At 62.1% G+C, this 56,509-nt stretch carries 52 protein-coding genes; 21 read left to right on the plus strand and 31 right to left on the minus strand.

Features of this window, described 5'->3' with window-relative positions:
- Both BFP90_RS05230 and BFP90_RS05235 read left to right on the plus strand, forming a co-directional pair.
- Positions 1-1,452, plus strand: a 1,452-nt coding sequence (locus BFP90_RS05230; protein ID WP_141688928.1) for a xanthine dehydrogenase family protein molybdopterin-binding subunit, incomplete at its 5' end; no start/stop codon positions are given.
- A 16-nt stretch (positions 1,453-1,468) separates the two neighbouring features.
- The gene (locus BFP90_RS05235) at positions 1,469-2,809 is read left to right on the plus strand and encodes a c-type cytochrome (protein WP_065896148.1); all 1,341 of its coding nucleotides are present in this window, start codon (positions 1,469-1,471) and stop codon (positions 2,807-2,809) included.
- Between the two features lie 118 nt (positions 2,810-2,927).
- Here the strand turns inward: BFP90_RS05235 and BFP90_RS28745 are convergent, their stop codons facing one another.
- Positions 2,928-3,077, minus strand: a complete 150-nt coding sequence (locus tag BFP90_RS28745) for a hypothetical protein (protein ID WP_176718015.1) — start codon at positions 3,075-3,077, stop codon at positions 2,928-2,930.
- A 243-nt stretch (positions 3,078-3,320) separates the two neighbouring features.
- On the opposite strand from BFP90_RS28745, the gene BFP90_RS05240 reads away from it, so the two are divergent.
- The 5 genes from BFP90_RS05240 to BFP90_RS05260 all read left to right on the plus strand — a co-directional run bounded on the left by BFP90_RS05240 (position 3,321) and on the right by BFP90_RS05260 (position 5,443).
- Positions 3,321-3,623 carry a hypothetical protein gene (locus tag BFP90_RS05240; RefSeq protein ID WP_065896149.1) on the plus strand — a complete coding sequence of 101 codons (303 nt, stop codon included), beginning with the start codon at positions 3,321-3,323 and terminating at the stop codon, positions 3,621-3,623.
- 103 nt (positions 3,624-3,726) lie between these two features.
- The gene (locus tag BFP90_RS05245; RefSeq protein ID WP_065896150.1) at positions 3,727-4,479 is read left to right on the plus strand and encodes an OBAP family protein; all 753 of its coding nucleotides are present in this window, start codon (positions 3,727-3,729) and stop codon (positions 4,477-4,479) included.
- Between the two features lie 98 nt (positions 4,480-4,577).
- The gene (locus tag BFP90_RS05250; protein WP_065896151.1) at positions 4,578-4,859 is read left to right on the plus strand and encodes a hypothetical protein; all 282 of its coding nucleotides are present in this window, start codon (positions 4,578-4,580) and stop codon (positions 4,857-4,859) included.
- Positions 4,860-4,949: 90 nt separating this feature from the next.
- Positions 4,950-5,207, plus strand: coding sequence for a DUF6555 family protein (locus BFP90_RS05255; protein ID WP_065896152.1), 258 nt, complete (start codon positions 4,950-4,952; stop codon positions 5,205-5,207).
- Positions 5,204-5,443 carry a hypothetical protein gene (locus BFP90_RS05260; protein ID WP_065895599.1) on the plus strand — a complete coding sequence of 80 codons (240 nt, stop codon included), beginning with the start codon at positions 5,204-5,206 and terminating at the stop codon, positions 5,441-5,443. Before BFP90_RS05255 ends, BFP90_RS05260 begins: the two co-directional genes overlap by 4 nt.
- A gap of 729 nt (positions 5,444-6,172) precedes the next feature.
- On the opposite strand, the gene BFP90_RS05265 is transcribed toward BFP90_RS05260, so the two are convergent.
- The 3 genes from BFP90_RS05265 to sohB form a co-directional block, all read right to left on the minus strand.
- Complete coding sequence (locus BFP90_RS05265) at positions 6,173-7,030, minus strand: SDR family oxidoreductase (protein ID WP_065896153.1); 858 nt, start codon at positions 7,028-7,030, stop codon at positions 6,173-6,175.
- Positions 7,031-7,145: 115 nt separating this feature from the next.
- On the minus strand, positions 7,146-8,645 hold the full coding sequence (locus BFP90_RS05270) for a sensor domain-containing diguanylate cyclase (protein WP_065896154.1): 1,500 nt from the start codon (positions 8,643-8,645) through the stop codon (positions 7,146-7,148).
- 127 nt (positions 8,646-8,772) lie between these two features.
- A complete protein-coding gene (gene sohB / locus BFP90_RS05275) occupies positions 8,773-9,798 on the minus strand; it encodes a protease SohB (protein WP_065888325.1) in 1,026 nt (341 codons plus the stop codon).
- A gap of 192 nt (positions 9,799-9,990) precedes the next feature.
- Between sohB and BFP90_RS05280 the strand changes: the two genes are divergently transcribed.
- Together BFP90_RS05280 and BFP90_RS05285 are read left to right on the plus strand one after the other, a co-directional pair.
- Positions 9,991-10,701, plus strand: a complete 711-nt coding sequence (locus BFP90_RS05280; protein ID WP_065896155.1) for a histidine phosphatase family protein — start codon at positions 9,991-9,993, stop codon at positions 10,699-10,701.
- A gap of 56 nt (positions 10,702-10,757) precedes the next feature.
- Positions 10,758-11,072 carry an SCP2 sterol-binding domain-containing protein gene (locus tag BFP90_RS05285; RefSeq protein ID WP_064053889.1) on the plus strand — a complete coding sequence of 105 codons (315 nt, stop codon included), beginning with the start codon at positions 10,758-10,760 and terminating at the stop codon, positions 11,070-11,072.
- A gap of 248 nt (positions 11,073-11,320) precedes the next feature.
- On the opposite strand, the gene BFP90_RS05290 is transcribed toward BFP90_RS05285, so the two are convergent.
- Together BFP90_RS05290 and BFP90_RS05295 are read right to left on the minus strand one after the other, a co-directional pair.
- Positions 11,321-11,944, minus strand: coding sequence for a hypothetical protein (locus BFP90_RS05290; protein ID WP_065895595.1), 624 nt, complete (start codon positions 11,942-11,944; stop codon positions 11,321-11,323).
- A gap of 46 nt (positions 11,945-11,990) precedes the next feature.
- Positions 11,991-14,633, minus strand: a complete 2,643-nt coding sequence (locus BFP90_RS05295; RefSeq protein ID WP_065896156.1) for an MGH1-like glycoside hydrolase domain-containing protein — start codon at positions 14,631-14,633, stop codon at positions 11,991-11,993.
- Positions 14,634-14,876: 243 nt separating this feature from the next.
- Between BFP90_RS05295 and BFP90_RS05300 the strand changes: the two genes are divergently transcribed.
- Positions 14,877-16,253: a 2-oxoadipate dioxygenase/decarboxylase HglS gene (locus BFP90_RS05300; RefSeq protein WP_065896157.1), complete on the plus strand. Its 1,377-nt coding sequence runs from the start codon at positions 14,877-14,879 to the stop codon at positions 16,251-16,253.
- A 62-nt stretch (positions 16,254-16,315) separates the two neighbouring features.
- On the opposite strand, the gene BFP90_RS05305 is transcribed toward BFP90_RS05300, so the two are convergent.
- Complete coding sequence (locus BFP90_RS05305) at positions 16,316-16,540, minus strand: DUF465 domain-containing protein (protein ID WP_065888320.1); 225 nt, start codon at positions 16,538-16,540, stop codon at positions 16,316-16,318.
- 175 nt (positions 16,541-16,715) lie between these two features.
- Here BFP90_RS05305 and tkt point away from each other — a divergent pair, with 175 nt between their 5' ends.
- Positions 16,716-18,773: a transketolase gene (gene tkt, locus BFP90_RS05310; RefSeq protein WP_065896158.1), complete on the plus strand. Its 2,058-nt coding sequence runs from the start codon at positions 16,716-16,718 to the stop codon at positions 18,771-18,773.
- 562 nt (positions 18,774-19,335) lie between these two features.
- On the opposite strand, the gene BFP90_RS05315 is transcribed toward tkt, so the two are convergent.
- The 6 genes from BFP90_RS05315 to BFP90_RS05340 all read right to left on the minus strand — a co-directional run bounded on the left by BFP90_RS05315 (position 19,336) and on the right by BFP90_RS05340 (position 25,605).
- A complete protein-coding gene (locus tag BFP90_RS05315; protein ID WP_065896159.1) occupies positions 19,336-20,217 on the minus strand; it encodes a LysR family transcriptional regulator in 882 nt (293 codons plus the stop codon).
- A 196-nt stretch (positions 20,218-20,413) separates the two neighbouring features.
- Complete coding sequence (gene ycaC / locus BFP90_RS05320) at positions 20,414-21,031, minus strand: isochorismate family cysteine hydrolase YcaC (RefSeq protein ID WP_065888317.1); 618 nt, start codon at positions 21,029-21,031, stop codon at positions 20,414-20,416.
- 22 nt (positions 21,032-21,053) lie between these two features.
- Positions 21,054-22,892 carry an amidohydrolase gene (locus BFP90_RS05325; RefSeq protein ID WP_065895590.1) on the minus strand — a complete coding sequence of 613 codons (1,839 nt, stop codon included), beginning with the start codon at positions 22,890-22,892 and terminating at the stop codon, positions 21,054-21,056.
- Positions 22,889-23,479: an antibiotic biosynthesis monooxygenase gene (locus BFP90_RS05330; RefSeq protein ID WP_065896160.1), complete on the minus strand. Its 591-nt coding sequence runs from the start codon at positions 23,477-23,479 to the stop codon at positions 22,889-22,891. The genes BFP90_RS05325 and BFP90_RS05330 overlap by 4 nt, the downstream gene beginning before the upstream one ends.
- A 94-nt stretch (positions 23,480-23,573) precedes the next feature.
- Positions 23,574-24,377, minus strand: a complete 804-nt coding sequence (locus BFP90_RS05335) for a hypothetical protein (RefSeq protein ID WP_240998983.1) — start codon at positions 24,375-24,377, stop codon at positions 23,574-23,576.
- Between the two features lie 319 nt (positions 24,378-24,696).
- Positions 24,697-25,605, minus strand: a complete 909-nt coding sequence (locus BFP90_RS05340) for a LysR family transcriptional regulator (RefSeq protein WP_065895588.1) — start codon at positions 25,603-25,605, stop codon at positions 24,697-24,699.
- A 204-nt stretch (positions 25,606-25,809) separates the two neighbouring features.
- Between BFP90_RS05340 and BFP90_RS05345 the strand changes: the two genes are divergently transcribed.
- Both BFP90_RS05345 and BFP90_RS05350 read left to right on the plus strand, forming a co-directional pair.
- The gene (locus BFP90_RS05345) at positions 25,810-26,208 is read left to right on the plus strand and encodes a helix-turn-helix domain-containing protein (protein ID WP_065888313.1); all 399 of its coding nucleotides are present in this window, start codon (positions 25,810-25,812) and stop codon (positions 26,206-26,208) included.
- A 58-nt stretch (positions 26,209-26,266) separates the two neighbouring features.
- The gene (locus BFP90_RS05350) at positions 26,267-29,038 is read left to right on the plus strand and encodes an ATP-binding protein (protein WP_065896161.1); all 2,772 of its coding nucleotides are present in this window, start codon (positions 26,267-26,269) and stop codon (positions 29,036-29,038) included.
- On the opposite strand, the gene BFP90_RS05355 is transcribed toward BFP90_RS05350, so the two are convergent.
- Both BFP90_RS05355 and BFP90_RS05360 read right to left on the minus strand, forming a co-directional pair.
- Complete coding sequence (locus BFP90_RS05355) at positions 28,985-30,436, minus strand: winged helix-turn-helix domain-containing protein (protein WP_065896162.1); 1,452 nt, start codon at positions 30,434-30,436, stop codon at positions 28,985-28,987. The two genes, BFP90_RS05350 and BFP90_RS05355, sit on opposite strands and share 54 nt — an antisense overlap.
- 150 nt (positions 30,437-30,586) lie before the next feature.
- Positions 30,587-31,537, minus strand: a complete 951-nt coding sequence (locus BFP90_RS05360; protein ID WP_065896163.1) for a GlxA family transcriptional regulator — start codon at positions 31,535-31,537, stop codon at positions 30,587-30,589.
- 181 nt (positions 31,538-31,718) lie between these two features.
- Between BFP90_RS05360 and BFP90_RS05365 the strand changes: the two genes are divergently transcribed.
- The gene (locus tag BFP90_RS05365; protein ID WP_065896164.1) at positions 31,719-32,441 is read left to right on the plus strand and encodes a pirin family protein; all 723 of its coding nucleotides are present in this window, start codon (positions 31,719-31,721) and stop codon (positions 32,439-32,441) included.
- A gap of 120 nt (positions 32,442-32,561) precedes the next feature.
- Here BFP90_RS05365 and BFP90_RS28750 read toward each other — a convergent pair whose 3' ends face one another.
- The 3 genes from BFP90_RS28750 to BFP90_RS05380 all read right to left on the minus strand — a co-directional run bounded on the left by BFP90_RS28750 (position 32,562) and on the right by BFP90_RS05380 (position 36,018).
- A complete protein-coding gene (locus BFP90_RS28750) occupies positions 32,562-32,888 on the minus strand; it encodes a hypothetical protein (RefSeq protein ID WP_176718016.1) in 327 nt (108 codons plus the stop codon).
- Positions 32,889-32,951: 63 nt separating this feature from the next.
- Positions 32,952-34,304: a Fic family protein gene (locus BFP90_RS05375; RefSeq protein ID WP_065896166.1), complete on the minus strand. Its 1,353-nt coding sequence runs from the start codon at positions 34,302-34,304 to the stop codon at positions 32,952-32,954.
- Positions 34,305-34,389: 85 nt separating this feature from the next.
- Complete coding sequence (locus tag BFP90_RS05380; RefSeq protein WP_065895580.1) at positions 34,390-36,018, minus strand: pyoverdine maturation tyrosinase PvdP; 1,629 nt, start codon at positions 36,016-36,018, stop codon at positions 34,390-34,392.
- 142 nt (positions 36,019-36,160) lie between these two features.
- Here BFP90_RS05380 and pvdM point away from each other — a divergent pair, with 142 nt between their 5' ends.
- From pvdM to BFP90_RS05395, 3 genes are read left to right on the plus strand one after another with little or no spacing between them, the layout of a single operon-like run.
- Entirely contained in the window at positions 36,161-37,522 is a 1,362-nt protein-coding gene (gene pvdM, locus BFP90_RS05385) for a pyoverdine-tailoring dipeptidase-like protein PvdM (RefSeq protein WP_065896167.1), read from the plus strand.
- Positions 37,519-38,787, plus strand: coding sequence for a pyoverdine-tailoring periplasmic protein PvdN (locus BFP90_RS05390; RefSeq protein ID WP_065896168.1), 1,269 nt, complete (start codon positions 37,519-37,521; stop codon positions 38,785-38,787). Before pvdM ends, BFP90_RS05390 begins: the two co-directional genes overlap by 4 nt.
- 28 nt (positions 38,788-38,815) lie before the next feature.
- Entirely contained in the window at positions 38,816-39,688 is an 873-nt protein-coding gene (locus tag BFP90_RS05395) for a dihydropyoverdine dehydrogenase (RefSeq protein WP_065896169.1), read from the plus strand.
- 284 nt (positions 39,689-39,972) lie between these two features.
- On the opposite strand, the gene BFP90_RS05400 is transcribed toward BFP90_RS05395, so the two are convergent.
- Positions 39,973-41,304 (minus strand): APC family permease, encoded by a 1,332-nt coding sequence (locus tag BFP90_RS05400; RefSeq protein ID WP_065896170.1) that lies wholly within the window; start codon positions 41,302-41,304, stop codon positions 39,973-39,975.
- Between the two features lie 302 nt (positions 41,305-41,606).
- Here BFP90_RS05400 and BFP90_RS05405 point away from each other — a divergent pair, with 302 nt between their 5' ends.
- Positions 41,607-42,881, plus strand: a complete 1,275-nt coding sequence (locus BFP90_RS05405; protein WP_065896171.1) for a glycoside hydrolase family 68 protein — start codon at positions 41,607-41,609, stop codon at positions 42,879-42,881.
- A 136-nt stretch (positions 42,882-43,017) separates the two neighbouring features.
- Here the strand turns inward: BFP90_RS05405 and BFP90_RS05410 are convergent, their stop codons facing one another.
- The 10 genes from BFP90_RS05410 to gcvA form a co-directional block, all read right to left on the minus strand.
- Positions 43,018-43,647, minus strand: a complete 630-nt coding sequence (locus BFP90_RS05410) for a LysE family translocator (protein WP_065895574.1) — start codon at positions 43,645-43,647, stop codon at positions 43,018-43,020.
- A 420-nt stretch (positions 43,648-44,067) separates the two neighbouring features.
- Positions 44,068-44,670 (minus strand): hypothetical protein, encoded by a 603-nt coding sequence (locus BFP90_RS05415; RefSeq protein ID WP_065896172.1) that lies wholly within the window; start codon positions 44,668-44,670, stop codon positions 44,068-44,070.
- Positions 44,670-45,368, minus strand: a complete 699-nt coding sequence (locus BFP90_RS05420; protein ID WP_065895572.1) for a hypothetical protein — start codon at positions 45,366-45,368, stop codon at positions 44,670-44,672. The genes BFP90_RS05415 and BFP90_RS05420 overlap by 1 nt, the downstream gene beginning before the upstream one ends.
- A gap of 95 nt (positions 45,369-45,463) precedes the next feature.
- Complete coding sequence (gene pstB, locus BFP90_RS05425) at positions 45,464-46,225, minus strand: phosphate ABC transporter ATP-binding protein PstB (protein ID WP_065888298.1); 762 nt, start codon at positions 46,223-46,225, stop codon at positions 45,464-45,466.
- Between the two features lie 76 nt (positions 46,226-46,301).
- Positions 46,302-47,195 (minus strand): phosphate ABC transporter permease PstA, encoded by an 894-nt coding sequence (pstA, locus tag BFP90_RS05430; RefSeq protein ID WP_065888297.1) that lies wholly within the window; start codon positions 47,193-47,195, stop codon positions 46,302-46,304.
- Complete coding sequence (pstC, locus tag BFP90_RS05435) at positions 47,192-48,160, minus strand: phosphate ABC transporter permease subunit PstC (protein WP_065888296.1); 969 nt, start codon at positions 48,158-48,160, stop codon at positions 47,192-47,194. The genes pstA and pstC overlap by 4 nt, the downstream gene beginning before the upstream one ends.
- Positions 48,161-48,234: 74 nt before the next feature.
- Positions 48,235-49,263, minus strand: a complete 1,029-nt coding sequence (gene pstS, locus BFP90_RS05440) for a phosphate ABC transporter substrate-binding protein PstS (protein ID WP_065896173.1) — start codon at positions 49,261-49,263, stop codon at positions 48,235-48,237.
- A 204-nt stretch (positions 49,264-49,467) separates the two neighbouring features.
- Positions 49,468-50,229, minus strand: coding sequence for an SDR family oxidoreductase (locus BFP90_RS05445; protein ID WP_065895569.1), 762 nt, complete (start codon positions 50,227-50,229; stop codon positions 49,468-49,470).
- 29 nt (positions 50,230-50,258) lie between these two features.
- Positions 50,259-51,086 carry a DMT family transporter gene (locus BFP90_RS05450; protein ID WP_065896174.1) on the minus strand — a complete coding sequence of 276 codons (828 nt, stop codon included), beginning with the start codon at positions 51,084-51,086 and terminating at the stop codon, positions 50,259-50,261.
- 74 nt (positions 51,087-51,160) lie between these two features.
- On the minus strand, positions 51,161-52,066 hold the full coding sequence (gcvA, locus tag BFP90_RS05455; RefSeq protein ID WP_065896175.1) for a transcriptional regulator GcvA: 906 nt from the start codon (positions 52,064-52,066) through the stop codon (positions 51,161-51,163).
- Positions 52,067-52,287: 221 nt separating this feature from the next.
- Here gcvA and BFP90_RS05460 point away from each other — a divergent pair, with 221 nt between their 5' ends.
- Together BFP90_RS05460 and BFP90_RS05465 are read left to right on the plus strand one after the other, a co-directional pair.
- Positions 52,288-52,578: a type II toxin-antitoxin system ParD family antitoxin gene (locus tag BFP90_RS05460; RefSeq protein WP_065895566.1), complete on the plus strand. Its 291-nt coding sequence runs from the start codon at positions 52,288-52,290 to the stop codon at positions 52,576-52,578.
- Positions 52,579-52,580: 2 nt separating this feature from the next.
- Positions 52,581-52,937, plus strand: coding sequence for a type II toxin-antitoxin system RelE/ParE family toxin (locus tag BFP90_RS05465; protein ID WP_065895565.1), 357 nt, complete (start codon positions 52,581-52,583; stop codon positions 52,935-52,937).
- A 111-nt stretch (positions 52,938-53,048) separates the two neighbouring features.
- On the opposite strand, the gene BFP90_RS05470 is transcribed toward BFP90_RS05465, so the two are convergent.
- Both BFP90_RS05470 and BFP90_RS05475 read right to left on the minus strand, forming a co-directional pair.
- Positions 53,049-54,224, minus strand: a complete 1,176-nt coding sequence (locus tag BFP90_RS05470) for a sensor histidine kinase (protein ID WP_370671684.1) — start codon at positions 54,222-54,224, stop codon at positions 53,049-53,051.
- 20 nt (positions 54,225-54,244) lie between these two features.
- Complete coding sequence (locus BFP90_RS05475) at positions 54,245-54,934, minus strand: response regulator (protein ID WP_065895563.1); 690 nt, start codon at positions 54,932-54,934, stop codon at positions 54,245-54,247.
- Positions 54,935-55,167: 233 nt separating this feature from the next.
- Between BFP90_RS05475 and BFP90_RS05480 the strand changes: the two genes are divergently transcribed.
- The gene (locus tag BFP90_RS05480; RefSeq protein WP_065896176.1) at positions 55,168-56,388 is read left to right on the plus strand and encodes an alginate lyase family protein; all 1,221 of its coding nucleotides are present in this window, start codon (positions 55,168-55,170) and stop codon (positions 56,386-56,388) included.
- Positions 56,389-56,509 lie beyond the last annotated feature (121 nt).

Here is a 56,509-nt window from a genome sequence, read left to right on the forward strand (position 1 = left end):
GAGGCCATGAAGGGCGTGCATTCGGTGCACACCTTGCCCGGCGCCGTGGCAGTGGTGGCCGAACGCTGGTGGCACGCCAAGCGCGCCGTTGAAGCGATCCAGGTGGACTGGCGCGACGCCGCCGCCGACTCCAGCGTGCGCGCAATGCCGGCGGACTTTTCCAGCGACACGTACCGTGACTTTCTCGCCACTCAAGAAGGCCCGGCCCGTGACGAAGAAAACACGGGGGACGTAGCCGCCACGCTGGCCAGCGCCAAGACCCGCGTCGATGCCACCTATCACAATCAATACCTCAACCACGCCCAGCTGGAGCCGCCCTCGGCGCTGGCGCGCTGCAACCCCGACGGCACGCTGGAGGTGTGGCTGCCGAACCAGGCGCCGGATATGTTCCGCGCCGACATCGCCAAGCGCACCGGCCTGGTCATTGAACAAATCACCCTGCACTCTCCGTTGCTGGGCGGGTTTTTCGGTCGGCACTTCCTGTATGAGTCGGCCAACCCGTATCCGCAGGCCATCGCACTGACCAAGGCCGTCGGTCGTCCGATCAAGCTGATCTGGAGCCGTGAGGAAGAATTCTTGCGCGATGTGCTGCGCCCGGTCGCGGTGGTCAAGTTCCGTGCCGCGCTGGATGACCAGGGCCTGCCGCTGGCCATCGAAGCGGTCAGCGCCACCGAAGGCCCCACCGAAGCGATTGCCGGCAAACAGGGCGACAAGCTCGACCCCACGGCCCTCGAAGGCCTGTCGGGCAAGAGCTATGCGATTCCCAACACGCGCATCGCGCAGATCTACGTCAAAGGCCCGGCCATGCTCGGCTACTGGCGTTCGGTAGGCAATTCGTTGAACGACTTCTTCTACGAAGCGTTCCTTGATGAACTGGCGGACAAAGGCGGCCATGACCCGTACGAACTGCGCCTGCACCTGCTGCGCGACAACGCGCGGCTGACCACGCTGCTGCAAGCGGTGGGCCAATTGTCCGGCGGCTGGAAGCGCGGGCCGTTCACTGCCGAGGACGGCAGCCGCCGTGCCCGTGGCGTGGCGATGGCCTCGCCCTTTGGCTCCCACGCGGCGGTGGTCGCCGAGGTGTCGATCGAGCACGGCCAGGTCAAGGTGCATGACATCTGGCAGGCCATCGACCCCGGCAGCATCGTCAACCCGGCGATCATTGAAGCCCAGGTCAACGGCGCCGTGGCCCTGGGCCTGTCGCAAACCTTGCTGGAGGAAGCGGTGTACGTGGACGGCATGCCACGGGCGCGCAACTACGACCTTTATCCGATCCTGCCGCCGTCGCGGATGGCGCGGGTGCACGTGAAGATCGTCGAGAGCGGCGAAAAGATGGGGGGCATCGGCGAACCGCCGTTACCGGCCGTGGCACCGGCGGTCGCCAATGCGGTAGCCCGGTTGACCGGCCAGCGCATCCGCAGCTTGCCGTTGAGCCGCTACACCTTCAGTTAACCCACAGGGAACGCCCATGAACAACCGCCGATTCGCAAGAACCGCAGGCTGGCTGGCGCTGCCCTGCCTGATCGTCGCAGGCCTGCTGGCCTGGTACGTCACCCGCGAGCCCGCCTCGCCGTTCGAACAGGAACACGCCACCGGCCTGGACCCGGCACTGGTCAGTCGCGGCGAGTATGTCGCCCGTGTGAGCGACTGCGTGGCCTGCCACAGCCTGGCGGGCAAAGCGCCGTTTGCCGGTGGCCTGGAGATGGCCACGCCGCTGGGGGCCATCCATGCCACCAACATCACCCCCGACCGCGACCATGGCATCGGCCGCTACAGCCTCGCCGACTTCGACCGTGCCGTGCGCCACGGCGTGGCACCGGGCGGGCGCCGCCTGTACCCGGCCATGCCCTACCCGTCCTACGTAAAGCTCAGCGACGACGACGTGAAAGCGCTGTATGCGTTCTTCATGAAAGGCGTGCAACCGGCCAACCAGGCGAATATCCCCAGTGATATTCCCTGGCCGCTGAACATGCGCTGGCCCATCGCCCTGTGGAATGGCGTCTTTGCCCCCACAGCGCCCTACGCGGCCAACCCCGGCCAGGACGCGCTGTGGAACCGTGGCGCGTATATCGTCCAGGGCCCCGGCCACTGCGGCAGTTGCCACACGCCGCGCGGCCTGGCGTTCAACGAGAAGGCCCTGGACCAATCCGGCGCGCCCTTCCTCGCAGGCGCCCTGCTCGACGGCTGGTACGCGCCCAGCCTGCGCCAGGACCCCAACACCGGATTGGGCCGCTGGAGCGAGGCGCAGATCGTGCAGTTCCTCAAGACCGGGCGCAACCAGCATGCGGTGGTCTACGGTTCGATGACCGAAGCGTTCAACAACTCCACGCAGTTCATGGCCGATGACGACCTGGCCGCCATCGCCCGCTACCTCAAGTCCCTGCCCGGCGACCCTCAGCGTGACGGCACGCCCTGGCAGTATCAGGCGGCCGATACGCGCCAGGACATTCCCGGCGCCCACACCTACGCGACCCGCTGCGCCTCCTGCCATGGCCTGGACGGCAAGGGCCAGCCGGAGTGGATGCCGCCGCTGGCCGGCGCCACTTCGGCGTTGGCCAGGGAAAGCGCCTCGGCGATCAACATCACCCTCAACGGCTCACAACGGGTGGTGGCCGCCGGGCTGCCGGACGCCTACCGCATGCCGGCGTTCCGCGAGCAGTTGTCCGACCAGGAGATTGCTCAGGTGCTGACTTACGTACGCAGCACCTGGGGCAACCACGGCAGCGCGGTCGACGCGCAGGCGGTCGGCAAGTTGCGCGGGAATACCGACCCGGCGAGCAGCAGCCCGATCATCTTGCACATGCGTTGATACACAGCGATCCAATGTGGGAGGGGGCTTGCCCCGATAGCGGTGGGTCAGTCACCTCTTCATTGACTGACACCCCGCCATCGGGGGCAAGCCCCCTCCCACATTTTGCTCCAGGCACTTACTTGCTCTCGTCGGCCTTGCCTTCCTGCATCTGCACCGACGATTTGCTGCCGCTGCTGTTGTCCTTGGTGGTGTTATCGGAATTGTCGAAACAGCCGTGCAGCAGGAACACGCTGCAAAGGCTCAAGCCCATATAAAAATTTTTCATGAAATCACCTGATGAGTGAAGGAAATATCGCCAACCCTTGGTGCATGTGGCCAGTACCGGGAGGCAAACGTTCCGCCCAGAGGCGGCGAGACGACGAGTGGTTTGCTGTTGACCTGCCAGCATTTACGCAGAGAATATTCGCGCTAATCTTGATCCGCTACGGCCTGCTGGTGGTGTCCCGAAAAACATCCCGTCTCTCATCCGTGGGCTGAATGCAGCGACACCAACAGAGCGAGGCTTCCCATGCCGGATACCCCTGCCACACCAGCGCAACACTGCACGATCGATTACCTCCAAGACACGCTGTTCGGTGCAAACCCGCTTTCCTGTGAGTGCCAGGCCCGGATTACGCAGCACGGCGAGTGCGTAACGTTGCGTATCCTGTCGCCCTGGCCGGAAACGTTGGCGAAGGCCCATACGCTTACGATCAAGGCAGAAGGCCGCATCTACCATGGCGTCCTTCTGGAAGCCCAGGCATCCGGTGCAGATGAACTGGTGCTGGCTGTTGAACGTCAGCCGCAACGGCCGGGGGCAACCGATCACTGACCCACGCCTCAGCCAATGCGCGCAGGCGCATCAATCCGGTTGAACACCCACCTCGGCAGGCTTTCTAGATGTGCTCTACCAGCACCCATGGAGGGACTGCCCAATGACCATTACCCACCGGGATTCACTGTGCCTGGCGATCTCGATTGCCGCGCTGACTGCCTGCGCCGGCAATGATTCGGCCTCGAATGTCGTCGCGCCCGGCGAAGCCAAGTCACCCACCACGCGCAGCCTCGACGCCGGCGCCGCGCTGTTGCAATCGCGCCCACCCATCGACGCGCTGAATGCCTACCTGGATGGCTTCCACTTCTACAACGGCCATCCCGACGTGCAGATGGAAGCCCATCACTATTGCGCCATCCTCAACGAGGAGGTGATCCAGTGCGTGATTTACGACGGCAACCGCAAGGATGCCAAGTTGATGGGCGTGGAGTACATCATCAGCGAGCAATTGTTCAGCACGCTGCCTGCGGCGGAAAAGGCGCTGTGGCACAGCCATGTGCACGAGGTGAAATCCGGCCAACTGGTTGCCCCGGGGATTCCGCAGGTGGCCGAACACGCATTGATGGAAAAACTCGTGCACACCTACGGCAAGACCTGGCACACCTGGCATACCGACCTGCACAAGCGCCTGCCGTTGGGTGTTCCGCAACTGATGATGGGGTTCACCGCAGACGGCCAGGCCGACGCGAAGATGGTCGCCGAGCGGGATCAACGGCTGGGGGTCGACAGTGCCCGCAAAAAGACCGATCGCGCCGACATCGTAGCTCCGCCCATCGCGCCCGGTGCGGACGCCTGGCGTGAGGGCAACATCATCCAGATCGTCGACCCCACCCAGGCTCCCCACCAGCACTGACGGCAGCAGCCGGTCATTTGGATTGAACGATCATTTACCGGCGCTTGCCTCACAAGAATCGGGGCGCGTTCGTTGCCCTTCGCACAAGGAGTCCATCCATGTCTTATGACCATCAAGGCACCGCCAGCGTCATTACTGCTTCGCGCCACCTGGGCACCGGAGATGATGAACTGCTGAATGAGAACGTCGATATAAAAATGACCTGCAGCGGCAAGCCGACCATTGTCCGTGTGGATTTTTCCAGCCCGCTGCAATGGCCCGGGCATCCGAACTTCGTCACGGTCAATCTGCCCGACGGCACATCTGTCAGCGGCGTAATCGTAGAATTACAACGCCCGGCCGACGGGCCAGGCTGGGTCACCTACACGGTGGACGACTGAGACCGAGCGCAGGTCATCGCCTTGTCTGACAACTTCTTTGAATTATTCTTGACGCCAAATATCTGTAGTTCGTGAGCATAGGGAGACCTCATGAAAAACAACGAGTTATTCACCATCAATTATCAGCTTCACGGCGAGCCCAGATCGTTTATCGTGCGCGCGGCGCGTATGAATAACGCTGAAGCATGGCACTGGGCCAGTTGCGATGCCGGCGTGGCGGTCATCCCCAGGTTCGGGCAAAACAATCTCAAGCGCGTCTCCAAGCCGATGGCGGAAAAATACGGCATTACGGACGTGCGCTGGTGCGGTGCGGCAGCTATCCAGTGGGCGGAGGGCGTTACACAATGAACGGTCAGGTGCAGGACGTTACAACGCGGCAGACAGTCAACGCCGAGGTGGCGCACAACAGTCAGATGTTTTTCGAAGCGGATCGACTGGAGGCCCTGGCGTACAAAATCATCGAATCCTATAGCGGCGATGCGGCCATCTGGGCGCGTTTCACCGAAGCCAAGAAGTGTGCGGACGCGCAGCGTACGGCGGCTTATCGAGAGTGGATGCGCATTCACCGCACAAGGAAGAAGTAAACCAAAAGCCCGAAAGCACTGAATATCCACTGTGGGAGGGGGCTTGCCCTCAATGGCGATCTGTGAGTTATAAAAATTTGACTGATACACCGCTATCGGGGGCAAGCCCCCTCCCACATTTTGGATTTGCGCAGTGCTCGGCATCGTCAGCAGCCCCGCCTGAGTCGCGTATTCACCGCACTAAGATGAAGTAAACCAACAATCCGAAAGCACCGAATATCCACTGTGGGAGGGGGCTTGCCCCCGATGGCGATCTGTCAGTTATAAGAATTTGGCTGATACACCGCTATCGGGGGCAAGCCCCCTCCCACATTTTAGACTTGCACAGTGCTTGGCATCGTCAGCAGCCCCCGCCTGATTCGCGCATTCACCGCACGAAGATGAAGTAAACCAATAATCCGAAAGCACTGAATATCCACTGTGGGAGGGGGCTTGCCCCCGATGGCGGTCTGTCAGTTATAAAAACTTGACTGATACACAGCCATCGGGGGCAAGCCCCCTCGCACATTTTAGACTTGCGAAGTGCTCGGCATCGTCAGCAGCCCCCGCCTGATTCGCGCATTCACCGCACGAAGATGAAGTAAACCAATAATCCGAAAGCACCGAATATCCACTGTGGGAGGGGGCTTGCCCCCGATGGCGATCTGTCAGTTATAAAAATTTGACTGATATACCGCTATCGGGAGCAAGCCCCCTCCCACATTGAGGCCTGCTCTGTTTCCAACTTCCTTAGAGAATCGGCTTGCCCCCGGTCACGCCGTAGCGCTCGCCAGAGATATAACTGCCCTCATCGGACGCCAGCAGCACATAGATCGGTGCAACCTCCACCGGTTGGCCAGGCCGACCCAGCGGCGTGTTGCTGCCAAACTCCTTCACCATGTCGTCGGTCATCGTGGACACGATTAACGGCGTCCAGATCGGCCCCGGCGCCACGCTGTTCACGCGAATGCCGCGCTCGCCCAACATCTGCGCCAGGCCTGCGGTGAAGTTGGCGATCGCGCCCTTGGTCGCCGCATAAGGCAGCAGTGACGGATTGGGCATGTCGGAATTGACCGAGGTGGTGTTGATGATCGAACTGCCCTTGGCCATGTGCGGCAGCGCTGCCTTGCAGATCCGGAACATCGCGGTGATGTTGATGTTGAAGGTTTTTACCCAGTCTTCGTCGGGGATGTCTTCCAGCGATTGGTAAGTCATCTGGAACGCGGCGTTGTTGACCAGCACGTCGATACGCCCGAACTGCTTGACCGTGTCATTGACGATGGCGCTGCACTGCGCGGCCTCGCCCAGGTCGCCGGGCAACAACAGGCACTGGCGCCCCGCCGCTTCGACCCAGCGCGCGGTCTCTTTCGCATCCTCGTGTTCATCCAGATACGACACCGCAACGTCGGCACCTTCGCGGGCAAAGGCAATGGCCACTGCACGCCCGATACCGCTGTCGGCGCCGGTGACCAGGGCAATCTTGTTGGCCATGCGGCCCGAGCCTTTGTAGCTTTGCTCACCGCAATCAGGCATTGGCTCCATCTTGCGCTGGTCGCCGGGAACGGGCTGCTGCTGTGGCTTGAAGGGTGGTGTTGGGTAGTGGGTCATCGGATTCCCTCCTGTGTATGGATAGTGTTGCGAGGGCTATCCGAGCACGATAGTTCAGAGCAATTTCAGGAAAATCAGATGACCGTTGCGTTGGCTTTTTCAGCCCTTGGCGTGCTCAACTCAGCGCAAACCCGTTGCGCCCCGCCGACTTCGCGCCATAAAGCGCCTTGTCGGCGGCCTCGATGAAGCCGAGCACAGGCTCCAGTTCCGTACCTGATGCCGCCGCCACGCCGACACTCACGCTCACGCGCCCCAACGGGCTGCCCGGGTGCTCGATGTTTTCCCGCTGCAGCCGATCAATGATCTGTTGCGCCACCACCACCGCGCCATCGCTGTCGGTCGCGGGCATGATGATGGCTAATTCCTCTCCGCCGTAACGCGCCACCAGATCCGAGGGGCGCCGCACGCAGGTCTCCAACAAGGCGCTGACCCGCTGCAGGCAGGCATCGCCGGCGACGTGACCGAGGGCATCGTTGTAGCGCTTGAAATAGTCGATATCGATCATCAGCAAGGCCAATGTCGTGCCGTCGCGTTGCGCCCGACGCGCTTCCAAGGCCAGGGTCTCATCGAAGCAGCGACGGTTGGCCAGGCCGGTCAGCGCGTCCTTCATCGCCAGTAATTCAAGCTGCCGGTTGGACTCGAGCAACTGTTGCTGGGCGATACGCAGCGCCTCTTCCACCTGGGTTCGCCGGCGGATATCGAGGATCAGGAACCAGCCGATCAAACCCGTCAGCCCAAGCAGCCCCGCCACCACCACCGCCGACAACGCAGCTTCGATACGCCAGGCCGCCAGCGACTCATGCTTGCCCAGGGCAACAGTGGTAATCAATGGCAGGCTTTCGCTTTTGCGGAAGGCATAGAGGCGCTCTACGCCATCCAGGCTGGAGGTGTACGACGCGGTGCCGACGGAGCGGTCGATCAGATACTGGGAATAGATGGGCGACTTGGAAAAGTTGCGGCCCATGTCCTGCTCGCGGAAGGGGTAGCGCACCAGCAGGGTGCCGTCGGTATAAGACAAACCGATGGCGCCTTCCTGGCCGATGTCGAGTTTGCCGAATACCCGCAGAAAGTTTTCCACCCCCAGGGTCACGGCGACCACCCCGGCGAAGTGGCCGGCCGCGTCATCGAAGCGGCGGCTGATGGTCACTACCCACTCTCGGTTGGTATGGCTCTGAATCGGCGGGCCGATGAACGGCTCCCGGCTCGGGTCTTCGCGATGATGGATGAAATAGGCACGCGTGCCGCTGTTGGCACCCGCCGCAATCAAGCGATTGGAGGACATCAGCCAACCGCCCTGCTGGTCGTAGATGGTGATGCCGCTCAGTTGCGGCATCAGCGGCTGTTGTCGACGGATCAACGCGTTGATGCGCTCGATCTGCGCCGGGCCACTGCCTTCGGTTTCCAGGCGCTCGACCAGCCCCAGCAACAACAGCGCGCTTTGCCGCACGATGCCTTCGGTGTAGGTGTTGAGCGCCTGGGTCAGGTTCAAGCCATGCACGTCCACTTCCGCCAGCGCCCGCTCACGGGAAGACAGGACTTTCCAGATCGTCAACGAAGTCAGGGAACAGCCGATGACCAACAGCAAAAGCATCACAAGACGGGTATCACGCTTCACGTCAGCACCTTAAGGAAGCCTGGTAGGTATTCCAGCCATCATTCGAACGTCGGTACTCACAGCGGCCACCGGTTCCGGTGGCGCACGCATACAAGCGGACTGAAGGCCCGCCCCCATGGAGCAGCCTTTACCAGAACCGCTGCTGGGTCAGCCGGCTCCACCAGGTCAGCAACACCCGATCCACCGAACCACTGGCCGCCAGCCCTACACGCTCCTGCAGGCTTTTACGCTCGGCATAGTGCAGGTGGAACACCTCGGCCGTCTTGGCCTTGGTCGCCAGGTATTCGTCGCTGGTTTGCAGTTCGTCGACCAGTTGTTTATCGAGCGCTGCAACACCCAGCCACACTTCTCCGGTCGCGACGTCATCGATGGCCAGCTGCGGGCGATAGCGCGACACAAAGTTCTTGAACAACTGATGGGTGATGTCCAGGTCTTCCTGGAACTTTTCGCGGCCCTTCTCGGTGTTTTCGCCAAACACCGTCAGGGTGCGTTTGTATTCGCCGGCGGTCAGCACTTCAAAGTCGATGTCGTGCTTTTTCAGCAGGCGGTTGACGTTGGGCAACTGCGCCACCACGCCGATGGAGCCGAGGATGGCAAAGGGTGCGCTGATGATCTTCTCGCCGATGCACGCCATCATGTAGCCGCCGCTGGCCGCGACCTTGTCGATGCACACGGTCAACGGCACGCCCGCCTGGCGGATACGCGCCAGTTGCGACGACGCCAGGCCGTAGCTGTGCACCATGCCGCCGCCGCTTTCCAGGCGCAGCACCACTTCGTCTTTTGGCGTGGCCAGGCTCAGCAATGCGGTGATTTCATGGCGCAGGCTTTCAGTGGCCGAGGCCTTGATGTCACCGTCGAAATCCAGCACGAACACCCGCGGCTTGGCCTCAGGCTTGTTCTTGCCCTGCTTTTTCTCGGCTTTGCTTTCGGATTTGCGCAGAGCCTTGAGCTGGTCCTTGTCGAGCAACGACGATTCGAGGCGCTCGCGCAGGCCCTTGTAGAAATCGTTCAGCTTGCTGACCTGCAATTGGCCGGCGGCTTTACGACGCCCTTTGCTGCGCAGGGCCGCGAAGCTGATCAACACCACCAGAATAGCGACCACCAGGGTGACGGTCTTCGCCAGAAAGCTCGCGTATTCGGCCAAAAAATCCATATGTCTCCTTAAGAATGCACTGCGCCAGGCGCGGATGGCCCAGCATACCGGCGCCAATGCCTGCGGACCAGTGCCCAGACCGCCAGCAGCGCACCTCTAACGGACTTTTAAAACAAGCGTATGTTTTTTCATTGACAGCTCGCGGGCATCCTCATAACCTCGCCAGACTTTCAACGTACCGGGAAAACGGACGTGGGCAGCATCTATCTGATTCGACATGGCCAGGCCTCCTTCGGTGCAGACGACTATGACGTCCTGTCGCCCGTCGGCGTGGAACAGGCCCAGGTACTCGGTCGCCACCTGGCAGAGCTGGGGCTGACGTTCGATCGCTGCCTGTCGGGCGACCTGCGCCGCCAGCAGCACACCGCCACCGCCACGTTCGATCAATACCGCGCCCTCGGCCTGCCGGTTCCGCCCCTGGAAATCGACAGCGCGTTCAACGAGTTCGACGGCGAGGCGATCATTCGCGGCCTGCTCCCCGACCTGCTTGGCGCGGAACCCGACGCCGTGCACATCCTGCGCAATGGCGCGCAGAACCGCAGCGAATTCCAGCGCATCTTCGCCCTGATCATCGAGCGCTGGCTGGCCGGCACCTACGATCCACCGGGGCTGGAAAGCTGGCTGGGTTTCGTGGAGCGTGTGCAGGGTGGCCTGCAACGCATTCTGGAAGCGGCCGACAACAGCGACAAAATCGCCGTGTTCACCTCCGGCGGCACCATCACCGCCCTGCTCCACCTGATTACCCGAATGCCGGTCGCCCAGGCGTTCGAACTGAACTGGCAAATTGTTAACACCTCGCTCAACCAGCTGAAATTCCGTGGTCGCGAGGTGGTACTGGCTTCCTTCAACAGCCATGCCCACTTGCAGCTGTTGAAGGCGCCGCAGCTCATCACTTTCCGATGAACTGCGGCCAACCGTGACCCCAAGGTCACTGGACTCCACCCTAAAGGATCGAAACCATGACTGACGTAGCCAAAGCTGTAGAAGCAATGAAAGCCAAATTCAACCCAAGCGCTGCCGAAGGCCTGGACCTGGTATTCGGTTTCCGTATCGACGACACCAAGAATTTCTCGCTGGTGGTCAAGGACAAGACCTGCGAACTGCAGGAAGGCGAAAACCCGGACGCCCAAGTGACCCTGGTCATGGACAGCGAAACCCTGGAAGGCATCGTCGACGGTTCCACCGACGGCATGCAGGCCTTCATGGGCGGCAAACTGCGCACCGAAGGCGACATGATGCTGGCGATGAAACTGAGCGAGTTGTTCCCGGCCTGATAACGCCGCGCTCAAGAAAATCCCGCCTTCCGGCGTAATGTCGTTCAGTTAAGGCTTTTTGTAGGAACGAGGGGGGCGCCTAGCTCTTGCTCGCGAAAAACCACAGACGCCGCGTTCAATCAGGAAACACGCGTTATCGTTGACGTTTTTCGCGAGCAAGCTCGCTCCTACAGGGGGCGATAGACGCTTGACTGAACGGCATTACGCTGAAGGCGGAATTTTTTCATTTAAACGCACAGGCCCGGCTGTCAGCCACCTGCGGCGGCGTCGACCTTCTTGAACTGTTCCAGATCCCGTGGCTTGCCCTCGGTACCGTACCGGTTGATGAGGCGCCCCTCCCCCGGCTTCAATTGGAACTCCCCGGACTCCACATCCCGGCCGATCACCAGCACATACTTGTTGCGCCCAACGCGCACATACACATTATAGAAATCCACCAGCTGATCTTCAGTGATGAAAATACTGTAGGCATAACGCGCACGACGGGCCAGGTTGGGCCACTGCGCCTCCAGTACAGCGACATCCCCGTCCTCACCCACGATGTCCATCGCACGAATGGCTTCTTCAACCAGGGCGTCATTGGCATCGGCGCTTATGGCCACAGGTTTGAGCCGGGTCATCTTGCGCACCGAATCAGGGTCCGCTCCCCGTACTTCGTCGTCCAGCGACAGTGTCACTGACTCGAGACGGTACGTACCGTTTTTGACCCATTTGGAGGCATCGACGCTTTCTGAATCCTGACAGCGCAGACACGCTGCCCTCATCGAGGCCGCACTGGCGCTGCCGACAGACAGGCAGGAGACCAATACACCGGCGCCCAGCAAGATGCCCAAGCGGCTGGCCGGACTTGAAAGGGTGACGCACTTAAGCATGATCTACATCCATGTAAGGTTGGGGGGGTGGGCAAATCTACCTGATTCATGCCTTGAGCGGAACATTGAGCAACAACGCCACCAACGCACTCCACCCCGTCTGATGCGACGCCCCCAGGCCACGCCCGGTTTCGCCGTGGAAATACTCATGGAACAACACCAGATCGCGACTGGCCGGGTCCGCTTCCAATTGCGCATACCCCGCCATCGAAGGGCGCTGGCCATTTTCATCGCGTAGAAACAAGCGCGTGAGGCGCTGGCTGAGGCTGTTTGCCACTTCTTCAAGGGACGCCAGATAACCGCTGCCCGTGGGGTACTCCACCGAGAAATTATCCGCATAGTAGCGGTGAAACTCGCGCAGCGATTCGATCAGCATGTAGTTCACCGGCATCCACAACGGCCCGCGCCAATTGGAGTTGCCGCCGTACAAGCGTGAGTCGGACTCGCCGGGCTGGTAGCGCGCACACAGGGTGTCGCCGTTCATCTTCAGCGCCAGCGGCTGTTCGGCAAAGGCCTTGGATAACGAGCGCACGCCAAACGTCGACAGAAACTCATGGTCATCGAGCATGCGCCGCAGCAGGTCCTTGGTGCGCTCGCCACGCAGCAAGGCGAGCAACAGGCGGTTGCCCTGCCCCGGTTCGTTCCAGCGCGACACCAGCTTGGCCAGGTCCGGCCGGTGTTTCATAAAACCCAGCAGTCGCTCACGCAGGCCTTGCAGCCCTTCGTGCTCGCGCTGCTCCAGCACCAACACGGCAAACAATGGCATCAGGCCGACGATGGAGCGCAGCCGCACCGGCTCGTTCTGGCCGTCCGGGCGGTGCAGCACATCGTAGAAGAACTGGTCCTGCTCATCCCACAAGCCTTCGGCGCTGTCGTCCACGCGGTTGATCGCGCCGGCGATGTACAGGAAGTGCTCAAAGAACTTCACCGCGATATCCACGTACACCCCATTGCGCTTGGCCAGTTCCAGGCCAATGCGCATCAGGTCCAGGGCATACGCCGCGACCCACGCGGTGCCGTCGGCCTGATCCAGCTGGTAGCCGGGCGGCAAGGTGGCCGAGCGGTCGAACAAGGCGATGTTGTCCAGGCCCAGGAAGCCGCCCTGGAACAGGTTGCGGCCCTCGGCGTCCTTGCGGTTGACCCACCAGGAAAAATTCAGCAGCAGCTTGTGGAAAATCCGCTCGAGAAAGTCCATGTCGCCCACGCCGGTCAGCGCCTTGTCCTGCTGATACACGCGCCAACTGGCCCAGGCGTGTACCGGCGGGTTGGCGTCGTCGAAACGCCATTCATACGCCGGCAGCTGGCCATTGGGGTGCATAAAGCGATCTTTAACCAGCAACAATAACTGTTGCTTGGCATACCCCGGATCAATCAGCGCCATTGCCACGGCCTGGAAGCCCTGGTCCCAGGACGCGTACCACGGGTATTCCCAGGTGTCGGGCATGGACAAAATGTCGAAATTGGACAAGTGCCGCCAATGGGTATTGCGGATATGCAGGCGCTCGGGCGGCGGCGCGGGTTGGGCCGGGTCGCCGTCGAGCCACTGGTTTACATCAAAGTAGTAGAGCTGCTTGGACCACAGCAACCCGGCCAGGGCCTGGCGCTGCACATTGCGCGCGTCAGCGTCGGCAATACCTTGCTGCAAGGCGGCGTAGAAGTCGTCCGCCTCTTGGCGGCGCAGCTCGAACAGCTTGCGTGCATTGACCTCGGGCGCGTCCACCGGCGCAAACCGCAGGTACAGGGTTTTGCTCTCCTGGCCCGCCAGTTCGAGGCTGAAACGCGCGGCGACCTTGGTGCCCGTGTCGCGGCGAATCGCCGAGTCTGCGCCGCCCACCACATAGTCGTTGATGCCATCCTTGAACGGCCCCGGCGCCGGTTGCCCATCGAGCTTGGGGAGGTTGCTTTCGTTTTCGCAGAACAGCCACTCCAGCCCGTCCTGGCCACAGGCGCTGAGGTGACGGTCAGTCAGCTCATGATGCCGGGCCAGCACCCGCTCACCGTCCAGGCGCAACTGCGGCTTGGGCGCGTCAAAGGTCCAGCTCCAGTCATTGCGCGCCCACAGTTGGGGCAACACCTGCACACGCGTCGGCTGGTCCGCGCGGTTGTGCACGGTGACGCGCATGAAAATATCGTCAGGCTGATGCTTGGCGTATTCGACCGTTACATCACAGTAGCGGTTGTCTTCGAATACGCCGGTGTCGAGCACTTCGTACTCGGCATCCTCAAGCCCACGGCGGGCATTTTCGGCGATCAGGTCGGTGTAGGGAAACGCCGCATGGGGATATTTGTAGAGCATGCGCATATAGGCATGGCTGGGCACGCCGTCGACAAAAAAGTACAGCTCCTTGACGTCTTCGCCGTGGTTGCCCTCGGCGTTGTCGAGGCCGAACAGGCGCTCCTTGAGGATGCTGTCACGCTCGTTCCACAGCGCCAAACCCAGGCACCAGCGTTGCGCCTTGTCGCTGAAACCGGCCAGGCCGTCCTCGCCCCAACGGTAGGCGCGGCTGCGGGCGTGTTCGTGGGGGAAGTAGGCCCAGGCGTCGCCGTCGGCGCTGTAGTCCTCGCGCACCGTGCCCCATTGGCGTTCACTCAAGTAAGGCCCCCACTCGCGCCAGCGTTCGGCATCCTCTGTTGCCAGCCGCCGGCCTTCGAGGGTGTCGAGTATCGGGTGTGTGGGTGTGGCCGTCATTGAGTGCTCCATCGCCTGCCGGATGAGCAGCAGTGTAGAACCCAATGACGCCCGGATGCACATGAAGACTCAGGCGGGCCTGGTCGGCGGTGCCGGTGTGTTTGCCCGATTGTGGTCATGTTCATCTCATCTCATTCATTTGCAGAATGAAGTCCAGAGGATTCTTCGTTTGCAAGCCGGCGTGGCGCTCAACAAAATCGGGACAAGGCCACTTTTGTCATCCCAGCCATCAGGAATTTTTCTATGCACGCCACTGCACATGTCAGCCCCGACGAGATCCGCAAGGGCTTTTCCAAGGCGATGTCCGACATGTACCGGGATGAAGTTCCGTTGTACGGCGCGCTGCTGGAGCTGGTGGCGCAGACCAATACCCACGTGCTGGAAAGCGACCGGGGCCTGGCCGAGCACCTGCACCGTACCGGCGAAATCCAGCGCCTGGGCATGGAACGCCACGGTGCGATCCGCCTGGGCACCGCCGCCGAACTGGCGACCATCAGCCGCCTGTTTGCCGTGATGGGCATGCAACCGGTGGGCTACTACGACCTGACACCGGCGGGCGTGCCGGTGCATTCCACCGCCTTTCGCGCCGTGCATGAGCAGTCACTGCAAGCCAGCCCGTTCCGCGTGTTCACCTCGCTGCTGCGCCTGGAGCTGATCGAAAACCCCGCGCTGCGCAGCTTCGCCGAAACCGCCCTGGCCAAGCGTTCGATCTTCACCCCAGGCGCCCTGGCGTTGATCGAGCAGGCCGAAACCGACGGCGGCCTCGATGCCGAGGATGCCGAGGCCTTTATTCGCCAGGCGCTGGAGACCTTTCGCTGGCACCACAGCGCCACCGTCACGGCCGAACAGTATCGGCAACTCAGCGACCAGCATCGCCTGATCGCCGACGTGGTGGCCTTCAAGGGCCCGCACATCAACCACCTCACCCCGCGCACCCTGGACATCGATCAGGTACAGGCCGCCATGCCCGCCCACGGCATCACCCCCAAAGCCGTGATCGAAGGCCCACCGCGACGCCATTGCCCGATCCTGCTGCGCCAGACCAGCTTCAAGGCCCTCGATGAACCCATTGCCTTTACCGATGCCCAGGGCAGCCACAGCGCGCGCTTCGGTGAAATCGAACAACGCGGCGTCGCGCTCACGCCCAAGGGCCGCGCCCTGTACGACCAGCTGCTGAATACCGCCCGCGATGAACTCGGCGCGGCACCCAACGAGGCCAATGCGGCGCGCTACGAGCAATTGCTGGAGCAACACTTCCAGGCATTCCCGGACAACCACACGCAGATGCGCGAACTAGGCCTGGCCTACTTTCGCTATTTCCCCAGCGAAAAAGGCCTCGCAGCCCGCGGCCAGCCCGACCCACCGCGCACGCTGCAGGCCTTGCTCAGCGCAGGGCACGTGGAGGTGGAACCGCTGGTGTACGAGGACTTCCTGCCGGTGAGCGCAGCGGGGATCTTCCAGTCGAACCTGGGCGATGCCGCGCAGAGCCACTACGCGGCCCATTCAAACAAAGCCGAGTTCGAAAAGGCGCTGGGCCGCAGCACGATTGACGAGTTGCAGTTATATGACGAAACGCAGCAGCGTTCCGTGGAGGCGTGTGTGAGAGCACTGCTGGTATAAAAAAGCTGCCGGTATAAAACGCTGCAGATATAACCAGAGCGTCCACCGGCAGCGATTTTTGCTTAACCCAACTTCGCGACAATTTCGTCTTTGATCAGCAACCGTTTCTTCTTCAACTTCTCCACGTCCTCATCACTGGCGCTTGCCGATTCAGCCTTCAGCACCTCCCCGTCGGCAGCGTCGTATTGCGTAAGCAGCGAGTCCAGCCGTTTGTCCCCCGCCCTGCGCTCGTGGACAACTTCCTTGCTCAACCCCAAGTCCTGATACAGGTCGTGTTTCACTGGCATGACTTACCTCCACAAGTTGATCAATGGCCTACCCCTTGAAGCTAGCCCATTGACCGGGGTGTTGTCATGTTTGCAGTCGATACAGCCCCGTTCGTCGCAACCCTGGCGATGGGATCAAACCTTTTGGCCTGCCCTGCCCTCCACTGTAGATCGCCACTCGAGGGAGACCGGTTTCATGAATCACACCGCAACCGCCGCCGACACGCAATGCATCAACACTATCCGCACCCTGGCCATGGATGCCGTGCAGAAGGCCAACTCGGGCCACCCCGGTACGCCGATGGGCCTGGCCCCAGTGGGTTATACGCTGTGGAGTCGTTTCCTGCGCTATCACCCGGAGCATCCCGACTGGCCCAACCGTGACCGCTTTGTGTTGTCGGTGGGGCATGCGTCGATGCTGCTGTATTCGCTGCTGCACCTGGCCGGCGTGGTGGAGATCGATGCCCACGGCAAGCGTTCCGGCGAGCCGGCGGTCAGCCTGGACGACATCAAGCAGTTCCGCCAGATGAGTTCCAAGACCCCGGGGCACCCCGAGTACCGCATGACCACCGGCGTGGAAACCACCACCGGCCCCCTGGGCCAGGGTTGCGCCAACAGCGTGGGCATGGCCATGGCCGAGCGTTGGCTGGCCAAGCGATTCAACCGCGACGGCCAGGTGCTGTTCGATTACGACGTCTACACCCTGTGCGGTGATGGCGACATGATGGAAGGCATCAGCAGCGAAGCGGCGTCAATGGCCGGGCATTTGCAGCTCGATAACCTGTGCTGGATCTACGACAACAACACCATCAGCATCGAGGGTCACACCGAACTGGCCTTCAGTGAAGATGTGATCAAGCGCTTCCAGGCGTATGGCTGGCACACCGTGCATGTCACCGATGCCAATGATCTGCAGGCATTGAGTGTGGCGCTGGACACCTTCAAGGCCAATACCGGCGCACCGACCCTGATTGTGGTCGACAGCGTGATCGGCTACGGCTCGCCGCACAAACACAACACCGCCGCCGCCCATGGCGAGCCGTTGGGCGAAGACGAAATTCGCCTGACCAAGGCCGCCTATGGCTGGCCTCAGGACGCCAGCTTCCTGGTGCCCGATGAAGCGCGCACAACGTTGCGCGATGCACTCGTTGAGCGTGCCGAGCCGCTGTTCGCCGAGTGGAACCAGACCTTGGCCGCCCTCGACCCGCAACGCGCCGATGAGCTGCAGCGCATGCGCGCCGGGGAAATGCCCGAGCACTGGCAGGCCGACCTGCCGAGCTTTACGGCCGATGCCAAGGGCGTCGCCAGCCGCGCATCCGGCGGCGAGGTGCTGAACGCCTTCGCGCAGAATATTCCCTGGTTGCTGGGCGGTTCTGCGGATCTGTCGCCGTCGACCAAGACCAACCTCACGTTCGACGGCGCAGGCCGTTTCAGTGCCGACGACTACAGCGGGCGCAACCTGCACTTCGGCATACGCGAGCACGCCATGGGCGCGATTGCCAACGGCCTGGCGCTGTCCTACCTGCGGCCGTACACCTCGACGTTCCTGGTCTTCAGCGACTACATGAAACCGCCGATCCGGCTCGCGGCGATCATGGAGCTGCCGGTGGTGTTCGTGTTTACCCACGACTCCATCGGCGTGGGCGAAGACGGCCCGACACATCAACCCATCGAACACCTGACCCAGCTGCGCGCCACCCCGGGCTTGCTGACCCTGCGCCCGGGGGATGCGAATGAAACCCTTGAGTTGTGGAAGGTGGCGCTGGCGCAAACCCATCGGCCAAGCTGCCTGGTGCTGTCGCGCCAGCCGCTGCCGACCCTGGACCGCAGCCGCTACGCGTCGGCCGCAGGCGCGGCCAAGGGCGCCTATGTGTTGGCGGGTGCGGACAAGCCCGACGTGATCCTGCTCGCCACTGGCAGTGAAGTCAGCCTGGCGGTGGCGGCCTATGAACAACTCACCGGCGAAGGCATTGCCGCGCAAGTGGTGTCGATGCCCAGCTGGGAACTGTTTGAAGACCAGGACCAGGCCTACCGCGACAGCGTCTTACCGCCGACCGTCAAGGCCCGCGTGGTGGTCGAGCAGGCCGGCCCCCTGGGCTGGGACCGCTACGTCGGACAGACCGGGGCCAAAGTGGTGATGAACAGCTTTGGCGCCTCGGCACCGCTGGCGAAGTTGCAGGAAAAGTTCGGCTTCACCGTGGAAAATGTGGTGGGGTTGGCCAAGCAGCAAATCCAGCACAACCGGGCGGAATAAACCGCGCCAATGCGCAGGGGGCTTGCTCCCGATAGCGAAGTGTCAGTCACGGATGATGTGACTGATGCACCGCCATCGGGGCATAGGTATCTACACAACTTTGTAGCGCCCAACGCTAACCACGATGCGAAGCGAGTCGCTCTTGATCTTGATCTGCTTTTGATCTTAGGCGCCCCGTTAAACCACGCTGGCCGAACGCAGGCTTGAATCCGTGGGTAACCCGGCAGGACGCCGGGTTACCCACGGATTCAAGCCTGCGTTCGGGCACACCGAGCCTGAGCGAGGTGCCGAGTGGTGGGGCAAGAGCGTTTTGCTTACTTTTGCGCTTTTCAAAAGTGAGCCGCTGTAAAAGCGGAACCCATAGCAGCCGTTACCGCAGAAACGGATATGTACTCGGTCCAATCCAGCATCCTGGTCGGCTCAGAGGCCGCCATCGGGGCCAAGTCGAATCGTCGCACCGCCCCTCCCACATTTGGACCGGGATCGACACAGCATATCGGTCGGCTCCAAGGCCGCTGTGCGCGGATCTTGGGGCGCCCCGTTAAACACAGCGGGCAGTCGCTCAGCAACCGCCGGCCAGGCGTTCGCGCAGGAACTCGACCAACGCCTGCACCGGCCGCGAACTCTGCCGGTGCTGGGGGTACACCGCCGACAAAGTCAGGGCTTCGGGCGCGAACGCGTCCAGTACGCTGACCAGGCGGCCGTCCTTCAACGCATCGCCAACGATAAAGGTCGGCAGGTAGGTCACGCCCAGTCCGGCAATCGCGGCGTCGCGCAGCAAATCGCCGTTATTGACGCGCATGCGCCCGCTCACATTCAGTGCTTGCAGCTTGCCCTTGAAACGCCATTGCACCTGGCGACCGTGCCCGTAGGGCAGGCAATCGTGATCGGCGAGGTCATCGGGTTTGTGCGGCGTACCGCGCAGGGCCAGGTAGTCGGGGCTGGCGCAGTAGACGCGCGGGATGCTGGCAATACGTCGGGCGATCAAGGTGGAATCTTCCAGGGTGCCGATGCGCAGTACCAGATCGTAGCCTTCACCGATCAGGTCCACCGGGCGGTCGCTGAGGTCGACTTCCACCGCGACTTCCGGATAGCGCTGCAGGAACAACGGCAGCAGGCACCCCAAATGCGCCATGGCAAACGACAGCGGCGCGCTGAGGCGAAGGGTGCCGCGCGGTTCACTGTTCTGGCCGGCGATACCCTGCTCCACTTGCTCGACATCACTGAGCAGGCGCAAGGCCGATTCGTAGTAGCTCTGCCCCAGCGGCGTGACATCCAGACGGCGCGTGGAGCGATTGAGCAGGCGCACGCCGAGGCGGTCTTCCAGCTGGATCAGGCGGCGGCTGACGAACTGCTTGGACAGGCCCAACTGCTCGGCGGCCGCAGTAAAACTGCCGGACTCCATGACCTGGCAGAACAGGCGCATGTCTTCGAAGGGGTTCATTGTCGCTTCTCGGTGGACGATGGGCTGTTTTATACCCGGTCAGTGACCACACCACAAACCCAATGTGAAACACAATCAAATGTGGGAGGGGGCTTGCCCCCGATAGCGGTGGTTCAGTCAATTACACTGAGACTGAGACACTGCAATCGGGGGCAAGCCCCCTCCCACAGGGATTACCGGTAACGTTGAGACTGGGTTACTTGGCGGTGAATGCCGAGTAGCTGTTCATCAGGTTGCGGTAGTTGGGGATGCGCGGCGACAGCAGGTTGGCCAGGCCTTCCATGTCGTTGCGCCAGTCAACCTGCAGCTCGCAGGCCACGGCGAACCAGTTCACCAGTTGCGCACCGGCAGCGGTCATACGCGCCCAGGCTGCTTGTTGCACGGTTTCGTTGAAGGTACCGGAAGCGTCAGTAACCACGAACACCTCGAAGCCTTCATCGAGGGCGCACAGGGTCGGGAACGCGACGCACACATCGGTCACCACACCGGCAATGATGATCTGCTTGCGGCCGGTGGCCTTGACGGCCTTGACGAAATCTTCGTTGTCCCAGGCGTTGATCTGGCCAGGGCGAGCGATGTACGGCGCATCAGGGAACAGTGCCTTGAGTTCCGGCACCAGCGGGCCGTTGGGGCCGGCTTCAAAGCTGGTTGTCAGGATGGTCGGCAGGTTGAAGAACTTCGCCACGTCGGCCAGGGCCAGCACGTTGTTCTTGAATTCGTTGGGGGAGAAATCCTGCACCAGTGAGATCAGGCCGGTCTGGTGATCGACCAGCAGGACAACCGCGTCGTCTTTGTTCAAGCGCTTGTAAGTCATGGGTTAACTCCGTTGGTGTTGGTTAGAAGGCAAAGCACGAGCAGCCGAACGCGCCCCAGAAGCCCTGGAAGTCGCTGACCGGCACGCTGGAAAAACGGGCTTTTTCATGGCGGTGGGCATGCACGCCGCAGGGGCCGCTGCACTGGTGTACTTGAGCTTGCAGCGGTGAAGTCGGCCGCCAGTGCCCCGGCACCTTGACCACCGGCGACCAGTCCGGCAGCACCGGAACCCGTGGCGGTGCGTAATCGTCGAAGTCGCCGGCGCCATATACCACCTTGCCGCCGACCACGGTCAGTACCGACTCGATCCACTTGATGGCTTCTTCGTCGACGCTGAAAAAATCCGCCGACAACGCTGCAACGTCGGCCAGTTGACCGACCTTGATCTGGCCCTTCTTGCCCTGCTCGGACGAGAACCAGGCGCTGCCGTGGGTAAACAGCTCCAGTGCGGTGAGGCGCGGCAGGCCCTCGGCGTGCAGCTCCAGGCCACCGACGGTGCGGCCGCTGACCATCCAGTACAGCGATGTCCACGGGTTGTAGCTCGACACCCGCGTGGCATCGGTGCCCGCGCCTACCGGTACGCCTTCGGCGAGCATGCGCTTGATCGGCGGCGTCGCTTCGGCGGCCTTGGCCCCGTAGCGCTCAACGAAGTATTCGCCCTGGAACGCCATGCGGTCCTGGATCGCAATACCGCCGCCGAGGGCGCGCACGCGCTCGATGTTTTTTGGCGTGATGGTTTCGGCGTGGTCGAAAAACCACGGCAGGCCATTGAACGGAATGTCACGGTTGACCTTCTCGAACACGTCGAGCATGCGCGAGATGGATTCGTCGTAAGTAGCATGCAGGCGGAACGGCCAGCGCTGTTCCACCAGGTGGCGCACCACCGGTTCCAGCTCCTGCTCCATGGTCAGCGGCAGGTCCGGACGCGGTTCGAGGAAGTCTTCGAAGTCGGCGGCGGAAAACACCAGCATCTCACCGGCACCGTTGTGGCGCAGGTAGTCATCGCCCTGATGCAGGGTGACGCTGCCGGTCCAGTGCTTGAAGTCGCTGAGCTCTTCCTTGGGCTTCTGGGTGAACAGGTTGTAGGCGATGCGCACCGTCAACTGCTGGTCCCTGGCCAGTTGCTCGATCACCGCGTAGTCGTCGGGATAGTTCTGGAAACCGCCGCCGGCGTCGATGGCGCTGGTCAGGCCCAGGCGATTGAGCTCACGCATGAACTGGCGGGTGGAGTTGACCTGGTACTCCAACGGCAGTTTTGGGCCTTTGGCCAGGGTCGAGTACAGAATCATCGCGTTGGGCCGCGCCACCAGCATGCCGGTGGGGTTGCCGTTGCTGTCACGCACGATCTCGCCGCCCGGTGGGTTCGGCGTGTCTTTGGTGTAACCGGCCACGCGCAACGCCGCACGGTTGAGCAAGGCGCGGTCGTACAGGTGCAGCACAAATACCGGCGTGTCCGGCGCGGCCTGGTTGAGTTCTTCAAGGGTGGGCATGCGCTTTTCGGCGAACTGGAATTCGTTCCAGCCGCCCACCACGCGCACCCATTGCGGCGTGGGGGTGCGGTCGGCCTGGTCCTTGAGCATGCGCAGGGCATCGGCCAGGGACGGCACGCCTTCCCAACGCAACTCGAGGTTGTAGTTCAGCCCGCCGCGGATCAGGTGCAGGTGCGAGTCGTTGAGGCCGGGAATCACGGTACGGCCCTTGAGGTCGATGACCTCGGTGGTGCTGCCGCGCAGGGCCATGGCTTCACCGTCAGTGCCCACGGCGACGAAGCGCCCGTCACGAATGGCGACCGCGCTGGCGCGGGGGTTTTCCCGGTCCACGGTGTGGAACTGGCCATTGAACAGAATCAGATCGGCGTTCATGGGGTTTCCTTTACAGACGCTTCAAGCCAGGGAGCGAACAGGCGAGTGGCCGCCGGCATCAGCAGGTAAACCACCAGCAGCACGATGGTCAGGGTGACCAGGAAGGTGGAGACCACGTAGTTGGACAGAAACGGATGCAAACGCAGGATCGGCCCCCAGATAAACGGCAGGAGCAGGGTTTGCGGCAGGATCACACACAGGCTCACCACCGCCTGCTTCCAGCGCGGCGGCTTGGCGGCTCCGTCGGCCTGGGGGGCGAACCAGAATTCATTGGCGGCGCCGACTTCAGTCTGGTCGCCGTCGGCCAGCATTGGCGCCGCTTCATCGATCAGGGCCTGGCGTTGCGGGGAGTCGAGCCACAACTCCAGGGCGTCGGTGGAGCGGTAGCGCAGTACGCAGGTAAACAGGGCCATGCCGCTCTGCTGGCTGCGCACGACGTCAACCCCAAGGTGGCCGGGGCGTTCACCAGCGGTGCGGACGATGCGGCGCAGCCAGGCTTCGTACTCGGTTTCACGGCCGGGCTTGACCCGGTGCTTGACGACCAGCGTGACGACTTCGTCGGGGCTGGTGTTGGGTGTTGGGTCCATGATGGGTGTTTCCCCCCGGTGCATTGAGCGATGGGGGGAGTGTGCTGGGCAAAGGCGGTGGAGAATTGAATGTATGTGCTGTTTGCCGCGACGCTCAGCCTGGCTTTTGGTAACCGACGCCCTGGAAGGAGAACTTGAGCGCCTTACCCTCGCCGTTCACTCGAGTCACTTGCAGATCGCCGGTGATCGAATTGCGGAACCGACCATACAATCCCTCGCTCTTGACTGAACCGACCTTGATATTGCCTTGGTCATCCGTGGTGAAAGGCGCGGAAAAGCTGCCTGCGGTCGGCGCTATCTGCGAACTGCGATCGATCTCCTTACCGTAGTGTTCGACGAACCCGCTATAGCTCGTGGTCAAGCTGACCTTGCGATCGACGTAAAGGTCTTTGACGTGTTGCCTGGGCCCGAGATGCTCGGGGTCCGTGACGTCCTGGATATACCCGCTCAACCGCTGCGGATTCTGCGGGTCTTGCTCCACCGTGAGGTTGTATTGATGACCGAACGTGAAATCCACCGTTGTACTGTTGCTCGCCCCCGGACCACCGTCCGCGTCGCAACTGCCGTCTGGAGCGGTAAAGTGCGACCCGAACCCGGAAAACGGCACCTGCGCCTTGCCGTGCTCCCCTGGCTGCAGCCCGATATACCCGTCGCCGAGGGAATTACCCTGTGCGTCATTAATGCCGAACTGCATCGCGTAATAGATCCCCGCAGGCTCGCTAGGGGTTCTTTGCGCGCCCGCGCCAATGCTGATTGGAAAAGTAAGGTTGCTCACCCCCTGGCCTGATCCGGGAACCGTGTAGGAAACGAGGTACATCCCATCGGGTGCTGAGGCCTCCTTCTTAATCTCCAGACGCGGATCGCTCACCCTGTCCAGTTTTGAGGTCTCGACAGTCACCGGCACAGCCCCCGGCGTGGAGACGACAGAGCGGGTTGAGCCCGCGACGCCAGCGCCCGAATCAGCGCTCGCGGGTATTGACTCCGGGTGCCGCGACGCCGAAGCGGGCGCGTCATGACCCGGCTGTGGTGTAACCGGTGGAATAACCTGTGGCCTCTGAGAGATATACATAGTCGCTACCCGCCCCTGCTTGAAAGTTGACCCATGGTAGGCGGGCCAACCCCAGGCGGGCAGCCGGAAAAAGCGTGCGCATCGTTAGGACTTTGCTGTATGTCGAGGCCGGCCAGGTGAGACCGCGTTCGGCGCCAGGGCTGAACCGCTAAACCTCTGCGGCCATATGTTGCGCAATCTTGCCCCGCAACCAGCGCTCGGCCGGGTCATTGTCATGCACCCCGCTCCACACCATCGACAGCTCTGCCGCATCAATCGCGAACGGCGGGTCTTCGGCCCGCAGGCGGGTGCCCTCGGTCAATGCACACGCCGCGTAATCGGGCACGGTCGCGATAATCTGCGAACCGGCCAGCAATGCGCGCAGCCCGCTGAACTGCGGCACCGCCAGCACCACCCGCCGCGAACGGCCGATGCGTGCGAGGTCCAGGTCGATATTGCCGCTCAAATCACCCGAGAACGACACCATGGCATGGGGCCTGGCGCAGTAATCGTCCAGGCTCAGCGGCGCCTCGCCATCATCGCCGCGCAGCACCTTGCAGGGAATATCGCGCAGCTTCCTGCGCTTGGCGTTGGCCGGCAGTTCGGTGGTGTAGCTCACCCCTACCGAGATTTCACCGCTGGCCAGCAACGACGACATCAACAGGTAATTGGCCCGGCGCACCACCACGATGATGCCGGGTGCTGCTTCGCGCAGGTGACTGAGCAAGGGCGGAAACAGCCCGAACTCGGCGTCGTCGGACAGGCCGATGCGAAACACCGCGCAGCTGGTGGAGGGGTCGAAATCCTTGGCACGGCTGACGGCGCCCGAAATGGTGTCCATGGCCGGTTGCAGTTCCTTGAGTATCGCCACCGCCCGTGGCGTGGGTTCCATGCCGCGACCGTTGCGCAGCAGCAACGGGTCGTCGAACAAGTCACGCAGGCGGCCCAGTGCCGCGCTCACCGCCGGCTGGCCCATAAAGAGTTTCTCGGCGACCCGGGTCAGGTTCTTCTCGAACATCAGGGCTTCGAAAATCACCAGCAGGTTCATGTCGACGCGGCGCAGGTCGTTGCGGTTCATGGCGGTATCCAGACGGTTTGCAGGGGGTCAGGGAAGCACGCCCGCAACGCTCGCGATTGCACACCTGTGCTGTCTTTTCCCCGCCGGCACCTGGCGAAATTAACAACGATTAACTCGTCAGCCAGGCGGTCCGGCAACAAGATGAACGGCGTCTACACTGCATCCATTCAACGGGAAAGCTCCCATCGACTGCGGATATTTGTCATGGCCCGACTCGAGCAATATGCCCCTCGTCTATCCGCCACCGGAGGCCTGTGCCCCCGGCGCGAGCGTATCGCCAAGCAACTGATCCTCGCCAACCTCGGCGAAAGCCTGAGCATCGCCGAGCTGGCCCAGGCGTGCGCGTTGTCGCGCAGTCACTTTTCCCGCGCCTTCAAGTGTTCCACCGGGGTGTCGCCCCAGGAGTGGATTCGCCACCAGCGCATCCTGCGCGCCAAGGAACTGATCACCGGTTCTTCCCTGAGCCTTACGCAGATCAGCCTGGAATGCGGCTTTTGCGACCAGGCGCACTTCTGTCACATGTTCACGCGCAGCGAGGGCGTGAACCCGATGACCTGGCGAAACCACCACTCGCGCTCCAAGCCCGAGGTGATCGCAGCCTAGTGGTCTTCAAGCGCCTGGAATATGCTTGCCCATCCGTTACTCTTGAACCTGGGCAGCCATGAATGAGTTGAACGACCAGGCCGTGCACTTCGGCCCCTACCGCATCCATCCGCGCGAGCGCCTGGTGCTGGAGGCCGGTCGCCCGCTGCGCCTGGGACGGCGGGCGGTGGATATTCTGCTGATCCTGCTGGAGCACGCCGGCAATGTGGTGAGCAAGCAGGAGCTGATCGCGCGGGTCTGGCCCAAAAGCGTGGTGGAAGATGGCAACCTGCGGGTGCACATGGCCGCGTTGCGCAAGGCCCTGGGCGACGGCCAGGCGGGGCAGCGCTATATCGTCACGGTCGCCCAGCGCGGCTACAGTTTTGTCGCGCCACTGAGCATCGAACCGATGACGCTACCCACCGACGGCGCGCCCCAACGCCCTGGCCACAACCTGCCGCTGCGGCGCACGCGCATGATCGGCCGCCAGGCCCTGATCGATGCGCTGGTGCAGCAACTGCCGCAACAACGTTTCATCACCCTGACCGGCGCCGGTGGCATCGGCAAGACCACCGTCGCGCTGCGCGTCGCGGAATTGCTGATCGGGCATTACCGCGATGGAATTCATCTGCTGGACCTGGCGCCGCTCAGTGCCGCGTCGATGATTCTGCCCAACCTCGCCGCCTTGCTGGGTGCCGCACCCGGGGAGAATGCGCCGCTGGCAAGCTTCGCCCGCAGCTTGCAGGCACGCCAGTTGCTGCTGGTGATCGACAACTGCGAGCACCTGCTCGACGACATCGCCCTGATCAGCGAAACCCTGTTGCGCCATGCGCCGCACCTGCACATCCTCGCCACCAGTCGTGAAGCGCTGCGCGCCGAAGGTGAGTCGGTGCAACGCCTGGAGCCGCTGAGTTGCCCGCCCGCCACCGGCAACCGCGCCCAGGCCCTGGGTTACCCGGCCATGCAATTGCTGATCGAGCGGGCCATGGCCCATCAGGACAGCTTTGCCCTGAGCGATGCCGACCTGCCGCTGGCCATCGATATCTGCCAGCGCCTGGACGGCATTCCGCTGGCAATCGAGCTGGTGGCCGCGCAGATCGAGCGTTTTGGCTTGCCGGGGCTGCTGGTGCAGATGGAGGATAACTTTCGCCTGCTGACCCGCGGACGGCGCAACGCCCTGCCCCGCCAGCAAACCTTGCGGGCCACGCTCGACTGGAGCTTTGACATGCTCACCGAAGGCGAAAAAATCTGCCTGCGCAGGCTGGCGGTGTTTCGCCGGGGCTTCAGCCTGGTCAGCGCGGCGGCGGTGATCGCCGGGGAACACGTGGCCCTGGCCGAAGTGCTCGGCTCCATCACGCAACTGGTGGCCAAGTCGCTGCTGAATGTGGACGCCGGCGAGGAAGAGATGGTCTATCGCCTGCTGGATATCACCCGCACGTATGCCCTGGAAAAGCTCAGCCTCGCGGGCGAACTGCAAGCCACGCGCGAACGCCATGCGGCACGCTGCCTGGCGCTGATGGAACAGGCCCGCGGTGATTGGGAACTGATCGCCACCCAGCCCTGGATCGAGCGCTACGCACCGCTGCGCGAAGACGTGCGCGCCGCCCTCGACTGGGGCTTCGCCGACGACGCGGGGCACTTGCTGGCGATCCGCCTGACGGTCAGTGCGATGCCCCTGTGGCAGGAACTGTCGTTGCTGCGCGAGCATGCCGGTTATGTGGACAAGGCGCTGGCGCTGATCGATCAGGTCGAAGCGCCCTGTACGCAATTGACCCTGCAACTGCAATTGGCCCTGGGCAGCCTCTCCTACCACGCCCTGGGCGCCGCGCCGCAGACCATTGCGGCGTTTGTCGGTGCCGCGCGCCTGGCCGAAGAACGCCAGGACCTGGCCGGCCAGTTACGCGCGGTCTCCGGGCATATGGCGGTAAACCTGTGTGCCGGGCGCTATGACCAGGCGCTGCAACAGAGCCTGCAATTTGATCGCCTCGACCCACGCACCGAGCCGCTGCTGGACCTGAGCACCCAACGCCTGCGCGCCCTCGCCCGGCATTACACCGGCGATCAGGCACTGGCCCGGCATCATGCCGAGCAGGTGCTGCAACGGATGAGCCACAGCGGCCACGTGAATCGCTTCGCCCATGGCGTTGGCGTGCAGTACGACCAGAGCGTCGCGTCCCTGACCGTCCTGGCGCGCATCCTCTGGCTGCAAGGCTTCCCCGAACGTGCCTGGCGCACCGCGAGCCAGGCACTGGAGCTGGCGCTGCAGATCAACCACGGCACCTCGATCTGCTACACCCTGGCCTTGGCTGGTGTAGTCATCGCCCGCTACAACGGTGCCGACGACGAGGCACAGGCCATGCAACGCCTGTTGCTTGAGCAGGCGCACAAGCATTCGGTGCAACTGTTCCAGACCTGGGCCGGGCACTATGCCGGTATCCTGGGCGACCAGGATCTGCAGGGTCTGGGACTGATAGAGGACACCCTGGTCACCTTCGACATGCGGCAGGTCGATGAGCCGGGCATGCACCGCGCGCGCAGTGGCACGGCGGGCTGGTGCGCGCCGGAAATCCTGCGGGTGTACGCCGGGCAGGCGGCGCTCCAGGGGGATATCCACGGTGCTGAAACGCTGCTGCTCGAAGCCCTTGGCCTGGCACGCCGGCAAGGTGCCCTGGCCTGGGAGTTGCGCTGTGCGGGCTGCCTGGCACAACACTGGCAGCAACAAGGGCGCAGGCAAGCCGGCAGGGATTTGCTGGAGCCGATCTACGCTCGATTTACCGAAGGCTTCGCCACCCGCGATCTACTGCGCGCACGCCGCCTGCTCGACGAGTTGCAGGACAAACGGCCGGCCTGAAAACTCACCCAGGCACTGCCCATAACCTTGCTGCAAGCGCTCGACCTGAAGGGGATCGCGCAACTGCGCCAGGGCGTAGCTGCGCACGCTATTGAGCAGGCGATAGCGCGTCGGGCCCGGGCCAGGCTCGGCGGTCAGCAGCGACAGATTGACCAGACGCGCCAGCAGGTAAGACAAATCAGCGTGCTCAAGCTCGGTCCCGCTGACCATTTCACGCAAGGTGGGCAGGATCACCGCCATCTTGAACAGGCCCAACTGCAGGAACAGCCAGCACTCCGGCAGGCTCAGGCGCTCGTAGCTCCAGTCCAGCGCGGCGGTCATTGAGCGATGGCGTTCCACCGCCGTGCGACGACCGTGGCTCAGCCCGTGCAGGCCGCTGCGCAATTGCCGCTGCACGCCGCCGATACCCAGGGCGTCAACCTGGGCGGCCGCCAGTTCGAGGGCCAATGGGATACCGTCCAGGCGCCGGCAAATATCGCGCAGCGGCATCAACTCCTGGGGCCGCAACACAAAACCCTGCTGACTGGCGCGCGCCCGTGCGCCGAACAACTGCACGGCGGGACAGGCCATGGCCTGCTCGACACTGCCCAGCGCCGACGGCGACGGCACCCCCAACGGCGGCACGCGCATCACCCATTCGCCCGGCGCCAGCAAGGCCTCGCGACTGCTGACCAGCACGCTGACCTCCGGCGCCCTTTCGTGCAGCGCGCGCAGCAGCTTGCGACAGGCACCGAGCAGCAGGTCGGCCCCATCGAATACCAGCAGCAATCGGCGCGCGGCCAACCGTCGGCACAGCTCATCGAGGCTGTCGACCGCGTCCAATTGCAAGAGCGTGGACAGGTGCCCGAGCAGTTCGCCCAGCGTGCGCAGGTTGCCCAGGTCGACCCACCACACCCCGTCGCGATAGCGAGGCAACACGCGCTCGGCAAGCGCCAGGGCCAGGGTACTTTTGCCGATACCGGCCACTCCGGTCAGGGTCAACAGCCGCTGCCCGGCCATGCGCCGTACGAGCATGCCTACCAGCTCATCGCGACCGACCACAGGGCTCAGCCGCGCCGCCAGGTTGTGCGGTGCCGGCAACGTCGGCAGCGCGCCTTGCACGGGCGCGGCGAAGCAATAGCCGCGCTGCGGATGATTGAGGATCAAAGGCTGCACATCCACGGCGCGACGCAACGCGGCAATGTGCACGCGCAGGTTATTGTCTTCAACCACGCTGTTGGGCCAGACCCGCTCGATCAAGGTCGCCTTGCTGATGAAGTGCCCCGGCGCTTCCAGCAACACCGCGAGGATATCCAGGGCGCGCCCGCCCAGCGGCACCGGCCAGCCGGCCTTGCTGACCAGACGCTGGTGCCGATGAAACGTATAGGCGCCGAAGCTCACCGCCGCAGAATGATTCATGTCCGTAAAAGCGCTGAAACACCCGTGCTTGAGTGCCTGCGCATCCTTTTTCCGTGGGCTCGGCGTTATCTTGCCAGCTGGCGGTCACAGGACAATGCTGGCACGGGGAGCGATACGGACAATCGGGTGCCTCAGACGGACAGGGTGTCGTTAACTGAACTGTTGTCGGTATTGGGTAGGGTTCAGGCCGAGCTTTTCACTGAACAGAAAGCGCATATGCCGCACGCTGCCGAAGCCTGAGTGGAACGCCACGGTCTTGAGCGGCAGGTCGGTGGTTTCCAGTAACTGGCGGGCACGGTCGATGCGCGCGCCTTGCAGAAACGCCATGGGCGTCATCTGCACTTCCCTGGCGAACAGTCGCGCAAAGTGCCGCGCACTCATGCCGGCCAGTTCCGCCATCGACTCGATCGTAAAGGGTTGGTCGAGCTGCGCCAGCACGTGGTGCTGCACCCGAGTGATCGCGGTTTCCTGGGGCGCCACGGCGGCGGTCATCGGGCTGAACTGGGCCTGGCCACCCTGGCGTTTCATCACCACCAGCAACACCTTGGCCACGTCCACCGCCACTTGCTTGCCATGGTCCTGGGCGACAATCGACAGGGCCAGGTCGATACCGGCCGTGACGCCACCCGAGGTGATCAAGCGTCGGTCCTGCAGGTAGATGCGATCGGTCTCGACGATGGCGTTCGGGAATGCCTTGATCAAGCGTTCGGTGTAATGCCAGTGGGTGGTCACGCGGTGCCCGTCGAGCAAGCCGGCGTGTCCGAGCACAAAGGCGCCGGTGCAGATCGAACCGAAACGCCGTGCCCGTGGCGCCATCGCCTTAAGCCAGGGCAGCAGCGCGGGATGGCATTCGTTATAGGCCCCCGGACCGCCAGGCACCAGCAGTACGTCATAGGCGTCCTGGGCCTGCTCCAGCAGCAGGTCGGTCTGCACCGTGACGCCATTGGAGGCGCGCAACGGCCCGGGCTCGGTGCCGATGGTGAGGATCCGGTAGTGGTCGGCCGCCGGCAGGTAGCGGTTGGCAATCGAAAACACTTCAAGCGGCCCGGCCATGTCGAGCAGCAGGAAGTCCGGAAACAGCGCCATGGCCACGGTTTTCATAAGCGGGAAACGTCCATCGAGAAGAAAGGCGACGGGCATTATGGCATGTCTTTTACTGTCAACTTATAAGCGACAGTTATTCGGATTTCATCTTCTTAATGAATTAACCGTTAACCATTAACCTTCTTCTCAACGCAAGCGCCCTGCATCTCGCAGCCCGCGCTCACTTGAGGACTGGACCATGCTGACCCTTCGCAAAGCTTCCGAACGCGGCGCCGCCAATCATGGTTGGTTGAAGTCGTTCCACACCTTCTCGTTCGCCAACTACTGGAACCCGAATGAACAAGGGTTTTCCGACCTGCTGGTGATCAATGATGACCGCGTCGTCGCCGGCAAAGGCTTCGGCCAGCACCCGCACCGTGACATGGAGATTTTCTCCTATGTGCTCGAAGGCGCCCTGGAACACAAGGACACCCTGGGCACCGGCTCGGTGATCCGCCCCGGCGATGTGCAACTGATGAGCGCCGGCAGCGGCGTGGCCCACAGCGAGTTCAACCACAGTCACCGCCTGGGCGTGCACTTCCTGCAAATCTGGATCGTGCCCAATGAAGCCGGGGCCAAGCCGCGCTATCAGCAGGAGCACTTCAGCGAAGCGCAAAAACGCGGGCGCCTGCAACTGATCATCTCGCCGGATGGCGCCGACGGTTCGTTGAATGTTCGCCAGGATGCGCGGGTGTATGCCGGGCTGTTCGATGGTGATGAAAGCGCGCAACTGGACTTGCCGCCGGATCGCTATGCCTACATCCATGTGGCGCGCGGCAGCGTCGAGCTCAATGGCCAGCGCTTGCAGGAAGGCGACGGTGCGCGCGTACGGGACGAACGCCAGATTCGCCTGAGCCATGGCGAGGACGCTGAGGTGTTGGTGTTTGACCTGCGCCCCAATGAAGTGCCGCAGATGCCATGACGGTCGCAGTGATGGCCCGTGAGCGGGCCCATCGCTGGCGTCGATAGTCACCATCAGCGCAATGAAGTTCTCTTAAAAACTGCGACGCGTAACATCAAACCCATGCCAAACGGCACCTCACTAAAACACTTGGAGCACACCCTCATGAAACGCCAACTCTTGCTTAGCCTCGCTTTCTCGGTACTGGCTGCAAACGCTTTCGCCCACCCGGTAGTCGCTGAAGGCGGCGCGGATCGCATGATTGAAACCCGTGTTGCCGAAGGTGGTGCGGATCGCTTGCAGGAACGTGGCCTGGCTGAGGGCGGAGCGGATCGCCTGCAGGAACGTGGCTTGGCCGAGGGCGGTGCGGATCGCCTGCAGGAACGCGGCCTGGCTGAGGGCGGTGCAGATCGTCTGCAGGAACGTGGCCTGGCCGAAGGCGGTGCTGAACGCCTGCTGAGCAACCACGTATAACCCCTGCTGTTGAAGGGAACCCAAACCGGCCTGATCAGCCGGTTTTTTTGTTTTCTATCAACCCGCGTTCGTCAGCTTCTTCAAGTTGAACTGCGCGTCGTCGCGCGCGATGTACAGGTGGTTTTTTCCTTCCTGTACCTTGAATAGAAGTTTCATGCCGACCAGTTTTTCAAGGTCCTTGCGTGCCGTATTTTCGGAAATGTCATAGTCATGGGTGAGTTCCCTGGGCGTATAGATGCGCCCAGGGTGTTGCAGCACTTTTTTCAGGAAATGGCCCTGTCGGTAGTTCAACCCTTCTTTTAAATCAAGCGAATCGAGCCAGCTCATCAGCTCTACGGCTTCTTGCCTTTTACCTTCGAAATACAGCATGAATTCGTTCATCGCGCGCTCGATGACCCGCAATTGATAAATGACGAAATAGGTCAAATCGAATCCATCGGTTTGCGTATGGATATACGAGCGCCCGTATTGCATCGGGGCTTCTTTGAGCAAGGCGCTGATGGAAATGTACTCAAAAGGCCAATAACCACTTTTGAGCATGAACCAATAGAACAACGCGCGCGCTGTCCGGCCGTTGCCGTCCCTGAAGGGGTGCTCATAACCCAGCATGAAATGAAGAATGATGGCTTTGACCAGCGGATGGATAAAGTGCCTGCCGCCTTGACCGTCATGGCGGTCATTGGCAAACCTGCAAAGTGCCTCAAGCCTGTCCGGTAGCAATGCAGCCTGAGGGGGTTGATGAACAATTTCATTCCCCGCGCCGCCGACAAAAATATCGTCGGTTTCCCTGATATGCCCGGGGCGAATATCGTCCTCGTCAATCCCTGCTGTCGCGATGCCATGGAACTCACAGATCAATGCGACAGACAGGTCTTCGCCCTGGTTGTACTTGGCATGTTTCATCAGTTGATAGTTATTGAGGATCATCCGCTCATCGTCATTCTGTGGCGGGCGCTCCTTGGCCAGCATGTCCTTGGCGATTTTGCGCGTGGTCGCGGCACCTTCCAGTTGGGCGCTGGAAATTGCCTCTTCCATCATCAAGGAGTCGACCAGATACTGAGCGTTATCACGGTATTGAGGAGACGACGCTGCCGCCCCGCCTAAACGGGATGTCACCGACTCGACAGCGTGAATCACCGCATCGCTGAAATCCGTGGAGCACAAGAAAAAAGCACTGCCGCATTCGCTCTCAAGCTCAAGCGTCTTGCTTCCACAGGCCCGGGACATCTTGATGGCGGCCCAGGCCGCCTCTTTATTGACCCCCGGCGTCGGGTAACGGCGGAATTCGTCCCAGTGCAAATATCGGCCTTTGTCATCGACCGCCTTGAAAATGCGTGCAAGCTCGAAAACCTGCAAACCATGACGATCTAACAAAGCCCCGAAATCAGCGGGTTTATGGATTTTCGCCACGACTGAAACTCAATTTTGGAAAATTGAGTTGATCGTTGCGCGCCAGTGCGAGGATGTCAAGGAACACGCAGCTAAAACACCGCACTCAGGCCTCGCGCTTAACCTTCAAATGCCGCGCATACCAGGGCCGCTTCGGCACGCGCTTGAACAGGCCTTTGAGCAGTTCCTCATCGGCGCCGAAGGTGATGCGCAGGGCCAGTTTCATGATTTCCGGGTCCATTTCCATCGAGCGGCCCTGCTGCAACCCCGGCGTGGTGCTGCAGCCGTGGGTATCCGGGCCGAGCCAGGGGTCGCCGACCTCAACCCAGCGTCCCGGTGCGAACCAGGCTACGCCGTTGACCTCAAGCCGGGTGACTTCGCCCGGATGGAACCGCTCGTGGGCGCGGAACCAGTCTTCGATGCGGTCATCGATCCAGCCGTGGAAGTGCCAGAACACCGGGTTCACGTGGGATGAAAACGGATCGCCGAGGAAGTCGTTTTCCGGTGCGTACCAGCGTGCGGCGAAGTCCGCAGGGTCGCGGGCAAACGGCACCGGGGCGCCGTTGGACGGGTCACGCGGCACAGAAGCCCAGCGCATGTGCAGCCAGTCGTGCAGGCCCAGCTCCATCTCCGAGCCCAATTGGCCCAGGGTCAGCCTGGCCAGGTAGCGTGGGTCGCGGTATTGGGATTCCCACACCTGGAAATTGCTGTGGTAGGTCTCGGCAGCCTTGATGTCGCTGACCCACTGGGTGTAATCGGCGTCATCCGGCGCCGACCAGCACGGCGGCAACGCAAAGCCGTCGTGGTTATCGAAGTAGCGCACAAAGCCCGGGCGATCGCGCTCCAGCGCCGGTTGGGGCTCGGGGAAATGCGGCCACGACGGCAGGTCCTGCATGGAGCGGGCAGTGCCCAGCATATGGCGGTGCATGAAGAAAAAGTCGATGCCCGAGCCGTTACGGTCCTTGAGCTTGCCCCGCGCATCGCGCTCCCGGCCACGCGGCCCGGGTTGCCAGCCGATGCCGCGCAAGGCCTCGCGCTTTTCTTCGGAGAGCTTGTGCCATTGGTCACGGGTGGCGTGCCACAGCTGGTGAAACAGGCGATGTTCGGGGGCAATCAGCCAGGCCAGCAGGGTCGGGTTGAGGCCGATACGTTGGCGGGCTTCGGGGAACAGCTGTTTGTGGGCGATGAATCGGTTGTCGCGCTCGGTCAATGCCAGGGGCCGCTCGAGGTCGAGGATCTGCCCACTGAGGGTGCCGCTGCCGGCATTGCCGAAGTCGGCCCAGACTTCATCGAGGGTCATCTTGAATTCGTAGGCCGGGATGCCCGCCGCCGAATCGCGGTCGATCAGCCGCCAATAGAGCAAGGCGCCCTCGCCCGTCAGCAGATCGCCCAATACGCGGTAGCGCGGCTCGCCGTCGGCCCGCAGGTTCTCGGCGGTGTCCAGGTAACCGCGCAAGCCACGGCCACGGGGCGCGATGTCCAGCAGCAGTTCCAGGCCCCGGGACGGCAAGCCCCTGAGGCCGGCATCGCGACCTTCCAGGCGCAGGCTCCACACCCCGCGCAACGTATTCGCCAGGTGCTGGCCCTGGGTGTCGGCCAGCTCGACCGTGGCTTCGCCGGGGGTGACCGGGAATTCTTCTTCCCGCGTCAGCTCGCGATGGGCATAAAAGGCCGCGGGCACCGCCGCGCCGGTCAGCGCCAGGCCTGCGATGAACCCACGTCGAGAGATCGTCATTGTCTACCTTAGGAAACGGCTTAATCAGAGCTAGAACGTTTGCAGCCTGGGGAAATTTACCGCCCGGGCAGCGCCCGCTAAATTTCCCCGGTCATCGCTCGTTCTTCCCTGATAGCAAAGGCCTCAACTGACTGAGATGGCAATGACAAAACCACGTTCGAAAAAGGCGCTGTATATCGGCTTGCCGCTGGCACTGGCGGTCGCTGCCGGGGCCGGCTTTCTGGTCTGGGATCATTGGTTCAAGGGCAACGCCGGCTACCCGCTGGAGGTGATCAAGCAGGCCAATGAAATGCAGGATCGCCTGTTGTCGTTCGACAGCCATATCACCGTGCCCATGGATTTCGGCACCGCCGGCAATGAAGCCGACAAGGATGGCAGCGGCCAGTTCGACCTGGCCAAAGCGGCGCGCGGCCGATTATCCGGCGCGGCCCTGACCATTTTCGGCTGGCCGGAAATCTGGAACGGCCCCAACGCCCCGCACAAACCCACCGACGGTTTTGTCGAGGAAGCCCGCCATGAGCAGGAGGTGCGCTACACAATCATCTCCGGCATGGTCCGCGACTTCCCCAACCAGGTGGGCATCGCCTACACCCCGGACGACATGCGCCGTCTGCACGGCGAAGGCAAGTTCGCGATCTTTATCAGCATGCTCAACGCCTACCCCCTTGGTGACGACCTGAACCAGCTGGACCTGTGGGCGGCGCGCGGCATGCGCATGTTCGGCTTCAGCTACATCGGCAATAACGCCTGGTCGGACTCGTCGCGCCCGCTGCCGTTTTTCAATGACACCACCGACGCCCTCGAGGGCCTGTCGCCCATCGGCCAGCAAGCGGTGCAGCGCCTCAATGACCTGGGGGTGATCATCGACGTGTCGCAGATGTCGACCAAAGCCCTGGAACAGGTCGCGCAGTTGAGCCGTACACCGATGGTAGCGTCCCACTCGGCCCCCCGGGCGTCGGTGGACATCCCGCGCAACCTCAGCGACAAGGAACTGCAACTGATCAAGCGCAGCGGCGGCGTGGTGCAGGTGGTGGGCTTTCCTGCCTACCTGCGCCCCCTGAGCCAGCCGACCCAGGACAAGCTCAACGCCCTTCGCGCCCGCTTCGACTTGCCGCCGCTGCCGAACCTGGCGATGGCCTTGATGCCGGGCGATGCGATCATCGCCGCGTGGCCCGAACAGCGCTTCGGCCAGTATGCCAGCGAGCTGTACGCGATTCTCGAGGAAGAACCCAAGGCGACCCTCAAGGACTGGGGCGATGCCATCGACTACACCGTGCGCAAGATCGGCATCGACTACGTCGGCATCGCGTCGGACTTCAACGACGGCGGTGGCCTGCAGGGCTGGGAGAACGTTGGCGAAGTGCGCAACGTCACCGCCGAACTGATCCAGCGCGGTTATTCCGAAGCCGATATCGCCAAGCTGTGGGGAGGCAACTTCCTGCGGGTGTGGGAGCAGGTCCAGAAAGCCGCCAAACCCTTGGCCCATCAAGAAGTCAGCCCATGACCGACCGTCGCACATTCCTCAAGCAGGCCGGCGTATTGGCCGCCAGCCTGCCGCTGGGCAACACGCTGATGCCCCAGGCGCTGGCCGCCGCCACGAACGACCCATGGACAGGCTTGAAACAACTGTTCAACCAGGACCCGGATTACCTGCATTTTTCCAACTTCCTGGTCGCGTCGCACCCCAGGCCGGTGCGCGAGGCCATTGAGCGCTACCGCGCCCAGATCGACCGCAACCCCGGCCTGGCGATGGACTGGGACCTGCAGGAAACCTGGAAACGCGAAGGCCAGGTGCGTGAATGGGCGGGCCGCTACCTGAACGCCACACCGCCACAGATCGCCCTGACCGGCAGCACCTCCGAAGGGCTGGCGATGATTTATGGCGGGATCAAGGTGCGCGCCGACCAGGAAATTCTCACCACCGAGCATGAGCATTACGCGACGCAGAACGTCCTGGATTTTCGCGTGCGCAGGGAAGGCACCCAGGTACGCCGCATCCGGCTGTTCGACAGCGCCAGCGGCGTGTCCGCCGATGAAGTGCTGGGCAATATCCAGCGCAATATTCGCCCCAACACCCGCGTACTGGGCATGACCTGGGTGCAGTCGGGCAGCGGTGTCAAATTGCCGATTGGCGAAATCGGCCAGTTGGTGAATGAATACAACCGCAACCGCGACGACAACGACCGCCTGCTCTACGTGGTCGACGGCGTGCACGGTTTCGGCGTGGAAAATCTCGACTTCCCGGCCATGCACTGCGACTTCTTCATCGCCGGCACCCACAAGTGGATGTTCGGCCCGCGCGGCACCGGCCTGGTGTGCGCTCGCAGCCCCGACAACACCTACGTCACACCGATGGTGCCGACCTTCTCCGAAGACAAGGATTTCGCCACCACCATGACGCCCGGCGGCTACCACGCGTTCGAGCATCGCTGGGCCGCCGACGAAGCCTTCAAGCTGCACCTGCAACTGGGCAAGGCAGCGGTGCAGGCGCGTATCCACGCACTCAACACCGAGCTTAAAGCGCAACTGCTGGCGCATCCGCAGATAGAACTGGTCACGCCGCGCAGTCCAGCGCTGTCGGCAGGTTTTACCTTCTTTCGGGTCAAGGGCCAGGACTGCGATGCGGTGGCCAGCTACATGATGAAAAACCGAGTGGTGATCGACGCCGTGGACCGTGATGTCGGGCCGGTGATCCGCACCTCCCCCGGCCTGCTCAACAGCTCGGATGAGATCCAGCGCTTCATGGCGTTGCTGAGCCAGCGGCTGTGACCTTTTTTTATTTGAACGAGACGCTCACATGACGCCATTTCGACTCAAACCCCTGACAGCCCTGGCGCTGACCGTACTGTGCGGCGCCCTGCTCCCGGGCATGGCCCAGGCGGCGGCACCGCAACCGGGCAAAGTCTTCAAGGACTGCAAGGACTGCCCGGAAATGGTGGTATTGCCTGCGGGCACCTTCACCATGGGCACCCCGGAAGACGAAGTCGGCCGCGAACCGGACGAAGGCCCGATGCATGAAGTGACCTTCGCCAAGCCCTTCGCCATGAGCCGCTTCCACATTACCGCCGGTGAATGGGACAGCTATGTCCGCCAGACCGGGGTGAAGATCGCCAATGGTGATGATCGTCCCGGCCGCGAATGCATCGCCAGCAAGCCGCGCTACCCCCAGGGCCCGCGCCAGCCGGCGGTGTGCATGGACATGGACGACATTAAAAACTACGTGGCCTGGCTGTCGAAAAAAACCGGCCAGCAGTACCACATGGTCAGCGAAGCCCAACGCGAATACGCGGCCCGCGCCGGCACCCGCGGGCCGTTCCCCTTCCCGTTCGACGAAGGCAAGGGCTACAGCATTGCCAGGCACGCCAACACCTACGGCCCGGCGGACGGCTACAGCTATTCGTCACCGGTGGGCAGCTACCCGCCGAATGCGTTTGGCATGTACGACATGCACGGCAATGTGTATGAACGGGTTGCCGATTGCGAACACCCGAACTACGTCGGTGCGCCGACTGACGGCAGTGCCTGGATGGAACCGAACTGCGAGTCCTACCAGATTCGCGGCAATGACTGGGGCGAAGCGCCAGTGTTCTCCCGCTCCGGCAACCGCAACAACATCTACCCGCAGACGCGCGGTGACTGGATTGGTTTCCGGGTAGTGCGCGATCTCTAAGCCATGCACCAATCCACTGTGGGAGGGTCAGTGAATGCTTCTGCAACTGACCCACCGCCATCGGCGGCAAGCCCCCTCCCACATTTGAGCGCCATGCGTCAGGAAGAATGTATTCACCAGCAGACGCGGCGTGACTGGATTGGTTTTCGGGCAGTACGCGAGCCCCAAGCCGTACACCAGTCCAATGTGGGAGGGGGCTTGCCCCCGATGAGGGAGGGTCAGTGCATGCATCTGCGCCTGACACACCGCCATCGGCGGCATGGGCCGCTACCCGTTTGGTGTACTCAACCCGCCTGCACCGCTGGCGTCGCCAATCGATTGCAGCCATACAGCACCATGCCCAACACAATCAGCGCCCCGCCTCGCATCCAGGTATCCAGGCTTTGCTGGCTGAGGAGGATCAGGCACGAAACAATCGCCAGCACCGGCACCCAGCTCGGCACGCGAAAATGCTGCTCCTCAATGGTGTCACGCCGCAATACCAGCACCGCCAGGTTGGTACTGAGAAACACGAACAGCAACAACAACACCACCGTCTCGGCCAATGCCGCCAGCGTGCCGGTCAGCGTCAGGGCTATGGCCACGGCCGTACTGGCAATGATCGCCACCCAGGGCGTACGGCGCTTGGGTAGCACGCGTGACAACGGCTCCGGCAACAGGCCCATGCGCGCCATGCCGTAGGTCAGGCGGCTGGCCATGACCATCGTCAGCAGCGCGCCATTGGCGACCGCGACCAAGGCAATGAAGGCAAAGAGTTGCGGTGGAATATTCAGGCCCGAGGCGCGCACCACTTCGAGCAGCGGTGCCGACGTGGCTGTGAGCTTGTCCATCGGCAACACCACGGAGGCGGCGACACCAACCGCCATATACACGATACCCGCCACGATCAACGCGGCGAACAGCGCGCGCGGGTAAATCCTGCGCACACCCCGGATTTCTTCCGCCAGGTTGGCCGACGTCTCAAAGCCGACGAACGAATAGAATGCCAATAGTGCAGCGCCGAGCACGGCAAGCATCGGGTTGATGCCGGGCTTGAATTCGAACGCCCGCCCCAGGTTGGCCTCACCGGCCTGCAAGCACCAGGCTGCGGCGACCACCACCAACAGCAGCCCGGACAGCTCCACGCACGTCATCACCATATTGGCGCCCAGCGATTCTTTGATCCCGCGCGCATTCAACAGCGCAATCACCAGCAAAAAGACCAGCGCCGCCACGTGGGGCGAGACGTTAACGAACGCCGCAAGATAGTCACCGGCAAACGCCAGGGATAACCCGGCGGCGCTGGTCACGGCGGCGGCGAGCATGCAAAAGCCCACCAGGAACGAAATCAGCGGCGACTTGAACGCCTTTTCGGCGAACACCGAAGCAGCGCCTGCATGGGGGTATTTGGTCACCAACTCGGCGTACGAGCCGGCGGTGAGCATGGCGAAAAACAACGCCACCAGCAGCGGCACCCAGATCGCCCCGCCGACCTGGCCGGCAATGGTTCCGGCCAGCGCATACACGCCGGCGCCGAGCACGTCGCCCAGGATGAACAGGAACAACATCGGGCCGGTCACGGCGCGGCGCAGGGACGGCGTGGAAGGTTCGGCGTGGCTGAGGCTGGGTTCGGTCATGGGCGGCTCTGGCGGCGGGTTGCAGTCAGCGATCATCCGGCGCAGGCCGGCTGAGGCGGGGCTATCTGCAATGGAGAAGGCCTGCGGGGCCAAAGTTCCTTATTTAGTAGCGGCTCCCTTAGCTACCTCCCGGCCGAACGCGAACGTCTGTAAAAATCCATAGCTGAAACGTGTCAGCCAAGGCATCACGCAAAAATATGCATAAATGCATTTTAGCCCTTGACCCGAGGGAACCAGTCTTTTAAAGTCCAATGACTGTATATAAATACAGTATCAACTTAGCTTCACGGACGAGGTTACCTATGAAAAGCACCACTGAAAAATTTGGCAACACCCCCCACCTGCCCAGCCTGTGGACCCGCGCCGATGCGCTGAAAGTCCATGCGGACGACCCCACCACCACCCAGCCGCTGGTCAGTGCCGACTTCCCGGTGCTGAGCGACAAGGTGTTTATCTGGGACACCATGCCGCTGCGCGACATTGACGGAAATATCACTTCCGTCGATGGCTGGTCGGTGATCTTCACCCTGACCGCAGACCGTCATCCCAACGACCCGCAGTACCTCGATGAGAACGGTAACTACGACATCACCCGCGACTGGACCGATCGCCACGGTCGGGCAAAGATGTACTACTGGTACTCCCGCACCGGCAAAGACTGGAAACTCGGCGGCCGAGTCATGGCTGAAGGCGTTTCGCCAACGGTGCGCGAATGGGCCGGCACGCCGATCCTGCTGAACGAGCAAGGCGAGGTGGACCTCTACTACACCGCCGTCACACCCGGCGCGACCATCGTCAAGGTGCGTGGCCGCGTGGTGACCACCGAGCATGGCGTCAGCCTGGTGGGCTTCGAGAAGGTCAAGCCGCTGTTCGAGGCCGACGGCAAGATGTACCAGACCGAAGCGCAGAACGCCTTCTGGGGTTTCCGCGATCCATGGCCGTTCCGCGACCCGAAGGACGGCAAGCTGTACATGCTGTTCGAAGGCAACGTGGCCGGCGAGCGCGGCTCGCACAAGGTGGGCAAGGCAGAAATCGGCGATGTGCCGCCCGGTTATGAAGACGTCGGCAACTCGCGTTTCCAGACCGCCTGCGTTGGTATCGCCGTGGCCCGTGACGAAGACGGCGACGACTGGGAAATGCTGCCGCCGCTGCTGACCGCAGTCGGCGTCAACGACCAGACCGAACGTCCGCACTTCGTGTTCCAGGACGGCAAGTATTATCTGTTCACCATCAGCCACACTTTCACCTATGGCGACGGGGTAACCGGGCCGGACGGTGTGTACGGTTTTGTCGCCGACTCGCTGTTCGGCCCTTACGTGCCCTTGAACGGTTCCGGCCTGGTCCTGGGAAATCCGTCTTCCCAGCCCTTCCAGACCTACTCGCACTGCGTGATGCCCAACGGCCTGGTGACCTCCTTCATCGACAGCGTACCCACCGGCGAAGGCGGGACACAGGTGCGCATCGGCGGCACCGAGGCACCGACCGTGGGCATCAAGATCAAAGGGCAGCAGACATTCGTGGTCGCCGAGTATGACTACGGTTACATCCCGCCGATGGTTGACGTCACGCTCAAATAAGCAAGGTCAACAGACGTCGTAACGTGGCTTGATCGTTCCCACGCTCTGCGTGGGAACGATCGAAATTCACAGGATAAAAAAGCCACTCGATCGAGTGGCTTTTTTTATCCAAGTACGCACCGGCTACCCGTATAACTCATGCCGGCCGCGACGTGAACGCCAAGCGAACTGCCAGCAACACCAATACGAATGCCAGGCCCCGCGACTGCCACTTTGCGGACTCGCCGTGGTGGGACGCATAACCCCGGATGATTCCTCCCATCAGGCCCAGCACGACGTGAAAAATGATCGCGATCAAGGTTAATACCAACCCCAGCGTCACTATTTGCAGGGCGACCGCAGAACTGCCGCGCACAACGAACTGCGGCAAAAATACCATGAAAAACAGCAACGCTTTGGGGTTGAGCAAAGAGTTAAGCATCGCTCGGATGAACACCGACATCAGCGACGCCTGGAGGGTGGCATGCGTTGAACGTGCGGCACGCACCCGCAGGGCGTTCCAGGCCATCCAGAGCAGATAGAACGCACCGGCCCAGCGGATCAGGTCGAACGAGGGGGGCCACTGCGCTATGGCGGCCGTGAGGCCGGCTGCGGTGAGCGCGGTCAATACCAGGTCGGCCGCGCCGATTCCCAACGCAGCAGCGACGCCGCCACGCCAGCCGTAGCTGGCGCCGTGCGCAATCACGAAGGCCATGTTGGGGCCGGGAGACATCAGTAACAGCAACACGGCCCCCGCAAACAGCAAAAGCGTCGATGGCTCTAGCATGGGCGCTCCAGATCGCCGCAACGGGCGTTGTGAGGCGTGCTGCCATGGGGATGAGCTGCTTTTTCGAGGTCGGTGCACCCGACCGTAACGTGACTGAACATGCCTCAATCGATCCGACGCCGCTGGAACGGTTGCATCCTGCGCGCCGGGTTCGCCTCCCTGCTGTATGTAAATGCGAGCCTAAGCCCGCCATTTGATACACGCAAAGAATTGTCCTGAATACATTCAACCCGACCATTACATGATCGCTACATGATCGTTCCCACGCTCTGCGTGGGAATGCCGCCTTGGACGCTCCGCGTCCTGCTTTACCTGCGCAAGGTGACGCGGAGCGTCACGGGATGCATTCCCACGCGGAGCGTGGGAACGATCAATCAACGCCCGCCATTTGATACACACAAAGAATTGTCCTGGATACATTCAACCGGACCATTGCCCACGCGCCAGGATCGAGGGGGCGACAGGCCTGCTCGGTTCAAGCGATAGCCCGGCATTGCGCGGCGCTTTGGGGCTGATCAGCCGCGGCCAACCGAGCTGCGCGCGGACAACGACCACGGCATCCAGGACTTTCTGCGTCCAGCGTATGTCCTGCGGATCGACCACGACAACGCGGAATCCATGATCAGCGCCTTCAATCTGCACGCCCTCGGAATCATCGACGTGCAAGTCGATGTCGAATGCCGGCGGATACTTCGAAGGCGCATTGCACAGCCCGTGCCCGGTCAGGGCGCGGTTATGCAGCACACTGTTGACCACTCCATCGACGCGGATTCCATAGAGCAACAGCCAGCGGCGGATGTAGGACGGTGTGCGACCGGACGAGGTATAGACCCAGACACTGCAACCCTGGCGACGCAAGTCGCGGATCAGGGTACGCGTGCCGATGCGCAACGGCTCCCCCAGCCAACGATGCACACAGGCCGGCAGCCAGCTGGTTTCGACAGCGCAGTGGTGCAGCTGACAGGCCAGCGTGTCATCGATATCAAATGAAATACGCAGGCGTTGACGCTTGAATCGGCGCATCAGTGGCCTCTCTCTCGCAGGGGCAGCCGCGCGCCGCTCAGGAAAAACTTGCCTGGATCAGGCGCCTGGTGCTCCAGGAAGGCTGCATACTTTTTCTTGATCTTGGGCAATTCATACAACGCCTTGACACCATGTTTGGCAGAGTTGCGTATCACCGAGGATGGGTTGAAATAACCCTCGGCATTTTCCAGCGTCAGCACGAACGGCGGCAAACCTGCACGCATGAGCAAATAGCTGACGATGAGCGACCCACTGCGGTTGTTGCCTTCAATGAACAACTGCGGCTTGCTGAGGATGCGCACATAGACGCCGGCCGCACGCTTCCAGACCGATTCGCTGCGATACGCGCAATACCAGTTGAACAAGTCCTTGATACCGCCCTCGACGTTATTGAAGAAGTGCTCCTCGGTCGCCGCCAGGTGCTGGGCGTACTCCACCCGCCGCGCCGGGTCTCGACCGCACAGCACTGTGGCGTTGATTTCCAGCATCAGGTTCAGCTGATGAAGATCAAACAGGTCCACGCCGCGTGCGACATAGTCGTCAATCAACGCATAGCCTTCAAGCACATTGAGCAGCACTTCGTCGGTCAAGGGATCGCGCGGCTCGGTGAAGTGCCGGCTAAGCTCGGCGAAGCGCTCCTGCACTTCGCGCAATGCGCGCTCAATGGCAGGTAAATCAAGGCGATGCGTTACAGACATTGAAACTCCTTGGAAACACGAGGTAAAAAATCTACCGATTCACGCCAAGTCCGTTTGGCGTTTGCATGTGGGCGGCCCAGGCCGGACGGTGTGACTCAGCTGAACTTGCCGCTGATGTAGTCTTCGGTCATTTGTTCACGCGGCTTGCCGAAAATCTGCGCAGTGGGGCCCATCTCGACCAGATACCCCGTGCGCGTGCCCTGGGAAATATCCACCGAGAAAAACGCCGTGGTGTCCGCCACCCGGATCGCCTGCTGCATGTTGTGGGTCACCAGCGCGATGGTGTAATCCTTCTTCAGCTCGACCATCAGTTCCTCGACGCGTCGGGTGGCGATCGGGTCGAGTGCCGAGCACGGTTCATCCAGCAGCAACACTTCCGGCTCGGTGGCGATAGCGCGCGCGATACACAGGCGTTGCTGCTGGCCGCCGGAGAGCGACAAGCCGCTGACCTTGAGCTTGTCCTTGACCTCGTCCCACAGGGCGGCGCCCTGCAGCGCGTGTTTCACGCGGTCGCCCAGATCGCCTTTGTAGCGATTGAGGCGCAGACCGAAGGCGACGTTGTCGAAGATGCTCATCGAGAACGGGTTGGGCTGCTGGAACACCATGCCGATGTAACGGCGCACGACCACGGGATCAACGCCCTTGCCGTACACGTCCTGGCCGAGAAAATGCACATGCCCTTCGAAACGAAAGCCCTTGACCAGGTCATTCATGCGATTGAGGCTGCGCAGCACGGTGCTTTTGCCACAGCCGGAAGGCCCGATGAAACCGGTGATCTTGTTTTTTTCGATCGGCACGTGGCTGTCACGCACGGCCATGAAGTTGCCGTAGAAGATCTTGTCCAGCTTGCAGTCCATGACCACAGGCGACTCGGTCACAAACGGAGCGGCTATTTGCGCAGTGGATACGTTCAAAATTCAGGTGCTCCCGCTTTTAGTACTTGGGTTTGCCGAAAATACGGCTCACGACATTCACGACCAGCACGATCATCACCAGCACCAGCGAGGCCGCCCACGCGAGTTCAAGCTGATTGTCGAAAGGCATGCCGGAGAAGTTGTAGATCAGCACGGCCAACGAGGCTGTCGGGTTCATGACGGCCAGGTTGCCGTCGTGGTAGATCCAGTAGTTGCTGAACAGCGCAGTGAACAGCAATGGCGCGGTTTCGCCCGCAGCGCGCGCCACGGCCAGCATGACGCCGGTCAGGATCGCCGGCAGGCCGGTAGGCAAGACGATCTTCCAGATCACCTGCGAACGGGTGCAGCCCATACCGTAGGCAGCGTCCTTCATGATCTTGGGCACCATGCGCATCGACTCTTCGGCCGTCAGCACCACGATTGGCAGCATCAGCACGGCCAGCGCCACGCCACCTGCCGGTGCCGAGTAGGTTCCGGTGGTCATCACCACCAGCGCGTAGGCAAACACCCCGGCCAGAATGGACGGCAAGCCGGTGAGCATCTTGGCGGCAAAGCGCGCAGCGCTCGCCAGTTTGCTGTCAGGCCCCAGTTCCGCTAGAAAGACGGCGGCCAGGATACCGACCGGCACGGCGATCGCCGCCGCAATGCCGACCATCACCAGGGTGCCGGCCATGGCGTTGCCGAAGCCGCCGCCGGTCTCGAAACCGGTCGGCGGTAGCTCGGTGAAGAGCTCCAGGCTCAGGCGCGCACCGCCTCGGGTGATCAACATATACAGCACGGAGATCAACGGTACGCTGGCCAGCAGCGCGCCGAACCAGACCAGCGTGGTCAAGACCAGGCTGCGCAGGGCGCGGCCTTCGAAGCGGCGCTGCAGGCTGGGCAGCGCGGCGGCAGGCGTGGTGAGGTTGGTCATTGTTTGGTCCCCCGCTGGGCGTAGAGCATGAGCATCGAACCCGCCACGTTGACCAGCAGCGTGATGAACATCAGCACCAGCGCCGCATACATCAACACCTCGATCTCGTTGGGCCCGGCCTCGGGAAAGTTCAGCGCCAGCAAGGCCGCCAGGGTATTGGCCGGTGCAAACAGAGACAGGGAAATGTTGTTTGCATTACCCACCAGCATCGCCAGGGCCATGGTTTCCCCCAGGGCGCGGCCGAGGCCCAGCACCAGGGAGCCGAAGATACCGGTGGCGGCCGACGGCACCATCACCTTGAGAATCGCTTCCCAGTGCGTCGTGCCCATGCCGTAGGCGGCCTGTTTGGTTTTCATCGGCACCGCGGTGAGCGCGTCCTGGGACACTGCGGCAATGGTCGGCAGGATCATGATCGCCAACACCAGCGCGGCCGGCAGCAGGCCCGGCCCGCTCAGGGATGTACCGAAAAAGGGAATCCAGCCAAGTTCCGTGTTCAGCCACGCCGTCAGCGGGCGGATGGCGGGGATGACCACGTAGATGCCCCACAGGCCGTACACCACGCTGGGGATCGCCGCGAGCAATTCGACGATGGTGCGAAACACCGCAGCCAGCTTGGCGGGAAGGAAATCCTGGGTGAGAAAAATCGCCATGCTGACGCCAAAAAAGCCGGCGATCATCAACGCGATAAAAGCACTGTACAGCGTGCCCCAAATCGCCGGCAGAATGCCGTACTTGCCTTGGTTGACATCCCAGACGCTGCCCAGCAGCACGTCAAAACCGTGCTTTTCCATGCCTGGAAGGGCCTTGCGCCCTACTTCGAACACCAGTGCGAAGACCAGCGCCAGCACCAGCACCACGCCGATGCGTGCAAGCGCACGGAACGTGCGATCCATCACGAAGTCCTTGGTGGACGGTGGCTGGCACGCAGAGTCCGGGTTACCCGGTACGACAAAAGGTGTGTTCATGGGTTAATTCCGAAACAGGGAAGAAGTGCTTCCGGCATGGCTGACTGCCCATCCCGGAAGCGACCTGGCACGCCTTACTGGATGTTGGCGGAGGCTTTGCGAACCTGCTCGACTACCGAAGGCGGCAGCGGGATGTAGCCCATGGAGTCAGCGATTTTCTGCCCTTCGGTCAGGCTGTACTCGACCATTTCACGCATGGCCTTGGCCTTGGCCGGGTTGCCGTTCTCCTTGCGGAAAATCATCCAGGTGTAGGACGTGATCGGGTAGGACTTGGCACCGTCCGGGTCCGGCAGCCAGGCCACCAGGCTTTCCGGCATCTTCACCGCAGCCAGTGCTTCTGCACCGCTTTCGGCATTGGGCACAACGTACTGGCCGGCCTTGTTCTGCAACTGGGCGAAGTCAACCTTGGCCAGTTTGGCGAAACCGTATTCGATATAGCCAATCGCGCCTGGCGTCTGGCGTACGGTGGCGGTCACACCGTCGTTCTTGGGCGACTTGATGAACTTGTCGGTGGCCGGCCAGTTGACGGTGTTGCCTTCACCCAATGCTTCTTTGAAGCCAGGGTTGATCGCCGCCAGGTGCTTGGTGAACACCGCGGTGGTGCCACTGGAATCCGCACGCACCACGACGGTGATGGGCGTAGCCGGCAGCTTCAGGTCCGGGTTGGCGGCAACGATCTTGGGATCGTTCCACTGAGTAATCTTGCCCAGGAAGATATCGGAGTACACATCGCGCGGCAGCTTCAGGCCCTTCGGGTTGCCCGGCAGGTTGTAGGCCAACACGATTTCACCGGCGGTCATCGGCAGCAGTTGCACGCCCTCGGCAACCTTAGCGATGTCTTCGTCTTTCATCGCGGAGTCACTGGCGGCGAAGTCGACGGTTTTGTTCAGGAAGTCCTGCACACCGGCCCCGCTCCCCTTGGACTGGTAGTCAACCGTGACGCCCGCGCTTTTCTTGCTGAAATCCTTGAACCAGGTGAGGTAGATCGGGGCCGGGAAACTGGCACCGGAACCGGTCAGGCGGATGCTTTCGGCAGCAAACACCGAAGTGGCGCTCAGAGAAACCGCAACGGCGAGTGCAGCAGACTTCATCAAGCTTTTCATTCAGGAACTCCGTGGTGTAATTTCGGGCTCCCGGGACTGTGCAGCAGCTTTGTTACGATTTTATGAAAAATCCATGGCAGGCGCGTTTTTGCCCCCTTTTGCCGGCGCAAACTGGCATTTTGCCGTGATTGCTTCGTAACAAATTGCGACTACCAGGCGAATTCGTCCCTTTCGAGCGCAAACGAGACGAAGACGCCCGCCGGCTTACTTGCCTCCCGTCACGTCAAGGAAGGTGCCGGTCACGAACGACGCTTCGGCGCCGGCCAGCCACAGAATGGCCTGTGCTACTTCCTCCGGTTGGCCGCCGCGCCCCATGGGAATCGAGTCCTTGACGCGATCGACGCGGCCCGGCTCGCCGCCGCTGGCGTGCATGTCGGTGTAGATGTGCCCGGGGCGAACACAGTTGACGCGTATGCCCTCGCGCGCCACTTCCTTGGAAAGCCCGATGGTAAACGTCTCCAGGGCGCCTTTTGATGCGGCATAGTCGATGTATTCGTTGGGACTGCCCAGGCGTGCGGCGCCCGAAGAGACATTGATCACCACCCCGCCCGGCCCGTTGTGCCGGTAAGCCATGCGCTTGACCGCCTGCTGGGCGCAGAGCATGGGGCCGATGGCATTGACCGCAAAGATGCGCTGCATGCGTTCATGGCCAAGATCCTCCAGGCGCGACTGGGTCGCCAGCACCCCGGCGTTATTGACCAGGACGTCAATGCGCCCGAACGTGCGGTCGATGGCCGCGAACAACTGCGCGACCTGTTCGGGGTCGGCGCTGTCGGCCTGCACGGCCAGGGCCCTGCGCCCCGCTGCCTGCACATCCGCCACCACCGCCAGCGCCGCCGGTTCGTTGGCCACGTAGCTGATAGCGACGTCATAGCCTCTGGCGGCGGCCAGCCGAGCGGTGGCAGCCCCCACGCCGCGACTGCCTCCGGTGATCAGGATCAGGGGTGCCTGTGTGACCTTGTCCATTTGAATGACCTCCTGCGTTGTTGGCTGTATCAGCCGATGATGAGGATGCCGGCTACGATCACCACACACGCCAGGACGCGGCGCAGGGTGAGCGTCTCGCCGAGAAACAGGTAACCGATCAACAGCGCAAACAGCACGCTGGTTTCGCGCAATGCCGACACCGCGCCCAGGGGCGCTTCGTTCATGGCGTAGATAACGATTGCATAGGCCAGCAAGGAGACCAACCCGCCGAGCGCGGCGGTCAACAGGCCGGGCCGCACACTGAACAAGCTGCGGGCATCGCGCAGGCCGATATACACCATCGGCATCAGCACGCCCCACAAGGCGCACATCCACGCAGTGTAAGCCAGCGGCGCGCCGGAGAGCCTGGCACCGATGCCGTCGACGACGCTGTAGGCCGCGATGAAGCAGCCGGTGCCCAGCGCATAGGGCAGGCTGGGAACCGACAGGCTGCGCCCCTTGAAAGCCAGCGAAATGATCCCGCCGGAGACCAGCGCGATCCCCAGCAACTGGCCGGGTGCGATGCGCTCGCCGGCAAACACGGCGGCCCCCAGGGTGATCAGCGCAGGCGATGACCCACGCGAAATCGGATAGACCTGCCCCAGGTCACCGACCCGATAGCTGCGCACCAGAAACAGGTTGTAGCCTACATGCAGTAACGCTGAGAGCAGCGCATACCCCCAGCTCTCACTGGCGGGTATTGGCATGAACGCTGCGGCGACGCTGCAGGTGATGGCGATGGCAATGCACATTATCGTCATCGACCACAGCCGGTCGGCACCGCCACGCAGCAGCGCGTTCCAGCTGGCGTGCAGGAGCGCGGCGAAAAGAACCAGGCAAACAAGATGAATAGGCATGCGCCATGTTAGGCAGCCCGGCACCGGAACGACAGCGAAGTTTGCTCATTGCAGCATGAACGAATACTCATACCCTATTGAGCCGCCTGTTGCACTTTCAGTGCTTCGCCCATCAACCACTGGCGCAAGTTGAGGACGTGCGGCTGCGCCTCGATGCCCTTGGGGCAGACGAAATAGTAGGCCAGCGGCGATGGGAACGGCACATCGAACAGCCGTACCAGACGGCCATCGCTGATTTCGTTTTCTACGTGGCCGCTGCGCACCAACGCTACGCCCTGGCCGAGCAACGCGGCTTCGACCGTCATATTGCTGTCGCCGAACCTGACACTTTCCCTGAGCGGTGAAAACGCCAGCCCGACAGACTGGAACCACGCCTCCCATTTCGGCACCAGTTCGGCGCCATCGCGGGTCAGCAGCGGCAAACGCAACAACTCGGCCGGATCACGCGGGGTTCCGAGGCGTTGCAACAAGTCGGGGCTGGCCACCGGAAACACCTGCTCGCCGAACAAAAACTCCGAGTACAGACCAGGATAACTGCCCTTGCCCAGCCGAATCGCGACATCCGCCTGGCCCTGCGCAAAGTGGATGATCTTGTCGGTGGTGTCCAGCGACACCAACAGCTCGGGGTGCTGACGGGCCAGGCTCGGCAAGCGCGGCAACAGCCATTTGAGTGCGAACGAATAGGTGGTGCTGACGCTGAGCCGCACCCGGCCTTTTTGCTCGCGCAAATCACCCAGGGTCGCCTCCAGGCTGATGAAGAATTCGCGCACGATAGGCGCCAGCGTAGCCCCCGCTGCCGTGAGGCGCAGCGGCTGACCGCGTTCAAACAGCTGCAGCCCCCACAGCGTTTCCAGGTGCTTGAGCTGATGGCTGACCGCGCTCTGGCTCACATGCAGTTCCTGGGCGGCGGCCGTAAAGGTCGGATGCCGCGTGGCGGCTTCAAATGCGCGCAAGGTGGCGGTCGGCGGCAGGTCTCTCATAGGCAGGGTCTCGGCGAGTGGGCAGGAACAGGCAGGGCATGAGCTCAGGCTCATGTTAACCCGGTCCGAGGGTGATTACGCTGATGATGGTTGGGGCTGGCACTCGCTTTCATTATCCGAATCGCAAGCGAGAAGACGAATGGCGAGCCAATGCACTACATGCAGATGTCGCGATGGCATAATATGCCAACGATCGAATACGCCCCGCAGCGGAGCTCACCATGGGTACACGAAACGTCGTCCTCACCTCGCACCACGAACAGGTTATCCAGGACCTGGTTCAATCCGGCCGTTATCAGAATGCCAGCGAAGTCATGCGTGAGGGCTTGCGCCTCCTGGAACAGCGCGTTGCCGAAGAGGCCGCTAAACTTCAGGCCCTGCGGCAAGCTACCTCAATGGGCCTGATGGACCTTGAACAAGGCCGCTTCACGCCGCTGGCCGAAGTCGATATTGAACAGTTTCTCGACGGCTTGGGCCTGGAGGCGACGCGCCCTGCGCGGGGGAAAACCTGAGCATGCCGCACTATCGAATTTCCGATGCTGCACGTGGCGATATCGTCGATATTCTCCGGCACTCCCAGATGCAATTCGGTGAATCGGCGCGTAAGCGCTATCAGACGCTGATCCTGACGACCCTGCAAACCCTCGCCAAAACGCCCCATCACGTCGCCAGCCGCGCCCGCGATGAAATTGCACCGGGGCTTAGAAGCTATCACCTCAGTCATTCGCGCCAACACGCAAACCCACGCCATGCAACGGTGAAGAACCCTCGCCATATCGTGTTTTACCGGCTAGCGCACGATAAAGCGGTTGAAGTCGTCAGGTGTCTTCACGACGCAATGGACGTGCAACTGCACCTGCCGGACGAGTGAAGTTGCCAACTTCAAACGACAAACATTTGCCTGCAAAGATGGACCGGTACATCCGCCCCGCCACACCCGACGACCTGCATGCACGCCTCGCACTGGACGCCTACGCCGCCCCTACACCGGAAACTGCGCCCTGATCAGCGTGCCACCCTCGGCCAGGTTGCTGGCGGTCAAGGCGCCGCCATGGGCCTGGCAGATTGCCCTGGCGATGGACAAGCCCAGCCCGCTGCCGCCCGAGTAACGCGCCCGGGAGCGTTCCGCCCGCCAAAAGCGATCAAATACGCTGTCCAGGTGCTGTGCCTCGATACCCGGGCCGCGATCGCCGATTTCAATCACGATCAGGTCTTGAACCTGGCACGCCATGATATTCAACTCACCGCCGCCTGCCGCATAACGCAACAGGTTATCAACCAGAATGTTGATGACCTGCCCGAGGCGATCGCGATCGGCATGCACGCGCAGCCCCTCGGCCATAGTAATCTGCGTGCGAACACCGGCCTGATCCAACTGCGGCTCAAACCAGGCCAACCGTTCGGCCACCAGCGCCATCAGGGGAAAATCGCTGCGCTCGAGCACCAACCGGCCAGCCCGGGCCATCGACAGCAGGTGCAAATCATCCACCAGTTTGCTCAACTGATCGAGCTGACGCTTGACCATGCCCAACTGCGCGGCATCGCTGGGAAACACCTCGTCGAGCATACCCTGCACGCGCCCCATGGCGGCATTCAACGGCGTGCGCAGTTCGTGGGCAATGACCGCGCTGGACTCGCGCACATCACGCTCATAGCGCTCCAGTTGGGTGCTCATGCTGTTGAAGTCGCCGGCCAGCCGTTGCAACTCGTCGGGTGCATCGCGGTGGACCGGCAGGCGCGTCAGGAAATCCCCACCGGCGACGCGCCTGGCGCCCTGGGCAATCGTCGAAAACTGACTGGACAAGGGCCGCGAAAACCACAGGCCACAGGCAATGATGATGGGGATGGCGGCCAGCACCAGGCCAACCAGTACCAGCCAGTCCTGATTGGCGATCGCCGGCTGGAAATAGTCCAGCGGGTAGTACTGGGCCACCAATTGACGCAAGCGCGCCTCGTTGAGTCCTGGGTCGGCGCGCAGTTGCTGCAGCTCTTCGCGCAGCCCCGGCGGCAGGTGCTGCACAAAATCCCGATCCGACAACGTGATGTTGAGCCACATGCACACCGAGATCACCACCACGGCGCCGATCGCCAGCAGGCTCATGCGCATGCCGATCCAGCGCCACAGCGGTTTGTCGTTGATCGGTGATTTATCCGGCATGGGTTTATCCAACATGGTGTTTACCTGAACCGATAGCCAATGGAACGCACCGTCACCAGCACCCCGGCGATGCCATGGGATTCCAGCTTGCGGCGCAGGTTGTGCACATGGGTATCGACGACACGGGCCAGGGCTTCGCTTTCCGGCAGGCAGATTTCCAGCAGCTCGTCACGGGTGAAGGCTTTGGACGGAGTCTGGAGCAACGTCACCAGCAGCTTGAATTCCGTCGGCGTCAGCTCCAGCCATTGCGGTGCTGCATCGCCCTGCTCGATGGCTACGGTAAAAGCGTCAAGATCCACCCGCAGGTTCTCATGGCGCAACAGGTGTGCCACTGGCTGGTTGCCGGTGGTGCGTCGCAGCACCGCCTGTACCCTCGCCACCACTTCACGCGGGCTGTAGGGCTTGACCACATAATCGTCTGCGCCGTAGCGCAAGGCGCCAAGCTTTTCCGGTTCGTCGCCCATGGCCGTGACCATGATCACCGGCGTGTCACTGCTGCGGCGCACGGCGGACAACACCTCGGTGCCACTCAAGCGCGGCAGCATCACGTCGAGCAATATCAGGTCGGGCTGCCAGCTCTTGTGCAGGTCGAGACCGCGCTGACCGTCTTCGGCCAAGGCCACCTCATAGCCATCCCGGCGCAGATAGGCTTCGAGAATGCTGGCGCTGTCGGCGTCGTCTTCGACAATGAGGATACGTTTTCCTGACACAAAGAAGCCTCTTGATGAAACCTTGATAATTTACGAATGGTTTATTGAAAGTCCGCTGCCAGGATTGCCCTGTGCCCGACTTTCGCGAACCGATCCTATGCTCACCACCGCACCGCTGTCCAAGCCTATCCACTCGCCTGAAAGGCTCCATGCAAGCGCCAGCCTTTTCATCCTTGGGGCCGAGCGTGGCCCTGTTCGTACGGCTGTCTACGCCGGATAAAGTTGGACACCCGATGATTTCTTTCAAGCACCTCTGCACGATGGCCGTGCTGCTCGGCGCGCTGTCGATAAGTATCGACAGTCAAGCCTCCTCCCCTCGGCCCGCCGATGCATTCGTCCATCCGGGCCTGCTCCAGACCCAGACGGACTTCACGCGAATACGCGAAAAACTGGCCAACCAAAACGCGCCATGGCTGGCCGGCTGGCAAAAACTGATCGCCAATCCACATGCCTCATTGGCCTGGCGGGCCGATCCGCTGCCCGTGGTGTACCGCACTTCAGATGGCTTGAATAACGACAGCACACTGTTCAACGACGCCGCCGCAGCCTATGCACTGGCCCTGCGCTGGCAGATCTCGCAAGACCCCGCCTATGCCGACAAGGCCGTGGGCATTTTGAACCAGTGGTCTTCCACCCTCACCGCGATCAAGGGCGAGCCCGACAAGTCCCTGGCGGCAGGCTTGGCCGGTTATCAACTGGCCAACGCGGCCGAACTGCTGCGCAGCTACCCGAAGTGGCAGGCGACAGACTTTCATCGATTTCAGGGCATGCTGCTCAGCGTGTTCTATCCCATCAATCATGACTTCCTGCTGCACCACGATGGGAGCCCGCCTGATCGTCACGGCGCCCGTTGGGACCTGGCCAACATGAACTCGATACTGGCCATCGGCGTACTGACGGATCGCCGCGACCTCTACAACGAGGCGGTCGACTACTTCAAGCACGGTAGCGGTAACGGCGCCATCGAACACGCCGTCTGGAAGCTCCACGGCAATGGCCTGGGTCAAGTCCAGGAAAGCGGGCGGGATCAGGCATACGCCCTGCTCGACATCGCCTTGCTCGGCAGCTTCTGCCAAATGGCCTGGAGCCAGGGCGACGACCTGTTCGGCTACCAGAACAACCGCGTACTGCAGGGCGCCGAGTACGTGGCCCAGTACAACCTGGGCCAGGACGTACCGTTTACCCCTTTGCTCGATCGCAGGTTCAAACAGAGCGTCGTCTCGCCCAACCATCGGGGCGAAATCCGTCCGATATGGGAGCTGCTTTACAACCATTACGTCGTGCGCAAAAGCCTCAGCGCGCCGAATGTGAAAGCCATGGCGAATAAGGCCCAGGTGGAAGGTGGCGGCGGCGATTATGGCCGAGACAGCGGCGGTTACGAGCAACTGGGGTATGGAACATTGCTGTATTCGTTGGGCGAATATGGCGTGTCAGATGCTGAATTGGTGCCGTAAGCGACGCCGGGGCCGAACGGCCCGGATCGTGGCTATGCATAGCGGTCAACGGTAACCACGATGCGAAGCGAGTCGCTCTTGATCTTGATCTGCTTTTGATCCTAGGCGCCCCGTTAAACCA

It is taken from the genome of Pseudomonas sp. 24 E 13, assembly GCF_900004715.1.
In the GTDB taxonomy this organism is placed as follows: Bacteria; Pseudomonadota; Gammaproteobacteria; order Pseudomonadales; family Pseudomonadaceae; genus Aquipseudomonas; species Aquipseudomonas orientalis_A.

Bases quoted from the DNA above. Each gene is read 5' to 3' on its own strand.
- BFP90_RS05235 (WP_065896148.1), top strand. From the start codon at position 1,469: ATGAACAACCGCCGATTCGCAAGAACCGCAGGCTGGCTGGCGCTGCCC.
- BFP90_RS28745 (WP_176718015.1), bottom strand. From the start codon at position 3,077: ATGAAAAATTTTTATATGGGCTTGAGCCTTTGCAGCGTGTTCCTGCTG.
- BFP90_RS05240 (WP_065896149.1), top strand. From the start codon at position 3,321: ATGCCGGATACCCCTGCCACACCAGCGCAACACTGCACGATCGATTAC.
- BFP90_RS05245 (WP_065896150.1), top strand. From the start codon at position 3,727: ATGACCATTACCCACCGGGATTCACTGTGCCTGGCGATCTCGATTGCC.
- BFP90_RS05250 (WP_065896151.1), top strand. From the start codon at position 4,578: ATGTCTTATGACCATCAAGGCACCGCCAGCGTCATTACTGCTTCGCGC.
- BFP90_RS05255 (WP_065896152.1), top strand. From the start codon at position 4,950: ATGAAAAACAACGAGTTATTCACCATCAATTATCAGCTTCACGGCGAG.
- BFP90_RS05260 (WP_065895599.1), top strand. From the start codon at position 5,204: ATGAACGGTCAGGTGCAGGACGTTACAACGCGGCAGACAGTCAACGCC.
- BFP90_RS05265 (WP_065896153.1), bottom strand. From the start codon at position 7,030: ATGACCCACTACCCAACACCACCCTTCAAGCCACAGCAGCAGCCCGTT.
- sohB (WP_065888325.1), bottom strand. From the start codon at position 9,798: ATGGATTTTTTGGCCGAATACGCGAGCTTTCTGGCGAAGACCGTCACC.
- BFP90_RS05285 (WP_064053889.1), top strand. From the start codon at position 10,758: ATGACTGACGTAGCCAAAGCTGTAGAAGCAATGAAAGCCAAATTCAAC.
- BFP90_RS05290 (WP_065895595.1), bottom strand. From the start codon at position 11,944: ATGCTTAAGTGCGTCACCCTTTCAAGTCCGGCCAGCCGCTTGGGCATC.
- BFP90_RS05295 (WP_065896156.1), bottom strand. From the start codon at position 14,633: ATGACGGCCACACCCACACACCCGATACTCGACACCCTCGAAGGCCGG.
- BFP90_RS05300 (WP_065896157.1), top strand. From the start codon at position 14,877: ATGCACGCCACTGCACATGTCAGCCCCGACGAGATCCGCAAGGGCTTT.
- BFP90_RS05305 (WP_065888320.1), bottom strand. From the start codon at position 16,540: ATGCCAGTGAAACACGACCTGTATCAGGACTTGGGGTTGAGCAAGGAA.
- tkt (WP_065896158.1), top strand. From the start codon at position 16,716: ATGAATCACACCGCAACCGCCGCCGACACGCAATGCATCAACACTATC.
- BFP90_RS05315 (WP_065896159.1), bottom strand. From the start codon at position 20,217: ATGAACCCCTTCGAAGACATGCGCCTGTTCTGCCAGGTCATGGAGTCC.
- ycaC (WP_065888317.1), bottom strand. From the start codon at position 21,031: ATGACTTACAAGCGCTTGAACAAAGACGACGCGGTTGTCCTGCTGGTC.
- BFP90_RS05325 (WP_065895590.1), bottom strand. From the start codon at position 22,892: ATGAACGCCGATCTGATTCTGTTCAATGGCCAGTTCCACACCGTGGAC.
- BFP90_RS05330 (WP_065896160.1), bottom strand. From the start codon at position 23,479: ATGGACCCAACACCCAACACCAGCCCCGACGAAGTCGTCACGCTGGTC.
- BFP90_RS05340 (WP_065895588.1), bottom strand. From the start codon at position 25,605: ATGAACCGCAACGACCTGCGCCGCGTCGACATGAACCTGCTGGTGATT.
- BFP90_RS05345 (WP_065888313.1), top strand. From the start codon at position 25,810: ATGGCCCGACTCGAGCAATATGCCCCTCGTCTATCCGCCACCGGAGGC.
- BFP90_RS05350 (WP_065896161.1), top strand. From the start codon at position 26,267: ATGAATGAGTTGAACGACCAGGCCGTGCACTTCGGCCCCTACCGCATC.
- BFP90_RS05355 (WP_065896162.1), bottom strand. From the start codon at position 30,436: ATGAATCATTCTGCGGCGGTGAGCTTCGGCGCCTATACGTTTCATCGG.
- BFP90_RS05360 (WP_065896163.1), bottom strand. From the start codon at position 31,537: ATGAAAACCGTGGCCATGGCGCTGTTTCCGGACTTCCTGCTGCTCGAC.
- BFP90_RS05365 (WP_065896164.1), top strand. From the start codon at position 31,719: ATGCTGACCCTTCGCAAAGCTTCCGAACGCGGCGCCGCCAATCATGGT.
- BFP90_RS05380 (WP_065895580.1), bottom strand. From the start codon at position 36,018: ATGACGATCTCTCGACGTGGGTTCATCGCAGGCCTGGCGCTGACCGGC.
- pvdM (WP_065896167.1), top strand. From the start codon at position 36,161: ATGACAAAACCACGTTCGAAAAAGGCGCTGTATATCGGCTTGCCGCTG.
- BFP90_RS05390 (WP_065896168.1), top strand. From the start codon at position 37,519: ATGACCGACCGTCGCACATTCCTCAAGCAGGCCGGCGTATTGGCCGCC.
- BFP90_RS05395 (WP_065896169.1), top strand. From the start codon at position 38,816: ATGACGCCATTTCGACTCAAACCCCTGACAGCCCTGGCGCTGACCGTA.
- BFP90_RS05400 (WP_065896170.1), bottom strand. From the start codon at position 41,304: ATGACCGAACCCAGCCTCAGCCACGCCGAACCTTCCACGCCGTCCCTG.
- BFP90_RS05405 (WP_065896171.1), top strand. From the start codon at position 41,607: ATGAAAAGCACCACTGAAAAATTTGGCAACACCCCCCACCTGCCCAGC.
- BFP90_RS05410 (WP_065895574.1), bottom strand. From the start codon at position 43,647: ATGCTAGAGCCATCGACGCTTTTGCTGTTTGCGGGGGCCGTGTTGCTG.
- BFP90_RS05415 (WP_065896172.1), bottom strand. From the start codon at position 44,670: ATGCGCCGATTCAAGCGTCAACGCCTGCGTATTTCATTTGATATCGAT.
- BFP90_RS05420 (WP_065895572.1), bottom strand. From the start codon at position 45,368: ATGTCTGTAACGCATCGCCTTGATTTACCTGCCATTGAGCGCGCATTG.
- pstB (WP_065888298.1), bottom strand. From the start codon at position 46,225: ATGGACTGCAAGCTGGACAAGATCTTCTACGGCAACTTCATGGCCGTG.
- pstA (WP_065888297.1), bottom strand. From the start codon at position 47,195: ATGACCAACCTCACCACGCCTGCCGCCGCGCTGCCCAGCCTGCAGCGC.
- pstC (WP_065888296.1), bottom strand. From the start codon at position 48,160: ATGAACACACCTTTTGTCGTACCGGGTAACCCGGACTCTGCGTGCCAG.
- pstS (WP_065896173.1), bottom strand. From the start codon at position 49,263: ATGAAAAGCTTGATGAAGTCTGCTGCACTCGCCGTTGCGGTTTCTCTG.
- BFP90_RS05445 (WP_065895569.1), bottom strand. From the start codon at position 50,229: ATGGACAAGGTCACACAGGCACCCCTGATCCTGATCACCGGAGGCAGT.
- BFP90_RS05450 (WP_065896174.1), bottom strand. From the start codon at position 51,086: ATGCCTATTCATCTTGTTTGCCTGGTTCTTTTCGCCGCGCTCCTGCAC.
- gcvA (WP_065896175.1), bottom strand. From the start codon at position 52,066: ATGAGAGACCTGCCGCCGACCGCCACCTTGCGCGCATTTGAAGCCGCC.
- BFP90_RS05460 (WP_065895566.1), top strand. From the start codon at position 52,288: ATGGGTACACGAAACGTCGTCCTCACCTCGCACCACGAACAGGTTATC.
- BFP90_RS05465 (WP_065895565.1), top strand. From the start codon at position 52,581: ATGCCGCACTATCGAATTTCCGATGCTGCACGTGGCGATATCGTCGAT.
- BFP90_RS05470 (WP_370671684.1), bottom strand. From the start codon at position 54,224: ATGCCGGATAAATCACCGATCAACGACAAACCGCTGTGGCGCTGGATC.
- BFP90_RS05480 (WP_065896176.1), top strand. From the start codon at position 55,168: ATGATTTCTTTCAAGCACCTCTGCACGATGGCCGTGCTGCTCGGCGCG.